The 51,825-nt window shown below is 56.2% G+C and carries 68 protein-coding genes, 1 tRNA gene and 1 pseudogene (1 of these 70 only partly in view); 32 read left to right on the top strand and 38 right to left on the bottom strand.

From position 1 onward, the window contains the following. From ABLN87_RS18640 to ABLN87_RS18685, 10 genes and pseudogenes are all read left to right on the top strand, one after another. The coding region (locus tag ABLN87_RS18640; RefSeq protein WP_353013199.1) for a hypothetical protein at positions 1-1,002 on the top strand (1,002 nt) is incomplete at its 5' end. A gap of 332 nt (positions 1,003-1,334) precedes the next feature. Further along, positions 1,335-1,694, top strand: a complete 360-nt coding sequence (locus ABLN87_RS18645; protein WP_353013200.1) for a hypothetical protein — start codon at positions 1,335-1,337, stop codon at positions 1,692-1,694. Further along, entirely contained in the window at positions 1,691-2,035 is a 345-nt protein-coding gene (locus ABLN87_RS18650; protein WP_353013202.1) for a hypothetical protein, read from the top strand. The genes ABLN87_RS18645 and ABLN87_RS18650 overlap by 4 nt, the downstream gene beginning before the upstream one ends. Positions 2,036-2,064: 29 nt before the next feature. Next, positions 2,065-2,430: an Imm8 family immunity protein gene (locus ABLN87_RS18655; protein ID WP_353013204.1), complete on the top strand. Its 366-nt coding sequence runs from the start codon at positions 2,065-2,067 to the stop codon at positions 2,428-2,430. 174 nt (positions 2,431-2,604) lie between these two features. After that, on the top strand, positions 2,605-2,943 hold the full coding sequence (locus ABLN87_RS18660) for a hypothetical protein (RefSeq protein WP_353013206.1): 339 nt from the start codon (positions 2,605-2,607) through the stop codon (positions 2,941-2,943). Positions 2,944-3,147: 204 nt separating this feature from the next. Beyond that, positions 3,148-3,543, top strand: coding sequence for a hypothetical protein (locus ABLN87_RS18665; RefSeq protein WP_353013208.1), 396 nt, complete (start codon positions 3,148-3,150; stop codon positions 3,541-3,543). A gap of 227 nt (positions 3,544-3,770) precedes the next feature. Then, the gene (locus ABLN87_RS18670) at positions 3,771-4,241 is read left to right on the top strand and encodes a hypothetical protein (RefSeq protein ID WP_353013210.1); all 471 of its coding nucleotides are present in this window, start codon (positions 3,771-3,773) and stop codon (positions 4,239-4,241) included. Beyond that, positions 4,238-4,462, top strand: a pseudogene (locus tag ABLN87_RS18675) (IS66 family transposase); the annotation flags it as partial. The gene ABLN87_RS18670 and the pseudogene ABLN87_RS18675, both read left to right, overlap by 4 nt. Before the next feature lie 56 nt (positions 4,463-4,518). Then, positions 4,519-4,830, top strand: coding sequence for a hypothetical protein (locus tag ABLN87_RS18680; protein ID WP_353013212.1), 312 nt, complete (start codon positions 4,519-4,521; stop codon positions 4,828-4,830). 92 nt (positions 4,831-4,922) lie between these two features. Beyond that, positions 4,923-5,690 carry a hypothetical protein gene (locus ABLN87_RS18685; RefSeq protein WP_353013214.1) on the top strand — a complete coding sequence of 256 codons (768 nt, stop codon included), beginning with the start codon at positions 4,923-4,925 and terminating at the stop codon, positions 5,688-5,690. 246 nt (positions 5,691-5,936) lie between these two features. Here the strand turns inward: ABLN87_RS18685 and rplT are convergent, their stop codons facing one another. The 5 genes from rplT to pyk all read right to left on the bottom strand — a co-directional run bounded on the left by rplT (position 5,937) and on the right by pyk (position 10,387). After that, on the bottom strand, positions 5,937-6,302 hold the full coding sequence (gene rplT, locus ABLN87_RS18690; RefSeq protein WP_152457001.1) for a 50S ribosomal protein L20: 366 nt from the start codon (positions 6,300-6,302) through the stop codon (positions 5,937-5,939). A gap of 14 nt (positions 6,303-6,316) precedes the next feature. Beyond that, positions 6,317-6,517: a 50S ribosomal protein L35 gene (gene rpmI / locus ABLN87_RS18695; RefSeq protein ID WP_010443552.1), complete on the bottom strand. Its 201-nt coding sequence runs from the start codon at positions 6,515-6,517 to the stop codon at positions 6,317-6,319. A 184-nt stretch (positions 6,518-6,701) separates the two neighbouring features. Next, positions 6,702-8,252, bottom strand: coding sequence for an alanine/glycine:cation symporter family protein (locus ABLN87_RS18700; protein ID WP_353013216.1), 1,551 nt, complete (start codon positions 8,250-8,252; stop codon positions 6,702-6,704). A gap of 12 nt (positions 8,253-8,264) precedes the next feature. Next, the gene (locus tag ABLN87_RS18705) at positions 8,265-8,702 is read right to left on the bottom strand and encodes a universal stress protein (protein WP_170531537.1); all 438 of its coding nucleotides are present in this window, start codon (positions 8,700-8,702) and stop codon (positions 8,265-8,267) included. A gap of 239 nt (positions 8,703-8,941) precedes the next feature. Then, positions 8,942-10,387, bottom strand: coding sequence for a pyruvate kinase (gene pyk, locus ABLN87_RS18710; RefSeq protein ID WP_353013219.1), 1,446 nt, complete (start codon positions 10,385-10,387; stop codon positions 8,942-8,944). A gap of 127 nt (positions 10,388-10,514) precedes the next feature. On the opposite strand from pyk, the gene ABLN87_RS18715 reads away from it, so the two are divergent. The 3 genes from ABLN87_RS18715 (at position 10,515) to ABLN87_RS18725 (ending at position 11,941) form a co-directional block, all read left to right on the top strand. Next, positions 10,515-11,252 carry an N-formylglutamate amidohydrolase gene (locus ABLN87_RS18715; protein WP_353013221.1) on the top strand — a complete coding sequence of 246 codons (738 nt, stop codon included), beginning with the start codon at positions 10,515-10,517 and terminating at the stop codon, positions 11,250-11,252. A 58-nt stretch (positions 11,253-11,310) separates the two neighbouring features. Next, positions 11,311-11,550, top strand: a complete 240-nt coding sequence (locus ABLN87_RS18720; RefSeq protein ID WP_353013223.1) for a DUF6868 family protein — start codon at positions 11,311-11,313, stop codon at positions 11,548-11,550. A 76-nt stretch (positions 11,551-11,626) separates the two neighbouring features. Then, positions 11,627-11,941 (top strand): DUF1244 domain-containing protein, encoded by a 315-nt coding sequence (locus tag ABLN87_RS18725; RefSeq protein ID WP_353013224.1) that lies wholly within the window; start codon positions 11,627-11,629, stop codon positions 11,939-11,941. A gap of 42 nt (positions 11,942-11,983) precedes the next feature. Here ABLN87_RS18725 and ABLN87_RS18730 read toward each other — a convergent pair whose 3' ends face one another. From ABLN87_RS18730 to dgcN, 3 genes are all read right to left on the bottom strand, one after another. After that, a complete protein-coding gene (locus ABLN87_RS18730) occupies positions 11,984-12,844 on the bottom strand; it encodes a D-amino-acid transaminase (protein ID WP_353013226.1) in 861 nt (286 codons plus the stop codon). 11 nt (positions 12,845-12,855) lie between these two features. Further along, entirely contained in the window at positions 12,856-13,821 is a 966-nt protein-coding gene (dgcA, locus tag ABLN87_RS18735) for an N-acetyl-D-Glu racemase DgcA (protein WP_353013228.1), read from the bottom strand. 70 nt (positions 13,822-13,891) lie between these two features. Continuing rightward, the gene (gene dgcN, locus ABLN87_RS18740) at positions 13,892-14,893 is read right to left on the bottom strand and encodes an N-acetyltransferase DgcN (RefSeq protein ID WP_353013230.1); all 1,002 of its coding nucleotides are present in this window, start codon (positions 14,891-14,893) and stop codon (positions 13,892-13,894) included. A gap of 295 nt (positions 14,894-15,188) precedes the next feature. On the opposite strand from dgcN, the gene ABLN87_RS18745 reads away from it, so the two are divergent. Continuing rightward, positions 15,189-16,151 carry an L-malyl-CoA/beta-methylmalyl-CoA lyase gene (locus ABLN87_RS18745; RefSeq protein ID WP_353013232.1) on the top strand — a complete coding sequence of 321 codons (963 nt, stop codon included), beginning with the start codon at positions 15,189-15,191 and terminating at the stop codon, positions 16,149-16,151. A 53-nt stretch (positions 16,152-16,204) separates the two neighbouring features. Here ABLN87_RS18745 and ABLN87_RS18750 read toward each other — a convergent pair whose 3' ends face one another. Continuing rightward, complete coding sequence (locus ABLN87_RS18750) at positions 16,205-16,783, bottom strand: PA14 domain-containing protein (RefSeq protein WP_353013234.1); 579 nt, start codon at positions 16,781-16,783, stop codon at positions 16,205-16,207. Positions 16,784-16,898: 115 nt separating this feature from the next. Continuing rightward, positions 16,899-17,351: an Lrp/AsnC family transcriptional regulator gene (locus ABLN87_RS18755; protein ID WP_353013236.1), complete on the bottom strand. Its 453-nt coding sequence runs from the start codon at positions 17,349-17,351 to the stop codon at positions 16,899-16,901. Between the two features lie 73 nt (positions 17,352-17,424). On the opposite strand from ABLN87_RS18755, the gene ABLN87_RS18760 reads away from it, so the two are divergent. Next, entirely contained in the window at positions 17,425-18,021 is a 597-nt protein-coding gene (locus ABLN87_RS18760; protein ID WP_353013238.1) for a LysE family translocator, read from the top strand. On the opposite strand, the gene ABLN87_RS18765 is transcribed toward ABLN87_RS18760, so the two are convergent. Further along, on the bottom strand, positions 18,022-18,855 hold the full coding sequence (locus ABLN87_RS18765) for an AraC family transcriptional regulator (protein ID WP_353013239.1): 834 nt from the start codon (positions 18,853-18,855) through the stop codon (positions 18,022-18,024). Between the two features lie 124 nt (positions 18,856-18,979). Here ABLN87_RS18765 and ABLN87_RS18770 point away from each other — a divergent pair, with 124 nt between their 5' ends. Beyond that, a complete protein-coding gene (locus tag ABLN87_RS18770; RefSeq protein WP_353013241.1) occupies positions 18,980-19,942 on the top strand; it encodes an acetyl-CoA carboxylase carboxyltransferase subunit alpha in 963 nt (320 codons plus the stop codon). A 4-nt stretch (positions 19,943-19,946) separates the two neighbouring features. On the opposite strand, the gene ABLN87_RS18775 is transcribed toward ABLN87_RS18770, so the two are convergent. The 3 genes from ABLN87_RS18775 to ABLN87_RS18785 form a co-directional block, all read right to left on the bottom strand. After that, complete coding sequence (locus ABLN87_RS18775) at positions 19,947-21,077, bottom strand: lytic murein transglycosylase (protein ID WP_353013243.1); 1,131 nt, start codon at positions 21,075-21,077, stop codon at positions 19,947-19,949. Positions 21,078-21,189: 112 nt separating this feature from the next. Next, positions 21,190-21,837, bottom strand: a complete 648-nt coding sequence (locus tag ABLN87_RS18780; RefSeq protein WP_353013244.1) for a GntR family transcriptional regulator — start codon at positions 21,835-21,837, stop codon at positions 21,190-21,192. A 30-nt stretch (positions 21,838-21,867) separates the two neighbouring features. Beyond that, complete coding sequence (locus tag ABLN87_RS18785) at positions 21,868-22,563, bottom strand: M48 family metallopeptidase (protein ID WP_353013246.1); 696 nt, start codon at positions 22,561-22,563, stop codon at positions 21,868-21,870. A gap of 100 nt (positions 22,564-22,663) precedes the next feature. Between ABLN87_RS18785 and ABLN87_RS18790 the strand changes: the two genes are divergently transcribed. From ABLN87_RS18790 to ABLN87_RS18800, 3 genes are all read left to right on the top strand, one after another. Beyond that, entirely contained in the window at positions 22,664-22,990 is a 327-nt protein-coding gene (locus tag ABLN87_RS18790; RefSeq protein ID WP_170531503.1) for a TIGR02300 family protein, read from the top strand. A gap of 141 nt (positions 22,991-23,131) precedes the next feature. Next, positions 23,132-23,207, top strand: a tRNA-Ala gene (locus tag ABLN87_RS18795). Positions 23,208-23,389: 182 nt separating this feature from the next. Continuing rightward, complete coding sequence (locus ABLN87_RS18800) at positions 23,390-23,503, top strand: hypothetical protein (protein WP_353013248.1); 114 nt, start codon at positions 23,390-23,392, stop codon at positions 23,501-23,503. Here ABLN87_RS18800 and ABLN87_RS18805 read toward each other — a convergent pair. Continuing rightward, positions 23,474-25,102 (bottom strand): acyl-CoA synthetase, encoded by a 1,629-nt coding sequence (locus ABLN87_RS18805; RefSeq protein ID WP_353013250.1) that lies wholly within the window; start codon positions 25,100-25,102, stop codon positions 23,474-23,476. The two genes, ABLN87_RS18800 and ABLN87_RS18805, sit on opposite strands and share 30 nt — an antisense overlap. Positions 25,103-25,324: 222 nt before the next feature. Here ABLN87_RS18805 and ABLN87_RS18810 point away from each other — a divergent pair, with 222 nt between their 5' ends. Further along, on the top strand, positions 25,325-26,716 hold the full coding sequence (locus tag ABLN87_RS18810) for an aspartate aminotransferase family protein (RefSeq protein WP_353013251.1): 1,392 nt from the start codon (positions 25,325-25,327) through the stop codon (positions 26,714-26,716). Between the two features lie 113 nt (positions 26,717-26,829). On the opposite strand, the gene ABLN87_RS18815 is transcribed toward ABLN87_RS18810, so the two are convergent. Continuing rightward, positions 26,830-27,222: a GFA family protein gene (locus ABLN87_RS18815; protein ID WP_353013252.1), complete on the bottom strand. Its 393-nt coding sequence runs from the start codon at positions 27,220-27,222 to the stop codon at positions 26,830-26,832. Positions 27,223-27,407: 185 nt separating this feature from the next. Between ABLN87_RS18815 and ABLN87_RS18820 the strand changes: the two genes are divergently transcribed. Then, positions 27,408-27,866, top strand: coding sequence for a hypothetical protein (locus tag ABLN87_RS18820; protein WP_353013254.1), 459 nt, complete (start codon positions 27,408-27,410; stop codon positions 27,864-27,866). A gap of 122 nt (positions 27,867-27,988) precedes the next feature. Here the strand turns inward: ABLN87_RS18820 and maiA are convergent, their stop codons facing one another. From maiA to hmgA, 4 genes are read right to left on the bottom strand one after another with little or no spacing between them, the layout of a single operon-like run. Further along, complete coding sequence (maiA, locus tag ABLN87_RS18825) at positions 27,989-28,624, bottom strand: maleylacetoacetate isomerase (protein ID WP_353013256.1); 636 nt, start codon at positions 28,622-28,624, stop codon at positions 27,989-27,991. Positions 28,625-28,668: 44 nt separating this feature from the next. Continuing rightward, positions 28,669-29,925: a fumarylacetoacetase gene (fahA, locus tag ABLN87_RS18830; RefSeq protein ID WP_353013258.1), complete on the bottom strand. Its 1,257-nt coding sequence runs from the start codon at positions 29,923-29,925 to the stop codon at positions 28,669-28,671. 24 nt (positions 29,926-29,949) lie between these two features. Further along, positions 29,950-30,570, bottom strand: coding sequence for a LysE family translocator (locus ABLN87_RS18835; RefSeq protein ID WP_353013260.1), 621 nt, complete (start codon positions 30,568-30,570; stop codon positions 29,950-29,952). A 7-nt stretch (positions 30,571-30,577) separates the two neighbouring features. After that, positions 30,578-31,933: a homogentisate 1,2-dioxygenase gene (gene hmgA / locus ABLN87_RS18840; RefSeq protein WP_353013262.1), complete on the bottom strand. Its 1,356-nt coding sequence runs from the start codon at positions 31,931-31,933 to the stop codon at positions 30,578-30,580. A gap of 56 nt (positions 31,934-31,989) precedes the next feature. Between hmgA and ABLN87_RS18845 the strand changes: the two genes are divergently transcribed. From ABLN87_RS18845 to ABLN87_RS18860, 4 genes are all read left to right on the top strand, one after another. Then, positions 31,990-32,442, top strand: a complete 453-nt coding sequence (locus ABLN87_RS18845) for a MarR family winged helix-turn-helix transcriptional regulator (RefSeq protein ID WP_353013264.1) — start codon at positions 31,990-31,992, stop codon at positions 32,440-32,442. A 60-nt stretch (positions 32,443-32,502) separates the two neighbouring features. Then, on the top strand, positions 32,503-33,738 hold the full coding sequence (locus tag ABLN87_RS18850; RefSeq protein WP_353013266.1) for an adenylate/guanylate cyclase domain-containing protein: 1,236 nt from the start codon (positions 32,503-32,505) through the stop codon (positions 33,736-33,738). 146 nt (positions 33,739-33,884) lie between these two features. Further along, positions 33,885-35,096, top strand: coding sequence for a GTP-binding protein (locus ABLN87_RS18855; RefSeq protein WP_353013268.1), 1,212 nt, complete (start codon positions 33,885-33,887; stop codon positions 35,094-35,096). Beyond that, complete coding sequence (locus ABLN87_RS18860) at positions 35,093-35,746, top strand: DUF1826 domain-containing protein (RefSeq protein ID WP_353013270.1); 654 nt, start codon at positions 35,093-35,095, stop codon at positions 35,744-35,746. The genes ABLN87_RS18855 and ABLN87_RS18860 overlap by 4 nt, the downstream gene beginning before the upstream one ends. Positions 35,747-35,775: 29 nt before the next feature. On the opposite strand, the gene ABLN87_RS18865 is transcribed toward ABLN87_RS18860, so the two are convergent. Beyond that, on the bottom strand, positions 35,776-36,585 hold the full coding sequence (locus ABLN87_RS18865) for a division plane positioning ATPase MipZ (protein ID WP_353013272.1): 810 nt from the start codon (positions 36,583-36,585) through the stop codon (positions 35,776-35,778). A 218-nt stretch (positions 36,586-36,803) separates the two neighbouring features. On the opposite strand from ABLN87_RS18865, the gene ABLN87_RS18870 reads away from it, so the two are divergent. Further along, positions 36,804-37,691 (top strand): AEC family transporter, encoded by an 888-nt coding sequence (locus tag ABLN87_RS18870; protein ID WP_353013274.1) that lies wholly within the window; start codon positions 36,804-36,806, stop codon positions 37,689-37,691. Between the two features lie 63 nt (positions 37,692-37,754). Here the strand turns inward: ABLN87_RS18870 and ABLN87_RS18875 are convergent, their stop codons facing one another. The 3 genes from ABLN87_RS18875 to rplS form a co-directional block, all read right to left on the bottom strand. Further along, the gene (locus ABLN87_RS18875) at positions 37,755-37,976 is read right to left on the bottom strand and encodes a hypothetical protein (protein WP_353013276.1); all 222 of its coding nucleotides are present in this window, start codon (positions 37,974-37,976) and stop codon (positions 37,755-37,757) included. Positions 37,977-38,137: 161 nt separating this feature from the next. Further along, positions 38,138-38,359, bottom strand: a complete 222-nt coding sequence (rpmE, locus tag ABLN87_RS18880) for a 50S ribosomal protein L31 (protein ID WP_267366773.1) — start codon at positions 38,357-38,359, stop codon at positions 38,138-38,140. An 11-nt stretch (positions 38,360-38,370) separates the two neighbouring features. Further along, positions 38,371-38,754: a 50S ribosomal protein L19 gene (gene rplS, locus ABLN87_RS18885; protein ID WP_170531453.1), complete on the bottom strand. Its 384-nt coding sequence runs from the start codon at positions 38,752-38,754 to the stop codon at positions 38,371-38,373. 372 nt (positions 38,755-39,126) lie between these two features. Here rplS and ABLN87_RS18890 point away from each other — a divergent pair, with 372 nt between their 5' ends. Next, positions 39,127-39,930 carry a glycoside hydrolase family 25 protein gene (locus ABLN87_RS18890; RefSeq protein WP_353013278.1) on the top strand — a complete coding sequence of 268 codons (804 nt, stop codon included), beginning with the start codon at positions 39,127-39,129 and terminating at the stop codon, positions 39,928-39,930. 58 nt (positions 39,931-39,988) lie between these two features. Here ABLN87_RS18890 and trmD read toward each other — a convergent pair whose 3' ends face one another. From trmD to ABLN87_RS18950, 12 genes are all read right to left on the bottom strand, one after another. Then, the gene (gene trmD, locus ABLN87_RS18895) at positions 39,989-40,798 is read right to left on the bottom strand and encodes a tRNA (guanosine(37)-N1)-methyltransferase TrmD (RefSeq protein WP_353013280.1); all 810 of its coding nucleotides are present in this window, start codon (positions 40,796-40,798) and stop codon (positions 39,989-39,991) included. Beyond that, complete coding sequence (locus ABLN87_RS18900; RefSeq protein ID WP_353013282.1) at positions 40,795-41,610, bottom strand: hypothetical protein; 816 nt, start codon at positions 41,608-41,610, stop codon at positions 40,795-40,797. Before ABLN87_RS18900 ends, trmD begins: the two co-directional genes overlap by 4 nt. After that, positions 41,610-42,113 (bottom strand): ribosome maturation factor RimM, encoded by a 504-nt coding sequence (gene rimM, locus ABLN87_RS18905; protein ID WP_353013284.1) that lies wholly within the window; start codon positions 42,111-42,113, stop codon positions 41,610-41,612. The genes ABLN87_RS18900 and rimM overlap by 1 nt, the downstream gene beginning before the upstream one ends. After that, positions 42,106-42,255: a hypothetical protein gene (locus ABLN87_RS18910; RefSeq protein WP_170531444.1), complete on the bottom strand. Its 150-nt coding sequence runs from the start codon at positions 42,253-42,255 to the stop codon at positions 42,106-42,108. The genes rimM and ABLN87_RS18910 overlap by 8 nt, the downstream gene beginning before the upstream one ends. A gap of 3 nt (positions 42,256-42,258) precedes the next feature. Further along, positions 42,259-42,894 carry a 5,6-dimethylbenzimidazole synthase gene (bluB, locus tag ABLN87_RS18915; protein WP_353013286.1) on the bottom strand — a complete coding sequence of 212 codons (636 nt, stop codon included), beginning with the start codon at positions 42,892-42,894 and terminating at the stop codon, positions 42,259-42,261. Positions 42,895-42,906: 12 nt separating this feature from the next. Beyond that, entirely contained in the window at positions 42,907-43,299 is a 393-nt protein-coding gene (gene rpsP, locus ABLN87_RS18920; protein WP_353013288.1) for a 30S ribosomal protein S16, read from the bottom strand. Positions 43,300-43,341: 42 nt separating this feature from the next. Next, complete coding sequence (locus tag ABLN87_RS18925; protein ID WP_170392662.1) at positions 43,342-43,638, bottom strand: chorismate mutase; 297 nt, start codon at positions 43,636-43,638, stop codon at positions 43,342-43,344. After that, complete coding sequence (locus ABLN87_RS18930; protein WP_353013289.1) at positions 43,635-44,174, bottom strand: GNAT family N-acetyltransferase; 540 nt, start codon at positions 44,172-44,174, stop codon at positions 43,635-43,637. Before ABLN87_RS18930 ends, ABLN87_RS18925 begins: the two co-directional genes overlap by 4 nt. Continuing rightward, entirely contained in the window at positions 44,171-44,761 is a 591-nt protein-coding gene (locus ABLN87_RS18935) for a GNAT family N-acetyltransferase (protein ID WP_353013291.1), read from the bottom strand. The genes ABLN87_RS18930 and ABLN87_RS18935 overlap by 4 nt, the downstream gene beginning before the upstream one ends. Next, positions 44,758-45,294, bottom strand: coding sequence for a GNAT family N-acetyltransferase (locus ABLN87_RS18940; RefSeq protein ID WP_353013293.1), 537 nt, complete (start codon positions 45,292-45,294; stop codon positions 44,758-44,760). The genes ABLN87_RS18935 and ABLN87_RS18940 overlap by 4 nt, the downstream gene beginning before the upstream one ends. After that, positions 45,295-46,797 (bottom strand): signal recognition particle protein, encoded by a 1,503-nt coding sequence (ffh, locus tag ABLN87_RS18945; RefSeq protein WP_353013295.1) that lies wholly within the window; start codon positions 46,795-46,797, stop codon positions 45,295-45,297. A 160-nt stretch (positions 46,798-46,957) separates the two neighbouring features. After that, on the bottom strand, positions 46,958-47,476 hold the full coding sequence (locus tag ABLN87_RS18950) for a hypothetical protein (protein ID WP_353013297.1): 519 nt from the start codon (positions 47,474-47,476) through the stop codon (positions 46,958-46,960). Between the two features lie 89 nt (positions 47,477-47,565). On the opposite strand from ABLN87_RS18950, the gene ABLN87_RS18955 reads away from it, so the two are divergent. Beyond that, positions 47,566-48,096, top strand: coding sequence for a prolyl-tRNA synthetase associated domain-containing protein (locus tag ABLN87_RS18955; RefSeq protein WP_353013299.1), 531 nt, complete (start codon positions 47,566-47,568; stop codon positions 48,094-48,096). On the opposite strand, the gene ABLN87_RS18960 is transcribed toward ABLN87_RS18955, so the two are convergent. Next, the gene (locus ABLN87_RS18960) at positions 48,097-48,837 is read right to left on the bottom strand and encodes an aspartate/glutamate racemase family protein (RefSeq protein ID WP_353013301.1); all 741 of its coding nucleotides are present in this window, start codon (positions 48,835-48,837) and stop codon (positions 48,097-48,099) included. Positions 48,838-48,906: 69 nt separating this feature from the next. Next, positions 48,907-49,488, bottom strand: a complete 582-nt coding sequence (locus ABLN87_RS18965) for an FMN-dependent NADH-azoreductase (RefSeq protein ID WP_170531425.1) — start codon at positions 49,486-49,488, stop codon at positions 48,907-48,909. Between the two features lie 117 nt (positions 49,489-49,605). Between ABLN87_RS18965 and ABLN87_RS18970 the strand changes: the two genes are divergently transcribed. From ABLN87_RS18970 to ABLN87_RS18985, 4 genes are all read left to right on the top strand, one after another. Further along, entirely contained in the window at positions 49,606-50,487 is an 882-nt protein-coding gene (locus ABLN87_RS18970; protein WP_353013302.1) for a LysR family transcriptional regulator, read from the top strand. Continuing rightward, the gene (locus ABLN87_RS18975; protein ID WP_353013304.1) at positions 50,480-51,394 is read left to right on the top strand and encodes a DMT family transporter; all 915 of its coding nucleotides are present in this window, start codon (positions 50,480-50,482) and stop codon (positions 51,392-51,394) included. The genes ABLN87_RS18970 and ABLN87_RS18975 overlap by 8 nt, the downstream gene beginning before the upstream one ends. Before the next feature lie 65 nt (positions 51,395-51,459). Continuing rightward, positions 51,460-51,732, top strand: a complete 273-nt coding sequence (locus ABLN87_RS18980; protein ID WP_353013305.1) for a hypothetical protein — start codon at positions 51,460-51,462, stop codon at positions 51,730-51,732. A gap of 85 nt (positions 51,733-51,817) precedes the next feature. Beyond that, a protein-coding gene (locus ABLN87_RS18985; protein ID WP_353013307.1) for a universal stress protein crosses the window boundary here: on the top strand, positions 51,818-51,825 show its 5' end (the start). 406 nt of this gene lie beyond the right edge of the window; 8 of the gene's 414 nt are visible here — the first part of the coding sequence; its start codon is at positions 51,818-51,820; its stop codon lies beyond the right edge, outside the window.

Below are 51,825 nucleotides of genomic sequence, written 5' to 3' on the forward strand. Positions count from 1 at the left end.
CAACCTGCCGTAACTTCGAGACAATCTCTTCGGGCTTCGGTCGCTTGTTTGCCATTCGTGGTCCTCCGTTTCCTAAACATAGCGGTGGAACAGCTCAGTTGGGGAGGCTCAGTAGCCGCGATTGCGGGCGTTCTGGCATCTGGTGGTGAAGCTGACAATGTCTACGCCACGGCTTCAGCGGCGTTGTTGGATTATGACAACAACTGTGGTCCGTGTGTGTTTATCATCCCGGCCCTGGTCGGAGGGTTGACTGCAACTGATTACTACTTGACAGGCAAGGACGCCTATGACCTGGCGCAAACAGGACTTGCCTGTGACGCAGGCAGTCAGGCTGCATGTGATCGTGTCGCAGAAATGGCCCAAACCTATGCCGTCGAAACCGGCATTTCCATGACGGCGGGGCAGATCATTCCGGGCGACAAAATCGGCATGCGCCTTATCCGATGGATGCGGAGAAATGGAGACACCGACGTCGCAGATGCAGCCTATAAGGCGCTGGACGACAGTGTTGGGGCAGCGCGTCCCGACCTGCCGGACGGACACCAGTGGGTAAAGGGCCCGGATGGTGAAACAGGTATCATGCGGCCAGACGGTACGGTTGCAAATGACGCCGGAGATGTTGAAAATATTGTTCTGGGAGGTAAAAATCGGGGGAATCTTGACATCACAGCGGCCAATCCATCTGCCAGTGAACGCGCAGCTGCGGAGCATATGGCAAGCTTGGGCCGAAATGTTGAGTTGCGTGATCCGGTTGGAACAAGAGCTGGAGGTGGAACTTCAGATCTTCTGGTAGATGGTGTTCCATATGATGTGTATACGCCAACTTCAGCTAATCCAAATCGAATCATTTCAGCAATTGCAAAGAAAAATGACCAAGCTACTGGCATTGTTGTTGATCTTTCAAATTCAACTGTGACGGCGGATCAACTTGGCAATGTACTTGGTCGCGTGAACGGTGCCGGAGCAACTAATATCACTGATATCGTCATTATTGGGAACTGAACGAATGCCTTCATTTTCATGCACATGTGGACAACGGCTTGATATAGGTGCCATACCGAACCCAAACGAATGGCTTACCATATCAGATATCGAATATGATGGCTGCTCAGAAAAAATAGACGCGGAAGACCTATATAGAAAATTTACGCATTTTCTAAAGTGCTCGAATTGTAGCCGGCTTTGGTTCTTTTGGGATGGTTTTGATGGTCCTCCTACATGTTATGACCCGCGTGAAGAAAATTAAGCGCTATTAGAACTTTCTCATATCTAGGATGATCACGAAGTTCGGGGCGCCATGACGGAATAAGTATAGTTTTTTTGACCTTGAAGAGATGATGAAACTGATAGGGAGTTCAATTGAGGAACAGTATAGAAAAGAGCTGGAGGAAGGAGCTCGACATCTTCTGGAAGATGGCGGTGACCCTAGACTGATAGATTTACTCCGCCAAAAAATCGGAACTGTCAAAAGCGCCTATTATTTGAGCGGGTATAAGCTTTCAGGCTATCAAACTTGTAGTCTGCTGGTGAATGGGTCCATAGTTTGTTACGTAGAGATTTCTGACGAAACTGTGGAGTCCTATGATAAATATAGCATTTTCGAGTATCAAAAAGGCTTGAACAAACAGGGGCAGATAAAATTACAAGTCGCGCTGGAGCTAGGAGCCATGAAGCGTACTTTTCCCGGCAAATGAACTTTGATTTGAAAGGCTTCAGTACTGCATTGCAAATAAGAGAAAATGGACGAACCTCGTCAGTGGATGTGCACGGTATCTATTGGGCTGAGTACCGTGGAAATGTTGAGCGATATCATCTCATTGTACCTGAACTAGGGTATCCAGGGTTGTTATCGGTGCCAGCTTCGGATTGTGAAGTTGTTGACGCCTCGTTGGACGGGTTGGTTTTAGCAAAAGACACACGCGGCAAAGACGCTTTTATGCATCCGATGTTGCTGGATCGAGAGTTTCTTGACCAACTAATCGAGCATGACGAAGGCGCGATGGAGAAGTTTATCGCTGAGCTAAACAAGAAATGACGAAAGCTATTAGCGATTGAGGTTAATAAATGGAAGCTGAACTGAAGTCATTGACCTCTTCCGACATAGATGAACGGGTGTATTGGCCAGATGACGAAGAGCTATTTGGATTTACCCTGGACGCAACTATCGGTCCAAAAGGAGAGGATTCCGGTAACATCTTTCAGTTCTTTGTTTGTACTCCAAAATGGATCACCACAAAAATGATCAACCCCGACTTCGGTGATTTCGGTTTATTTGGAAGAGAACTGATAATAGTGAAAGAATATGATTTTTTTTCTTTAAAAGCAATGATATCGGAACTTTGTAGCGGTACTAGTGGCAAAGACTGGGCGGAGGTCGCCAATAAACTCTCCAGATATGCTGCTTGGGAATATGCTGACTTCCAATCATGATCCTGTATCGGAAACAAGCAATGTCGAAACCATTGGCTATCAGGGCTCTGGAACCGGCCGACCTAGCTATGAGTATTCATTTAATGGTCAAACCCGTCGTATGGCGATTACCGTCGGTGGCAACGGCTTCATCGTCGGAGCGAACCCTACGTCGTTGCCTTAGAGGATCGTACATTGAAAGACACGCGCCCAAGGCTCAAACTAATGGCAGATTATGATTGTTGGCCCCTTTGGAACCTATCGGATGTAACAAATGTGGATCCCAACACTCTTCCATTGTCCGAGGATACAAGGGAGGCGCTGTGTAAATGGGCGCAGGTATATGATAGAACGCTAAATCAATCTGATCCGATCCAATCCGGGTTTGAAACATCAGAAAAAGCTATAGCTTTCAATCAAGAAGGTTGGAGGCTGTGGAATTGTGTTAGGCGAGAATTAGAAAGTTTCAAAATTGTCTATTTTGACAATGAGTTGGGTAAGGTTTTTGAAGACGACGATTCTAGGCTTGGTTGATCTTTCATTGCTTCCTTCATCGCCCGGACGAGATTGGCTTGAAATCGATATTAGCTAGATAGGCGGAATCCAAAACTCAGACAGGTTTGTCTGTTCGTCAAATGAATCGCTGTATAAAATAACCGACCACTATAAGTGAACTGAGTAACTAATTGAGCATGACAAAGGCGCGATAGAGAAGTTTATCGCTGAGTTAAACAAGCAATGCCGAAATCCATTTGCGATGAACTTAAGGGATTACCGGTATCCAAGCTTATGGCGGTCTACTTTGCGACTCATGAAGGAGAAGTAAGCGCACCAACCAGTGTTGTGTATTGTGGCAAAGACGGAGGACTGCATGAGTTATCGGCCAATGGGTGTGGACGGATTCGGCGCGAAGGCAACCCCATTGCCCGATTGTTCTTCGATAACAAAATCGGGTACACTTTTCTTGCTCCGCTGCTGAGGCATCTTGGAGGTGCGTTGGATGGCGGAGAAATTGTTCAAACGGTACTTCATAGAGAAAGCTCAGATAAAACCGTCGTCGCGCTGCATTTAGACAACGATAGGATTTTGGAAATGCGTTTTGAAGACGACGAAATCTATTTCGGCATTAGCTAGGATCAAAACTGTGCAAGGCTTGCACCCAGTGTTTAAACTAATAACAGGCACACTATCCCCGAGGAATACTGGAAGCAGGACCTTAAACGAGCCAAGTAAGAAATCTCCTGAATGTCTTCGAACAGAGAGCTAAAGAACGCGTCTCAGCTTGATGGCGGTCCCAACGAGTGTCGACGTATCTGATCCAAATTCGACTATATTCTTGCCGGAATGATGGGGACTTGGTGATGCGGTCAATAGATAGTCTAAATTTTTGGTCGGTAAAACGTGGGAAAGACTACCCGGCTTACGAACCATTGTTCGATGACTTGCAAGATCATGTAGGTGTTTTGTCTAATGATGAAGCTTCCAAAATATCAAATTACATGGATTTTTTCACTGATTCCGGTGGTTGGTTAAGTTATCCAGTAGACCCTTTGAATGAGAGCCGTACCATTGAACAGGATGGGGGCGAAGACGACAAGTACCGCTGGTCGGGTCTTCTACATTACCTTGTAAGAGAATATCAAGTTGATCCACCTTTGGAATTTCGGGCCCATGTGCGTGAAAGATTGGCATCTGGTCAGGATTTGCAGGCTTTGGCTAGTGACCTGAATGCACCCAAACAACGGAGAAATCCCAAAATGCTGCGTGAGCGCGAGTGGCGAAAACGAAAAGCCGATGGCGGTGTAAGAGCGGCATGGTTGTTGTACCCCTAGCTGCCGCCATCCGCTATGCACTCAGCAGCATGCCCAAAGCCCGCGCTTATCTCAGCGACGGATGGCTGGAATTCGGCAACAACATTTGTGAGCGCAGCATCCGCCCCATCGCGCTTGGCCGCAAGAATTACTTGTTCATGGGCGCCCTTGGGGGCGGCAAGGCTGCTGCTATCGCCTATACTCTGATCGAAACGGCCAAAATGAACGGTGTTGATCCGCAGCTCGGAAGCATTGTTGATCTACAGCCAAACGTAACAGTTATACTAGGTTATCGTTGATGGAACGACGCGAACTAACTTTTGCAGAAATTAAGTCACTTGCAACTGAAGCGGGTGAACGAGATTGGCGTGGATTTTTGGCCCATGAACAAGAAGTGCTGGCACCCAATTGTATGGGCTATGATCGAGCCTGGATGTTTTTTCGAAACAGCAATATTGAGATACCTCAGAAAGCCAGCATGAAGTTGTGCGCTATCGTTGTAAGTAAGTATGGCGAAGTTAGAACCACAGCGGATTTCGCGCCTAATTACACGAAGCGCATGGAATACTTGAGAACTATGTCGGACCATTTTTTGGAGCGAGATCTTTAGGGGCATGACCCATAGCCAGTAAATGAAGAGTGGTGCGAGTGCGACGGCGTTGGGTCAATATGGTGCAGAATTTGGCGTACAGGTAAGACTCGATGAATTCTAGTCGATTTGATCGGGCGCTGTGGATTATTGGGCGCTGGAAGCAGTTGTATGCTTCAGCAATATGGTCTCAGTTTCACCACACAGGTATCCCAGATGAAATATCGGTCTCATTTAGATCGGCTGACATCAATCGGACGTCTATAAGAGCATCCAAAATCGAGGAGATTCTTGACGGTGCTCATGTTCCATCATTTGAGGTGTTGGGAGACGGGTTCAGCTTCAGTTATGGACAAAACGCTGGTCAAAATTACGATCACGTGTTCATCAAGTCTAACTTGGCTGTTTTAACCCCTGAGTTTTGCGACGAATTAATCTCAGCAACACTAGCGGACGATCTAAATTTCACGCAGGCGCATTTAGTTGATGAAAACTATCAGTACTATCAGAGTATTTGTGATCCGCTCGATTTCAAGGCGCTCGGCCTGTCGATGGAGGGCTTGCCAATGAAGTCCAACGGCCTGCCATTCCCACTTGAACAACAGATAGTAGATACCAGCCAAAATCCTGGCCGCTACCGGCTCTGCCAAAATTATGTAGAAGTTGCTGCAGGATACATGTGGTTTGGAGACAGTTTTTGGAAGCTCATAGGGCGTTCTTCACAATGCGTTCGTGAACGAATGCCTGCAGAGGTATCTCTAGTACACGCTGAGTGCTGGAAGCTGCGCTCTCAGGTGGGCGTTTTTACCGATAGTTGTACAGCTAAATTGCAAGAAGGCGTACGTTCAGCTCTGTTTGATGACGTTCCGCTAAATGGTTGACGCACGTCAGATGACCAACAAGAGAAGTGAGTAGCGTCGTCCAATACCAAATTTCTGAGAAGATTATCGTGTTTCAGAGACACTTGGGCAGCGAAAGTCACGGCTGTAGTTCCTAATCGTTCAACTTGTCGCAGTCCTGTGAAAGTATGCGCCTAAAACCTGTGTCCTGCGACCTTTCCCTTACAACATAAAGAAAAGACCGCCCCAAACGGGACGGTCTTTCTTTCACTGTCTCTTTGCAGAGGATCAAGCTGTCAGAGCGGCCTGAGCTTTGGCGACGATCGCGCCGAACGCTTCCGGTTCGTGCACGGCCAGGTCGGCCAGAACTTTGCGGTCCACTTCGATACCAGCCAGGTTCAGGCCATTGATGAAGCGGGAATATGTCAGGGCCTCGTCATGCGAACGCACAGCAGCGTTGATACGCTGGATCCACAGCGCGCGGAAGTTGCGCTTGCGGTTCTTACGGTCGCGGGTTGCATACTGGTTGGCCTTGTCGACGGCCTGACGGGCAACCTTGAAGGTGCTCTTGCGGCGGCCATAGTAACCTTTGGCGGCCTTGATAACCTTCTTGTGACGGGCGTGAGTTACGGTTCCACCTTTAACGCGGGACATCTTCTAATCTCCTCTTAGCGGTCGTAGGGCATGTAGCCCTTGACGATCTTTGCGTCGGGGGCGGACAGGGTGGTGTTGCCACGGGCGTCGCGGATGAACTTTTTGGTCCGCTTGATCATGCCGTGCCGTTTGCCGGCCTGGCCAGCAAGGACCTTACCGGTCGCAGTCACCTTAAAGCGCTTCTTGGCGCTCGACTTGGTCTTCATCTTAGGCATTTCCGTCTCCTTCATTCGGGTTCGGTTTCAAACGCGACTCGGCATGCCATCTCGGCCGGTCACGCAACAGATGCGCCGTTTACGCAAGTTCTGTCATGCTGGCAAGGGGGTTTTGACCAGAATCCGCGGATTCAGCAAAGGGTCAGAGGCACCGGGGCGACGTAGGCCGCCCCGGTGAGATTGCTTAGTGTTCGAACTTGCGGATTTCCCCGCTTTGCAGCCGTGCAGCGTAGGAAGCCAGCTCCTGCCGCACCACTTTCATCAGGAAGTACAGCGCAAAGACGTTCACAACCGCCATCGCAAAGATCGCCGCGTCTGAGAAGTCGATGACCGGACCAAGGTTGGCCGCAGCGCCGATGACAACGAAGATGCAGAAGATGATCTTGAACACCAGTTCCTTGGTCTGACCTTCGCCGAACAGGTAAGTCCAGGCCTTGAGGCCGTAGTAGGACCAACTGATCATGGTCGAAAACGCAAACAGCACCACCGCAATCGCCAGAACAAACGGGAACCAGCTGAACGCGCTGCCGAAGGCTGCCGAGGTCAGGCTGACGCCGGAATTGCCATCAACGGTTGCAATCGCATTCCCTGCTTCGTTCAACATGTAATTGCCGGTTGCCGGATCAACGATCAGCTGCTGGGTGATGATGATCACCAGCGCAGTCATGGTACAGATCACAACCGTGTCGATGAACGGCTCAAGCAGCGAGACGAAGCCCTCGGTGATCGGTTCTTTGGTCCGCACGGCCGAGTGCGCAATCGCCGCGGAACCCACGCCCGCTTCGTTCGAGAACGCTGCACGACGGAAGCCCTGGATCAGCGCTCCAACCATACCGCCAGCAACGCCAAGTCCGGTGAAAGCTCCGGCGAAGATCTGACCGAATGCCCAGCCGATTTGGTCAGCATGCATCAGGATGATGACAAGCGCGGCCAGCACATACATGACCCCCATAAAGGGAACGACCTTCTCAGTGACGCGTGCGATGGATTTCAGACCACCCACGATCACCGCAAACACGATTCCCGCGAAGACAAGACCGGTGATCCAACCGGGATAGTCCCCGACGATACCTGCGATCTGTTGATGCGCTTGATTGGCCTGGAACATGTTGCCCCCGCCCAGCGCGCCAAGAATACAGAAAATCGAGAACAGAACGGCCAGAATCTTACCACCCGGCAGGCCCAGCTCGGCAAACCCTTTGGACATGTAGTACATCGGGCCACCCGAAACGGTGCCGTCTTCGTATTCGTTTCGGTACTTTACGCCCAGCGTACATTCGGTGAATTTCGACGCCATGCCCAAAAGGCCTGCGACGATCATCCAGAAGGTCGCGCCCGGTCCACCGATCCCAATGGCAACGGCCACACCGGCGATGTTGCCCAGACCGACCGTCCCCGATAGGGCTGTGGCAAGCGCCTGGAAATGGCTGACCTCACCCGCATCGTTCGGGTCCGAGTAGTCGCCTTTGACCAGGCTGATCGAATGGCCGAAGAACCGAAATTGAACAAAGGCGAAATACAGCGTGAACACCGTTGCGGCGACAACAAGCCAACCTACGATCCAAGGGAAACCGGTTCCCGGAAACGGTGCAAAGATAAAGCTGACGAACGGTCCAGTCAGGTCAGCAAAGGCCTGATTGATCCGATCATCTAATCCTGGTGCCTCTTGCGCCAAAGCGGCGCTTGCCGTGAACAAGGATGCGACAAGCAGAGTAAGTAGTTTCAAAGCTTTCATTGTTCTGCCCCCTCAATTCACAACTGTGACCGGCACGTCGGCATGCATCACCAGATTCTGCGTCGAGCTGCCAAAGATGCGCTTTTTGATACCGTCGGCCGAGGATCGGCCAACCACAATCTGCGACCCGTTGTTTTCAACCGTGATCGCATTCAGGGTTTCTGCCACGTCCCCGTGACGCACCACGCCTTGAGCTGTGAAGCCAGCTGCCTTCAGACCGTCCACCGCAGGGGTGACGATGCGCGTTGTCGCCAGTTCAAGCTCCTCCTCGCGCCGTTTGTGACGTTGGGCATTTTCTTCTGGGGTCTGGAATGTGTAAGGCGACCATTCGATGACATAGGCCACCAGAAGCTCGCAGCTACCCATCCCTTTAGCCAATTCCTTGGCGAAGGTGAGCGCGCGTTCTCCGGTCTCTGTCCCATCCAGTCCGATGACAATTTTGTTTGTCATTTCGTTCCTCCATTTATGGTTGTTATCCGGGGCCCGTGCCCCCGGCGGGCGACCGGAACCTGGAACATGCTGAGTGATCGCCCTAGGGCCTTTATCGGGAATTTCCACCGGAAAATGAAATACAATCTGCAAGTTTCGCCCTAAACGGACAAAATTCGCTTAGAAATCAGGAGATTCTTGGCAAAACGGCCCACCCTGCAAGGCAGAGCGGGCCGTTTTGAAGCAACTGAAGTGCCCCGTTACTCTGGATCAGTGCTGTAGATCAGGCGTTCGTCGCAGGGTGCCACGCGCAAGATATTGGTGGTGCCTGGCACGTTGAAAGGCACGCCAGCGGTGACCACGATCTGATCGGTCTCTGAGGCAAATCCCCCGGCGCGGGCCGCGCGGGCTGCATTGACCACTGCGCTTTTGAAACGCTCTAGCTCGGGCGTCATGACGCAATTACAACCCCAGCTCAGGCACAACCGGCGCGCAGTTCCCATCAGCGAGGTCATGGCAATGATCGGCACACCGGGTCGTTCCCGCGCTGTCAGTGACGCGGTGGTGCCGCTTTGCGTAAAGCAACAGATTGCTTTGATCTCGGTTTTCTCTGCAATTTCGCGGGCAGCAGCCACGATCCCATCGGCTACAGTGGTGCCCTTTGCAGTACGAGATGCTGCAATGATCTGTGTATAGGTTGGATCAGCCTCAACCTCGATAGCGACCTTGTTCATGGTCTGCACCGCTTCGATCGGGTATGATCCCGCCGCAGATTCCGCGCTGAGCATGATGGCATCCGTGCCCTCGTAAATCGCGGTGGCCACGTCGGACACTTCGGCGCGTGTCGGCATCGGGCTTTCAATCATGCTTTCCAGCATCTGGGTTGCCACGATCACAGGTTTGGCTGCACCACGGCATTTGCGCACCAGGCGCTTCTGGATCGGTGGCACCGCAGAGACGGGCAATTCTACACCCAGATCACCGCGAGCGACCATGATGCCGTCCGAGGCATCCAGAATGTCATCAAAGGCTTCAACCGCAGCAGGTTTTTCGATCTTCGACAGTATCGCGGCGCGGCCATCGGCCAGCGCGCGCGCCTCGAACACGTCTTTGGCCCGTTGTACAAAGCTTAGCGCCAGCCAGTCGACGCCCAACTGGCAGACGAACTCAAGATCATCCCGATCCTTGGCCGACAAAGCCGCCACGGGCAGCACGACGTCCGGAACGTTCACGCCCTTGCGGTTCGAAATCGTACCGCCGATTTCAACGGTGCAATTCGCGAAATCCTGACCGCATTCATCGACGATCAATCGGATCTTACCGTCGTTTACCAGAAGGTGTGCACCAGGCTCCAACGCCGCAAAGATCTCGGGATGCGGCAGGCAAACGCGGGCACCATCCCCTGTAGCAGGGTCAAGATCCAGACGGAAGGATGCCCCTTCAACCAGTTCCTCGGCGTCATTGGCAAACACGCCAACCCGCAGCTTGGGGCCCTGAAGGTCCGCAAGAATAGCAATCGGGCTGTCCAGGTCCTTTTCCACCTGCCGTATGATCCGGTGCCGTTCACGGATCTCGTCATGACTGCCATGGCTCATGTTCAGGCGAAACACGTCTGCACCGGCCTCATGCAAAGCGCGGATGGTGTCATAGTCATTGGACGCCGGTCCCAGCGTCGCCACGATTTTTACATTTCTAAGGCGTCGCATTGCTTGTGCTCTCCTTGTTCCTCGGCAGTCACAAAATGTTATCGCAAACAGTTGCCGGGATGCTTATTGCGCAATTCCCTTTTTGACGCAACTGCCCTACACCTGCGGCAAACTTGATGACAGGCTTATGACGTACTCTCCTTACTTTGTGCACGGCGAGGATCGCTCCTCCCGCTGGCTGATCACCTGCGACCACGCAACCAACACCGTCCCGCCAGAGATCAATGGCGGAGATCTGGGCCTTCCACGCGAGGATATGGAGCGTCACATTGCCTATGATGTTGGCGCCTATGAAGTGTCAAAACATTTGGGGGAGCATCTGAACGCGCCAGTCGTCGCGGCAAATTTCTCGCGCCTCGTGATCGACCCCAACCGGGGCGAGGATGATCCGACGCTTTTGATGAAGCTCTACGACGGTTCGATCATCCCCGGCAATCGTGATGCCGACACGACCGAGCGGGAGCGGCGTTTAGACATGTGCTATCGCCAGTATCACGATGCGCTTGAAAAGCTAGCCAATAAACCGGATGCGATCATTATCTCGATGCATTCGTTCACCCGACAACTCAGGGGCCGCGAGCCGCGCCCCTGGCATGTCGGCGTTTTGCACACATCGGATGAGAGGTTTTCGCGCCCACTGATCGATAGGCTCGGGGTAGAAGATGATCTCTGCGTTGGTGTAAACGAACCTTACACAGGCGTCCTCCCCGGCGATGCAATTGACAAACATGGGACAGCCCACAATCGGCCAAACGCCCTGATCGAGCTGCGCAATGATCTGATCGCAGACCACACCGGACAACGGGCCTGGGCCGATCGCTTAGCGGTGATCCTGCAGGACGCCTTGGTGGCCAGCGACCTTTGATCCACGTCATTGTGAAACCTCCATTTAGCCCCCATATTCAGGGCAGATGGAGGTGACCATGACACAGGAGTTTCTGACAACTGTCTTTGGCTGGATGGCGCTGCTCAACATCGCGGTTTTGCTGTTCTCAACCCTTATGATTGTTCTGATGCAGGGCTGGATAGCCGGTATTCATGGCCGTATATTCCAGATGGAACGCCCAGACGTGCGACGTGCCTATTTTCGGTTTCTGGCCAACTACAAGATACTGACCTTGATCTTCTGCATCATCCCGTGGCTGGCCCTGAAGCTGGCATGACACAGAGCTTGTTGAAACAAAGACGCCAGAACGCTAGGTCAGAAAGAGATCGCATCCTGTATTCCGGAGCCAGACAATGGACAAGCAAACCGAAATCGAACTTCAGGCCGCGGCTTTCCGTCGGTTGCAAAAGCACCTGATGGAAGACCGCACCGACGTTCAGAATATCGACATGATGAACCTGGCCGGATTCTGTCGCAACTGCCTGTCACGCTGGTATCAGGAAGCTGCGAATGAAAAAGGCATCGAGATGGGCAAGGACGAGGCTCGTCAAGTTTTCTACGGCATGACCATGGATGAGTGGAAGGCCAATTATCAGACCGAGGCCAGCGCGGAAAAACAGGCCGCATTCAATACCGCCTTCGAAGAGAATGTGGGCAAAAAAGACTGAGGCTCATAGAGTAAGACCCGCCGGATTGGCGGGTCTTTTTGACTATATTGCGGCCTTGCGGCTTTCATCCAGATAAATCTCGCGCAAGCGCTTGGCGATCCGCCCCGGCGTGCCGTCGCCCAGAGTGACACCATCGATCTCAACCACTGGCATGACGAAGGCGCTGGCCGAGGTGGTAAAGGCCTCATCCGCCTCTTTGGCTTCATCAATGGTGAACAGGCGTTCTTCAACTTCCATCTGCGCCTCAGCCGCCAATCGCAGAACTGCCTTGCGGGTGATGCCGTGCAGGATGTCATTGGACAAGGGGCGCGTGACGATCTTGCCGTTCTTCACGAAATAGGCGTTGTTGCTGGTGCCCTCGGTCACATAGCCGTCTTCGATCATCCAGGCGTCATCACACCCAGCGGCCTTGGCCATCATCTTGCCCATCGAGGGGTACAGCAACTGCGTGGTCTTGATATCGCGGCGACCCCAGCGGATGTCGTCGATCGAGATGATCTTTGCACCTTTGCGCGAGGCAGGGCTGTCTGCCAGACCCGGCTTGTTTTGCGTGAACAGAACCAGCGTCGGTTTTGTATCCTCGGACGGGAACACAAAATCCCTGTCCCCATCGCTGCCGCGCGAGACTTGCAGGTAAACCAAACCTTCATCGATACCGTTCAGCTCCACCAGTTTACGATGAATCTCCAGCAGTTCGTCCTTGCTGCAGGGCTCGGCCATCTGCAATTCGTCCAGAGATCGTTTCAGGCGCACCGCATGACCTTCGAAGTCGATCAGCTTGCCGTCCAGAACGCTGGTCACCTCGTAAACCGCATCAGCCATCAGAAACCCACGATCGAATATCGATACCTTGGCCTCGGTCTCAGGCAAGTAGTCGCCATTCACGTAAACAGTGCGGGTCATATGTTATCTCCTCAGCCCCAGAGGCCCACTTTCGGCGGATGCACCCCGGCGTCATCAAAAGTAAGCGGTGTGTCGCGGTCTTCGGCCAACAGAAGCGGGCCGTCAAGGTCTGTGACCATTGCACCCTGCGCCAACAGTGTCGCAGGGGCCATCGCCAGAGAGCTACCGACCATACAACCCACCATGATTTTGTAGCCTTCGGCCAAAGCCGCCTCGCGCAGCGCTAGTGCCTCAGTCAAACCCCCGGCTTTGTCGAGCTTGATATTGACCACATCATACTTGCCCTTCAGTCCGGGCAGGCTGGCCCGATCATGGCAGGATTCGTCTGCACAAACGGGCACAGGTCTGTCCATCCCGATCAGCGCGTCATCTTCACCTGCGGGCAAAGGCTGCTCAACAAGCGCCACACCCAACCGCACCAGATGCGGTGCAAGGTCGGCGTAGACCTCGGCGGACCAACCTTCGTTGGCATCAATGATGATGGTCGACTTCGGCGCGCCAGCCCGTACGGCCTCTAGCCGGGGCATATCATCGGGCGTGCCCAGCTTGATCTTCAGCAAAGGACGATGCGCATTCTCAGCCGCCTGAACCTGCATCGCTTCGGGCGTTGCCAGCGACAGCGTATAGGCTGTGATCTCAGGACCCGGAACCGGCAGACCAGCCAATTCCCAAGCCCGCTTGCCTGCACGTTTGCACTCCACATCCCAAAGCGCACAATCAACAGCGTTCCGCGCGGCCCCGGCTGGAAGCAAATCCATCAACGTCTCACGCGTGAACTCGGACGGCAGGCCCGCGATCTCAGCTTCAACCGAGTCCAGCGTCTCATCGTAGCGCGCGTAGGGCACACATTCGCCCCAGCCCTGATGAGTTCCGTCCGAAATTCGAACCGTCAGCACCTTCGCCTCGGTCCGCGACCCGCGTGAGATGGTGAACACCTGCGCCAGTCGGAACACATCACGAGAGACCTCTACCTGCACGCGCAAGCTCCTTCATCGTTTTGAAAAATGCCCGCCAGAGACGTGAGTGGCCACTGACGGGATGTTCTGATCACAAAGCGGCCAGCGCGTCCACCAGCTTGCCCGCACCAAAGCGATAGGGGTCAGCGGCCGGAAGCCCCAACTCAGCCTCAACCTTTTCGATATACGCTTTTGCGTCATCCTCGCTCAGATGTTGCGTGTTGATCGACACACCTGCCACCTGACAATCGGGATTTGCCACCTGCGCCAAGGGCAACGCTGTGTCGCGCAGCTGCTGCAATGTCGGCAGAGAATACTCGGGCAGACCACGCATATGGGTTCGGGTTGGTTCATGGCACAAGATCAATGCGTCCGGCTGCCCGCCATGGATCAGCGCCATGGTGACACCGGAATAGGAGACATGGAACAAAGATCCTTGCCCCTCGATATGGTCCCAGTGATCAGGGTCGTTCTCAGGCGTCAGGTATTCCACCGATCCCGCCATGAAATCTGCAACGACCGCGTCCAGAGGCACGCCTTGACCGGTGATCAAAATCCCGGTTTGGCCAGTGGCCCGGAATGTGGATTTCATGCCGCGTTCGCGCATCTCGGCATCCATCGACATCGCCGTGTACATCTTGCCCGCAGAACAATCGGTTCCTACAGCAAGGCAGCGCTTGCCGGTACGCTTTTTCCCGTTAGCAATCGGATAACCCACAGTCGGAACCCGAACGTCGTGCAAGGTGCAACCATGGGTCTGAGCGGCTGCGATCAGATCGCCCTCATCCCGCAGCAGGTTGTGAAGGCCCGACGCCAGATCATAGCCCATTTCCAGCGCTGCGATCAGAACCTCTTTCCAGGTTTCGCTGATAATGCCACCGCGGTTTGCAACCCCGATTACAAGCGTCTTGGCACCAGCAGCTTTTCCTTCGGCCAGCGTCATTTCTGTCAACCCAAGGTCAGCTTTACACCCCTCCAGCCGGATTTGGCCTACCGCGTTTTCCGGCCGCCAATCACGGATACCAATCGCAACCTTTGCGGCCAATAGGTCGGGCGCATCGCCCAAAAACAATAGATACGGTGTCTCGATCATTGCGGTGCACTCCTTTGATTCCGGCCTAAGCTAGAGAAGCCCGCGAACGAGCGTTTCGCGTATTCACCAACCCGGCCACGTAATCGCGCGTTTTTTTTGCGCAGGATGCATTTCACATGCAATAATCTTCGAATTTTTTAAAGTGATTAAACTTTAATCACCTGTTTCGGATGCCACAATCGCAGTTTCTGCACATGCAATGCCGCAGGCGCAAAATCACGGTTGCGCCAGCCCGCGTAATTTAATACCTCAATTCACAGAAAAATCGTAATTTCCTTACTCGCACGAGGTCCCGATGAGTTTTCGCATCCAACCCGCCGCACCGGCCCGGCCAAATCGCTGCCAATTGTTTGGCCCCGGCTCGAACACCAAACTGTTTCCCAAAATGGCCGCGTCTGCTGCGGATGTGATCAATCTGGACCTCGAAGATTCCGTTGCGCCTTCTGACAAAGACGTCGCGCGGGCCAATGTGATCGAGGCGCTGAACACCATCGATTGGGGCGGCAAATACATGTCTGTTCGGATCAACGGATTGGATACGCCCTATTGGTACCGAGACGTGGTGGATGTGCTGGAACAGGCGGGGGACCGTCTGGATCAGATCATGATCCCCAAGGTCGGCTGCGCCTCCGATGTTTATGCAGTCGACGCACTGGTTACAGCCATCGAGCGCGCCAAGGGCCGGACCAAACCGATCTCATTCGAAGTCATCATCGAATCCGCCGCTGGCATAGCCCATGTCGAAGAGATCGCAGCGTCATCTCCACGCATGCAGGCCATGAGCCTGGGGGCCGCAGATTTTGCAGCCTCGATGGGAATGCAGACCACCGGGATCGGCGGCACGCAAGAGAACTACTATATGCTGCGCGAAGGCGAGAAGCACTGGTCTGACCCTTGGCACTGGGCGCAAGCCGCTATCGTCGCTGCCTGCCGTACACATGGCGTTCTGCCAGTCGACGGGCCATTCGGCGATTTCAGCGATGACGACGGTTACATCGCTCAGGCCAAGCGTTCCGCCACGCTGGGGATGGTCGGCAAATGGGCGATCCACCCCAAGCAGATCGCGCTGGCCAATGAGGTGTTCACGCCCTCAGACGAAGCCGTTTCGGAAGCGCGTGAGATTCTGGCCGCGATGGAGCAGGCCAAAGCCAATGGAGAAGGAGCCACCGTTTACAAAGGCCGCCTTGTCGACATCGCATCGATCAAACAGGCCGAAGTCATCGTCGCACAGGCTGAACTGATCGCCGCAAACGGCTGACTAAACATAAAAAAAGGCGCCCATTGCGGCGCCTTTTTCATCGGATTCTCGGGCTACCGTCCAAATACATCATCTGGCGTCCAAGTGAACCTTTCACCCTGTTTGCCCCATTTCATCATCAGGCAGGATGACCCGTATTTCTGGAAGTACTTTATCTTCAACGGGTACCAACCCGCTTGCGGAACTTCAACCTCGGTCCGTTGATTGGCTTCGCATGGCTGGCGGTCGTTCACATACCCAATCTGCTGCCCACCGATCCACGCATCAAGCCCATCGTTCGACCATGTTTCCAGTTCATAGACGCCAGCTGAATCAAAACGGATGTATCCGGTAATGTCGGCAGCAACGTTGTAGGCCTTATCAAACGTCAGAACCGGGTCGCCATCTTCGGTATCGCGATAGTCCAAACCCTTTAGTGGCGGTCCCGCTTTTGCCTTTTTCAAAAGGTGGTCCACTTTGGACAGGTTCTGAACTTTCCGTGGGGGGTTCCCCTCCCACGCGTATTTCACATCCAGCCCCGCCTTGGGGCTGGGCTGCGGATCAGCGGGTTGCAATTTCAAAGGGGCTGCGACAGCAACTCCGGCGAGAAGCGCGATGGCTGACGCCACTACCCCTGTTGGAATGTAGTTCATATTTGTCTCCCTGTGCGCGCCTTGCTTCGGGCTGGACCCATCGGCGTCGTCATTGAAACAACACTATGACGAGATTTTTTACCTCGCAAGGGAGTGATAGATCACAATATCAAGCTCAGGCGCGCTGATCCTTGGGGGATCCCATCACCACATAAGAGGTGATCGACGTCACGTGCGGCAGCGTGCCCAGAACTTCGGTATGGAAGGTTTTGTAGGATGGCAGGTCCGCGCATTCTACGCGCAGCAGATACTCGATCGTTCCGGTGATGTTGTGACACTCGACAACCTCGGGCGCACGCTGCAGCGCACGCTCGAACCCTTCCTGGGCCGCTTTGGTATGTTCACCCAAACCGACGCCGATATAGGCGACAAAACCTTTGCCCAGAGCAACCGGGTTCAAGACAGCGCGATAGCCCGAGATCACCCCGGCCTTCTCAAGCTCCTGCACCCGTCGTAAACAGGCCGAAGGGGACAGACCAACGCGATCCGCCAGTTCCAGATTGCTGATGCGCCCATCCGCAGTCAGTTCACGCAATATATCACGGTTTATTTGATCAATTTTCGCCATTCATTGTGAAACTAGGGCAATAACGCACAAGAACGCAATTTCATTTGTACAAGTTGCCGCAATTATTCGTCCCATGACCTACGATATCCTGCTCGCCCTGATTGCCTTTGCTTTCGTTTCCTCAATCACACCGGGGCCGAACAACCTAATGCTGATGGCTTCGGGTGCGAATTTCGGATTTCGCCGGACAATCCCGCATATGCTTGGGATTGGTCTGGGCTTTACCTTTATGGTCCTGCTGGTGGGCGCTGGCCTTGTGCAACTGTTCAATCAGTATCCCATCAGTTACACGGTGCTGAAAATCGCCTCGGTCGTATATCTTCTGTACCTGGCCTGGAAGATCGCGCATGCAGCCCCAACTGAGAACAGCGCCGAGGTCGGTATGCCGATGACTTTTTTGCAGGCGGCCGCGTTCCAATGGGTCAACCCCAAGGCTTGGGCAATGGCCCTGACCGCCACAACCGCCTATGCGCCGGGCCAGACGCTGAATGTCATCCTCATCGTCGCGCTTGTTTTTGGGGCGGTCAACTTGCCCTCGGTCAGCACGTGGACGGTACTGGGGCAACAAATGGCGCGGTTCCTGACGAATCCGCGCCGGTTGGTGGTGTTCAACTGGACCATGGCCGCGCTGTTGATCGCGTCGCTCTATCCAGTTCTCTGGCCCAACTGATCATTTCAAGGGCAGGCAGATTTCCGTCAGCAGATCCTCGGGCGCAGTCTCGCGTGGATCGTTGAGGTAGACCTCATAACATGGTTGATCCGCCGGTTCCTCACCAGAGGTCGGAAGCCAGTTTCCGAACAGGCTGTCATAGGCCGCATGAATGCCGGAATACGGGCCTTTGAACGTCAGTACCGCCGTTTTTCCACCCGGTATGTTCATACCTTCCATGCCCTCGGGCGTCTCATCACCCCTGTATTCAGCTCCGGCATAGCTGCGCAGCTGATCCGCGGGCACCGCTTCAGGGTTATCCAGGTAAATTCCGATCACCGGGCCCATCTGGGGCCACAATTGTCGGGATTCACACAGGGCGCCGAAGGCTTCGAAACTTCTACCGATCTCGGAGTAAGCACCTTTGTGGGGCAGGGCAATAATACGGCGGGTGGGTTCTGTCCGCGTCGTCACAGGATACATGGGATATTCTCCAGTTTTGAAATGTGGATGCGACGGAAGAAACTGGCCCGTCTTTCGAAAGGCGGCAGGGCTGCTGCCATAGGCCTGAGAAAATGCCCGCGTAAAGGACTTGAGATTAGGATACCCAATCTCGGCTGCAATCTGCGGCACCGGCCTGTCGGATTGTAACAGCCAAGTCGCAGCGCGATGCAAACGCAACCGTCGCACCGCTTGCGCGCAGGTCTCGCCCGTCAGGGCCCGAAACACGCGGTGCCAGTGGAACCGCGACATCGCGGCGACATCGGCCAACGCATCCAGTGACAGGTCCCCGGCGGGGTTGTCATGAATATATTTCAGAACGCGCAGCACTCGGTCTTCGTAGCGGGTCACCATTGGTGTCTTCCCTTTCTTCCTCGCCCGACTGAATTTGCATATTCTTGAACCACAAATCTTGCTGAGTTGCATCCGGGGCAACCACGCGGCATATAGCTAGGAAATTTCACGCAGGTGAGGCGGCATGACCCAGTATCTGGATTTCGAAAAACCCTTGGCCGAGATCGAAGGCAAGGCGGAAGAGTTGCGCGCGCTGGCCCGCGCCAATGAAGAGATGGATGTGGCCGAAGAAGCCGCCGCACTGGACGCCAAGGCCGCCAAGCTGCTGGATGAGCTGTATGCGGATCTGACCCCCTGGAGGAAATGTCAGGTGGCGCGTCACCCAGAACGCCCCCATTGCAAAGACTATGTCGATGCCTTGTTCACGGAATTCACACCGTTGGCGGGGGACCGGAACTTTGCCGACGATCTGGCCGTGATTGGCGGGTTGGCCCGGTTCAATGATCAGCCAGTGATGGTGATCGGCCACGAGAAGGGCTCGGATACCAAATCGCGGATTGAGCGGAATTTCGGCATGGCCCGCCCCGAGGGGTATCGCAAAGCCGTGCGTCTGATGGAAATGGCCGGTCGTTTTGGCCTGCCGGTTATCACCTTGATCGACACTGCGGGTGCTTATCCCGGCAAAGGGGCAGAAGAACGCGGCCAGTCCGAGGCAATTGCTCGGTCGACCGAGATGTGCCTGAAGATCGGCGTGCCGCTGGTCTCGGTCATCATTGGCGAAGGTGGGTCCGGCGGGGCCGTGGCCTTTGCCACTGCAAACCGCGTTGCGATGTTGGAACACTCGGTCTATTCGGTCATCTCGCCCGAAGGCTGCGCCTCGATCCTGTGGAAAGATGCCGAGAAGATGCGTGAGGCCGCCGAAGCGCTGCGTTTGACCGCGCAAGACCTCTACAAGTTGGGCGTCTGCGATCGCATCATCACCGAACCCAAGGGCGGTGCCCATCGCGGTCGCCCCGAGACGGTTGAGTCGGTGCGCGCGGCGATCACTGCCATGCTGAAAGAGCTGGATGGCAAAGACGCGGCGGCCCTGATTAAAGACCGCCGTCAGAAGTTCCTGGATATTGGCTCAAAGGGGTTGGCGGCCTAACCTGTCAGCCGCCCAAACGGCGCAGTAACTCAACCGAAGGCTTGCCGGTTACGGTCAAGCCATTCGCGCGCTGATAGCCGCTGATTGCGGCCTCGGTATTCTTGCCGATCACCCCATCTGCGCCTTGCGTGTCGTACCCGGCTGCTGTCAGGCGGCGTTGCAGGTCCTTCCTGTCCTCAAGAGTTAGACCCGTTGCATCCGGCCCGAACGAGGCTTGGAACGGCGCGCCCCCGGCGATCCGGTCGGACAAGTGCCCGACGCCAATCGCGTAGCTGTCCGAGTTGTTGTACCGCTTGATCACATTGAAATTGCGGAACACGGCGATCTTTGGCCCTGGCACCTGCGGCTGTAGGACCGCGACGGGCGTGCCCGAGACGGTGCCGACTTCTCCGCCCCAGGGTTGACCACGCACCCAACCCGCTCGCGACAGATAGGCGGCAGTTGAGGCCAGCGAATCCGTCGGGTCCTCGGACCAGATGTCGCGGCGGCCGTCACCGGTGAAATCAACCGCATAGGCCAGATACGAGGTCGGGATGAACTGCGTGTGACCCATCGCCCCGGCCCAGCTGCCGGTCATGTTTGAGGGCGATGTGTCGCCCTCCTGAATGATACGCAGAGCTGCCACCAGCTGTTTTTCAAAGAACGCACCGCGCCGCCCGTCATAGGCCAGCGTTGACGTCGCCGAGATCACCGGCACATCCCCGCGCCGCGCGCCATAACGGCTTTCCAGTCCCCAAACGGCCACGACCACTTCTTTGTCGACGCCATACTGTGCTTCGATCTGAGAAAGTGTGCCGTTGTACCGCTGCAGCATCTGCTGGCCGGTGCTGATCCGTTCATCCGAGGCGGCGATGGCCAGATAATCCTCGAGTGAGCGTTTGAATTCGACCTGATTGCGATCACGCTCAATCACGCCGGGCAGATAACCTGCCCCCTGAAAGGCGCGGTTCAGGGTGGATTGCGAGATGCCCTGAGAAGACGCTCGGGTTTTGAAGCCAGCAACCCAGGCGTCATATCCTGCATTCGGGACAGATTGCATGCGCGACGCGGGCGCCCGCGCCGGAGCACCCCCGCTGCTGCACCCCGCCAAGACTGCCGCGCCAAGGCCGATAGAAAAGGTCCGTCGATTGATCATGTCTGACATCTGCTCTTGTTTGTGATTTGCCTCAGCCTAGCGCAGAGCGCGTGCGCAAACCAGAACCACAGACATGGTCAGGTGCGAATTCGAGAGGTCGGCGGTTCGTCGCTTAACTGACCAGCAATCGTAAGCCCTGTGTCACGTCCGAACGCACGGCAAGACGCAGGCCGGGCTCATCCCCGGCCTTGAGCGCGGCTATGATCAGCTTGTGATAGTGCGGCGGCTCGGTACGGCGCAGCCTGCCATAAAGCGCACGCATCGTAGGGCCAAGCTGCAGCCACACGGTTTCAGCCATGGCCAACATCGCGGGGGCTTGGGCCCTCAGGTAAAGCGTACGGTGAAATTCCAGATTGGACCGGATGTATCCCACCGCATCTCGCTTCGTTACCATTTCGGCGACGGTCATATTAATACTCTGCAAACGGTCGATCAGTGCGATATGCGCACGCGGCAGAGCACGGCTGGCCAGTTCGACCTCTAGCAACGCCCGCAGCGCTGCCAACTCTTCGATCCGGTCATTCGTTAGCTCCGGTGTCGACACGCGGCCAGACGAGGACAGGATCAAAGCACCCTCGGCAGCCAAACGCCGCACCGCTTCACGCGCTGGGGTCATTGAGACGTCGAACTCTTTGCCAATCCCCCGCAGGGTCAGTGCCTCACCCGGTGAAATCTCTCCGTGCAAGATTCGGGAGCGCAGGGCACGGTACACCCGATCATGCGTTGCGATTTGAGAATCTGAGGGACGTGTTGCTAACATGGCTTCATGTGATCACAAAAAACGGCAGCGTCAACTCGCGTCGGCATCAAAACGGTATCGATGTAGGGTTGCGCCATGCTCGCGCAGCCAGCGGCGTGGGGTGTCATAGGGCCCAAAAATGCGGTCGACCTGCGTCCAGAACGCCGGCGAATGGTTCATCTCAACCAGATGCGCCACCTCATGCGCTGCGACATAGTGCAGAACTTCAGGCGGCGAGAGGATTAGCCGCCACGAGAACATCAAACCCCCATCGGAACTGCAGGATCCCCAGCGCGAGCGTGTATCCCGCAGAGTGAGGCTATTGTAGGAGCGCCCCAGCATGGCGGCATAGTCATCACAAGCTTCGGTCAGCCGATCCCGCGCTAGCTCTTTCAGAAAGCGGGCCAAACGGCGCCCTTCTGACCCGGCTGGAACAGCAACTTCATTGTCGCTCAACAAAACCCGTCGGCCGGTTGCGTTTACGATTCGACGTTCGCGCCCCTCAACCGGGATGACGCTGCCAACGCGCACTTGTTCGGGATCGGGTTGACCTTCCAAATGCTGTCGGATCCAGTCCTCTTTGCTGCGCGCGAAACTCAGAGCCTCAGCCTCGGGCACGCCATGCGGATAGGTCAGCGTAACCCGCCCATCCAACTGGGAAATCCGCAGGCTGATCCGCCGCGCCCGCGTTGATCTGCGCAGCGTCAGCGGCACCGGCGGCGTTCCCGGCAAAGCGTGTTCTCCCATATCCCGTCCTCTTCCGCGCAAAGGCTTTGACAGTGCCCGCCGCCTGTGGCAGGTGAACTGAATCTTTTAGACGACTCACCTGATATCAAGGGGATTTGACATGCCCAAGGAAGAATGGGGCGTAAAGCGCGTTTGCCCGACCACCGGTAAGCGGTTTTATGACCTGAACAAAGACCCGATCGTCAGCCCCTACACGGGCGAGGTTGTGGAGCTTGAAACCGGCAAAAGCCGGATGATCGCCGCTGATGCCGAAGATGCGGCAACGGCCAAAGCGCGCGAGAACGCCTCCGAAGACGATCTGGTTCTGGACGATGACGAAGACGTCGATGTGGATCTTGACGACGATCTGCTGGATGATGACGATGACAACAACGACGATGTATCGTTGGATGACATCAAGGATATGTCTTCCGAAGACGAAAACTGATCTGTGCCCCGAGGCGGCTTGAGGCGGCCTCGGGACATCTCTTGGATCCAGACGGAAAGTTTGGCGCGTTTCCAATTTTGGACTTGCACTCGCCGCCCCCGTCTCATAAACGTCCGTCCACTGCTGCGGCAGTACCTAGATGGGGCCTTAGCTCAGTTGGGAGAGCGCTTGCATGGCATGCAAGAGGTCAGGGGTTCGACTCCCCTAGGCTCCACCAAAACCTAGCAGTAAAACCAGATAGAAAGCGCTCGAGCGGTGCGGCACACAGGTGTGACGCAATATGAGGCCGCATCATGCGTATCTCGCTGCCCACCTGCGCTTGAGCCGCCAATTGGGGTTTGTTGCTGGCGCGTTTGATCGAGTGATGCTGTGGGCGATCTAGATCGTCATTGACTGAAAGTGTTGACCCAACCTGATACCGGGCGTCGCCTTGCTGATCACCGCGATCGCGCCTTGTGGATGGGTGAGGTTTTGTCGTTTGACCTACTTCAACGCCCGTGCCTGATCACGTAAGACAAATTTCTGGATCTTTCCGGTAGACGTCTTTGGTAAGGCTCCAAACACAACCGTTTTGGGGGCTTTGAAATGGGCCATGTTATCTCGACAGAACGCTATCAGTTCCGCTTCGGTCGTGCTGGCATCGGGCTTCAGCTCGACGAAGGCACAGGGTGTTTCACCCCACTTTTCGTCCGGGCGCGCAACGACCGCTGCCTCCATCACCGCAGGGTGCTTGTATAGAACACCTTCCACCTCGACGGATGAGATATTCTCTCCCCCCGAGATGATGATGTCCTTGGACCGGTCCTTCAGCGCGATGTAGCCGTCTGGATGCATCACTCCCAGGTCGCCTGACGCAAACCACCCGCCATTGAACGCCGCATCAGTGGCATCCGGGTTTTTCAGATACCCTTTCATCACCACATTACCTTGCATGAAGATCTCACCCATGGTTTCGCCATCTGCCGGAACAGGCTCCAGCGTCTCGGGATTGGCTACCATTAGCCCGGATAGCGCCGAATAGGGTACGCCCTGTCGCACCTTCAGCGCCGCACGATCCTCGGGACCTTGCGCATTCCATTCTTCTTTCCAAGCGCAGACAACTGAAGGACCGTATGTCTCGGTCAAGCCATAAACATGGGTCACCTCAACCCCCATCGCCTCCATTGCTTCGATGACCGCGGCGGGTGGCGGAGCACCTGCTGTCATCACCTTGATCTGATGATCGAACTTTTTCAGATGATCCGGCGCATGTGCCAGCATATTCAAAACAATCGGCGCCCCGCAAAAATGGGTAACCTTCTCATCCCGGAATGCGGCATAGATCGGTTCTGCCCGAACGGCGCGCAGACAGACTGACACCCCCGCATTCGCAGCCATCGCCCAGGGGAAACACCAACCGTTGCAATGGAACATCGGTAGGGTCCACAGATAGACAGAATGGCGCGGCATGTTCCAATCGAGCAGATCAGACTGCGCGTTCAACGCCGCACCGCGGTGGTGATAGACCACTCCTTTAGGGTTGCCCGTGGTCCCGGATGTGTAGTTCAGCGTAATCGCGTCCCATTCATCGTCAGGCAACTGCCAATCATAGTCCGGGTCACCTTCTGCCAACAGCGCCTCGTAGGTTAGATCCGCCAGTCTTTCGCCGCCGTCAAAGCTGCGGTCTTCGATATCGACAACCAGAATGTCGTGCTCGATCTGCGACAGCGCCTCTTTGACCACCGCTGAAAACTCTGGATCAACCAGCAGAACCTTTGCCTCGGCATGGGTCAGGATAAAGGCAATGATCGGCGCATCCAGCCGTGTGTTAATCGCGTTCAGAACAGCCCCTGCCATCGGCACCCCAAAATGTGCCTCATAAAGTTCGGGGATATTCGCGGCGATGATAGATACTGTGTCGCCTTTTCCAACACCCCGCGTCACCAAGGCCGAGGCCAACCTGCGGCAGCGGCTGTAGGTTTGTGCCCAGGTATACCGGCGATCTCCATATACGACGGACGGGTAATCCGGATAGACGGCCGCCGTCCTTTGAATGAAACTGAGCGGGGATAACGGCGTGTAGTTCGCGCGGGTCTTGTCCAGATGACGCTCGTATATATTGGTTGCTTGCATACGCCAATCCTCCCCATTCGCGTGTTGGCCGACTTGAGCACAAACATGCGCCGCTGACAAACCCGTAGAAATACGCCAAACATGAGTTCTGGCTTTATGCTAACATGCGATCTGGCCCTATATTCCATCGGTCATTCGCGGTGATCTGAGCCATCTTGAACACATGTTATTGTGGGACCTAACCCACATCCTACACACCGCACCTGATTGAAAGGACATGTCATGGACGGAACGTTCAGTGAAAACGATCTTTCCCGCGTGGTTGAGGCCGATCGCGCTCATATCTGGCATCACCTGATCCAGCATAAACCCTTTGAAACCAATGATCCCCGCATCATCGTCGAAGGCAAGGGCATGCGTGTCTGGGACCAGAAAGGCAAAGAGCATCTGGATGCGGTCTCCGGTGGCGTGTGGACCGTGAATGTCGGCTATGGCCGCGAATCGATCTGCAAGGCCGTCTATGACCAGCTGATGAAGCTATGCTATTTTGCCAATTCGGCGGGCTCGATTCCCGGTGCGCTGTTTGCGGAAAAACTGATTGAAAAGATGCCGGGCATGAGCCGGGTGTATTACACCAACTCAGGCTCCGAGGCGAACGAGAAAGCCTTTAAGATGATCCGTCAAATTGCGCATAAGCGCTATGGCGGCAAGAAAACCAAAATTCTGTATCGCGACCGCGACTATCACGGCTCGACTCTGGCCGCGATGTCGGCTGGCGGGCAGGATGAGCGTAACGCGCAATACGGGCCGTTCGCGCCCGATTTCATCCGCGTGCCGCACTGCATGGAGTACCGCAAGCACGAGTTGGACGGCGCGCCCGAAGAGAATTTCGGTGAATGGGCTGCGGATCAGATTGAAGAGGTAATCTTGCGCGAAGGCCCAGACACCGTCGGTGCGCTGTGTCTTGAGCCGGTCACCGCCGGGGGTGGCGTGATCGAAGCGCCCGAAGGCTACTGGCAGCGCGTGCAAGAGATCTGCAAGAAATATGACGTGCTGCTGCACATTGACGAGGTCGTCTGCGGCGTTGGTCGGACTGGCACTTGGTTTGGCTACCAGCAATACGGCGTGAAGCCTGATTTTGTGACCATGGCCAAGGGTGTTGCTTCGGGCTATGCAGCCATTGCTTGCCTCGTAACCACCGAAGAAGTCTTTGACATGTTCAAGGACGATGCGGCTGACCCCATGAACTATTTCCGTGATATCTCAACCTTCGGGGGCTGCACCGCGGGTCCGGCGGCTGCAATCGAGAACATGCGGATTATCGAGGATGAGAACCTATTGGGCAATTGTGCGGCCATGGGTGACCGGATGATAGGCAACCTTCAGGCGCTGATGGAGAAGCACAAGGTCATCGGCGACGTCCGTGGTAAAGGCCTGTTCCTGGGCGCCGAGTTGGTCGCAGACCGTGGTAGCAAAGAGCCGGTGGACGAAAAACTCGCACAGGCCGTGGTTGCCGATTGCATGGCGCAGGGCGTGATCATCGGCGTCACCAACCGCTCGGTCCCCGGTCGGAACAACACGCTGTGCTTCTCGCCCGCGCTGATTGCGACGGCAGATGATATCGACCAGATCACCGATGCGGTCGATGGCGCATTGGGGCGTGTGTTCGGCTGATATCCCGCCACAGTCGCCTACAGTAAACGCTTAGAAACCGGCGCTTCTGGCGCCGGTTTTTTTGTTCACATTTGTTTCAAATATAACCCTCAAACGACAGTGCGAAAGCTCCGTTAGTCGGCTTTGATGTTGACGTTCCACCACTTTGGACGCGCCCCACGATAGGAGTGTGTGGCAGGGATCAAGTCCTTCCGATCTGGGCTGTCGAAACATCCTGTCAACAGCGCAATTGTCGGCGCATCGTCGATCGCGCCCAAACTGCTTCCGCATTTTGGGCAGAAAGCGCGATTGGAATAGTCAGAGGACCGATAGGCGGTGGGTGCCCCTCCGGGCCCAGTCCAAGCTACTGAGTCCCTGGGAAACTCGACCCACACGGCTGTTAGTGCACCGGTGTGCTGCTGACACATCCTGCAAGAACATGTGTGTGGGTTGAGTGCTGGCCCAAGGGCTTCAAACCGGATGTTCCCGCACAGGCATCCACCGGTGTAAACAACAGCTTTCGGCATCGAACAAATCCTTGAGCCAGAACCAAAACGTGAAGCGAATTCCACCTCAACCTAAGACGATTGGCAGCGTTCGATAGCCTAAGTGGAAAGACCAAGCATTACATGCGATGCGCTTAGAAAGCTTGCGAAACGTCTGCACTACGATAGCGTGGGAGCATTCAACCCAGCAATCGGAACCGTTTTCTATGATACAATTTCTTGCCCGTGGCATCGCCCTCTCTATCGCTTTGACATTCGCAACCCCTATCACTGCCGACGATGGCAGCGGCTTCCCTCAGATCGTTGGTACCTGGCACGGCACCTATCTGGTGGCTTTTGCCAAATCGAACCCGAACCACGACAAAGGTCTGCTGCGCACAGAGATGGAGCTGGAGATCACCAAGCTGGACGGCAACCTGATCACCGCCACCAACCGCTGGCGACGTATCGGTGAGACCGAGTGGATCGTCGAAGAAGCCATGGGCACCTTCAGTCTGGATGATCCCACCCGATTTGTGTTGGCTGAGGCCGGTATATCGGGGGATGATGTGTCATCCGGAATTTTCAATGGCGTCTACGTAGATGATGTAATTATGGTCACGTATGCAGGTCCGGGGACCGGCGTTGCCTTCGCGGCGCAGTTGGTGAAGAAGGACCAAGAGTAACCCAAAAAACAGCTGGCCACACAGGTCTTAAGTTCGGGCCTCTCGATCAGTAGATTGCGATAGCCGCAATAGCGACTTCTGACAGGCATACTTGTAGCTCTACACAGGTTCTGTGTGCGAGATTATGGTTGATGCCGGTCCGGGTGCGCGGCGGCAAAGGCCGGGTGGTTTGCGCAGGCGGCCTCGACGCTCAGAAGGCAGTGCATATCAGCCAGATCAACCTGATACCGGCGTGCGTTGTATAGCTGTGGGATCAGGCACAGATCAGCAAGGCCCGGCTGTTTGCCGGTGCAGTAGGGGGTTTGTTCGAAATTGCCGAGCAGGGTTTCAAAAGCCAGCAGGCCCGGACGGATAAAGCGCTTCATCCAATTCCCGGGCATCCCTTCGGCATCACCGCTCAGATGCGTCGCATATCGGGCCACTGAGAGATTGCAAACCGGGTGGATGTCAATCGCAATAGATTGCGCCAATGCTTGTGCTTTGGCGCGTGCCGCTGGTTCGGTCGGCAGAAGGCCAAGATGTCGAGTCTGATCCAGATAATCGATGATGGCCAATGACTGAGTCAGCTGTAGGCCGTCAATCTCAAGCACGGGCACCAGGCCTTGCGGATTTCGGCCAAGATGCTGGTCAGATTTATGCGCCGCCTTCGTCAGATCGACCGAGACCGAGCGATACGCAATCCCAGCCAGATTAAGCGCAATCCGTACCCGATAGCTGGCCGAAGAACGCCAGTAGTCATACAAGATGGTCTCAGTCATTCTTCACCTCTGATAGGCGCGTCGCGCAAGCTAAGATCAGCGCCTCATCTTTTGTAAGGGTCTTCAAGCGCAGGAAGGATCGTTCCCGAACAGGTGCCAAACCCGATCACATAGCCGTCGCCCTTGGCGTGCCCCTTCAAGGTCAGCGTATCGCCATCCTGAACAAAGCTGCGGCTTTCGTCGCTATCCAGCGTCAGGGGCTCTTTCCCACCCCAGCTGAGTTCCAGCAACGATCCCCGGTTTTGGGTTTCAGGGCCAGAGATGGTACCCGAGCCCAACAGGTCTCCGGTATTCATCGGGCAGCCTGATGTGGTGTGATGGGCCAGCTGCTGGGCTGCGGAATAATACATCTCGTTATAGTTGGTCCGGGCGATTACCGTCTCTGACTGTCCCGCAGGGGCCATCGTCACTTCGAGCTCGATATCGTAGAGCATCGGGCCGCAATCCTTCAGGTGATCGAGCAATTCGAACTCTCTTGCAGGGGTGTCGCAGCGAAACGGCTCCAGTGCGGCTTTGGTGACGATCCAGGGGCTGATCGAAGTGGCGGTGGCTTTTGCCTGGAACGGCCCCAATGGCTGGTATTCCCACGCCTGGATATCTCGAGCCGACCAATCATTCAGCAGCACATAGCCAAAAATGTTGTCATCTGCTTCCTGTACCGAGATCGGACCGTCAGATGGGGTTCCCACAATGGCACCCATCTCAAGCTCGATATCGAACCGTTGCGAAGGCGCAAACCGGGGCAGGGCGTCGTTGGGTCCCTTCAACTGGCCCCAAGGGCGGCGAATATCCGTGCCGGATACCACGACTGATGAAGCACGTCCGTTGTAGCCAATCGGAATATGCAGCCAGTTCGGTGGCAACGCATTTTCCGGCCCGCGAAACATGGTGCCCACATTTGTGGCATGGTGCCGGCCCGCGTAGAAGTCCGTGTATTCACTGACTGCCAAAGGCATGTGCATCTGTACGTCGTCCTGCGACACCAGCAGGGGTTCGACCTTGTCCTGCTCTTCTGCGCCTTCCGACAGCAACTCAGTTAGTCGGTTGCGCAAGGCGGCCCATACTGCGGGCCCTTGTTCCATCAGAGGGTTCCAGAAGGGCAGGTCAAACAGAGGGTCTTCGCCAAGCACGATCAGCCCAGTTTCTTCGGCTGCCGTTACATCGAGGACCATGTCACCGATGGCCACGCCGCAACGCAGATCATCTTCCGCAACCGAAAAGACACCATACGGCAGGTTGTTCAGCGGAAAGGGGTGGGCCGCGTCATTGGCCGAAGTTACCCAGGATTTCATCAAAGGCATCTGTGATCCTTGTTTCTAAGTCTATTACGCGTCACGTAGGGATTTCAGCCCCAGCAAAAGGGCGGCAAGTATCATGAAACCGCCGCCAGCCCGATCCAGCCATGACCGTGCCGAGCTCCTTAGTCGTGCGGCCAGCCAGCTGGCGGTGCCGCCATAGGCGGTCAGAAAAAGCCCGTCTATGACCAGATAAGTGGCGGAGAGGATCGCGAATTGGGGCCAGAATGGCAGCGCACCGTCGATAAACAACGGGAACAGAGCCGCGAAGAACACCACAGCTTTGGGATTTGCAGCCGACGTGACAAATCCTTGCATCCATAGCGCCTTGCGGCTGGTGCGTAGCGCGGCTTGTGTGGTTCTGCGTTTTGCCCCCAGGATCATCTTAGCCCCGAGGAATACCAAATAGGCCACACCCAGCCATTTGATGATAGACAGCGCCACCCCCGAGGTCGCAATGATGGCAGCCAAACCAAGCCCAGCGGCCAGCATTTGCAGCAAGTTGGCTGAAAGGTCTCCGGCCGCCGTGAAAAGCCCGCGACCCAAGCCATTTGTCGCCGAGTTAGACAGCATCAACAATTGGCTGGGCCCCGGAGGGCTCATCAGCAGTAGCACCGTGGCGGCATAAGTGATCCAAACATCAAAGCTCATCTCGGTCTCACTTTTTGCCGGGGGTGCCGTCGAATTTCTTTTCCAGCGAAGTCCAGCAATCGATATAGTCATCCTGCAAGGGCGCTTCACTGGCTGCAAACTCGGTCAGGTGCTGCGGGAAGCGCGTTTCAAACATGAAGGACATCGTCCGGTCCAGCTTGTCGGGCCCGAGATTGGCGTTCGAGGCATTTTCGAACGCCTCGCGATCTGGCCCATGCGGGATCATCATGTTGTGCAGGCTCATCCCGCCGGGGACAAAGCCCTGCGGCTTCGCATCGTACTGGCCGTAGATGTTGCCCATCAGCTCAGACATGATGTTCTTGTGATACCAAGGCGGGCGGAACGTCTCCTCTGCCACCATCCAGCGTTCGCGGAACAGGACAAAGTCGATATTGGCCGTGCCGGGTTGGCCCGAAGGTGCAGTCAGGACGGTGAAGATCGACGGATCCGGGTGGTCGAACAGGATGGCCCCAACCGGGCAGTAGGTGCGCAGATCATATTTGTAAGGTGCGTAGTTGCCGTGCCATGCAACCACATCCAGCGGGCTGTGACCGATATTGGTGGTGTGGAATTGCCCGCACCATTTGATGGTTACGGTCGAGGGCACTTCGCGGTCTTCAAACGCAGCAACCGGGGCCTTGAAGTCGCGTGGGTTGGCCATGCAGTTTGCCCCGATTGGGCCACGGCCTGGGAGTTCGAATTTCTGTCCGTAATTCTCGCACACAAACCCACGTGCCGGCCCTTCCAGCACTTCGACGCGATACAGCAGCCCGCGCGGCAGAATGGCGATTTCCTTAGGCTCCAGATCGATGATACCAAGCTCGGTGATGAATCTCAGCCGACCTTCCTGTGGCACGACCAACAGCTCGGAATCGGCCGAGAAAAAGTAGTCATCAACCATCGACTCGGTGACAAGATAGATATGGCTGGCCATCCCGACCTGCGTATTCACATCCCCTGCCGTGGTCATCGTGCGCATACCGGTCAGCCAGGTCAGGCCACCGTCGGAATGTGGAACCGGATCCCAACGGTACTGACCTAAAGAAATCACATCCGGATCAATACAGGGGGCTGATTTCCAATAAGGCAGATCGATCTTCTTATACCGGTGCGAGTGTTTGACCGAGGGGCGAATGCGATAGCACCAGGTTCGTTCAGGCGGGTTTGCGGTAAAGGCGGTGCCGCTGAGCTGCTCACCATACAGGCCATAGTTGCAGCGCTGCGGGCTGTTCATGCCCTGAGGCAGGGCACCTGGCAGCGCCTCGGTTTCAAAATCATTGCCAAAGCCGGGCATATAGCCGGAATGGGTTCCAACGGGCGTGCTGGCCTGCGTCAGACTGTGCGGTTCTACCGGACGATTCATTGGGGTTCCTCCGTTTGCTGCTTGTCGGATAATAGTTGTTTTTGTAACTAACAAGCATGAGAAATGATAAATTCCCCGATACTGACGGTTTTGACCTTCAGAGCTTTCTGCCGTTCCTGTTGAACCAGGCGGCAGAATCCGCCTCGATAGACTTTCAGAAAGTCTACAAGGATCGCTATGGGATGCTGCGCACCGAATGGCGTGTTCTGTTTCATCTGGGGCTCTTTGGCAGCATGACGGCCAAGCAGATCGGACATCGGGCGAAGACGCACAAGACCAAGATCAGCCGCGCTGTGCATCAGCTGGAAAATCGCCGTTTTTTGAAACGCACGCGGGATGATCAAGACCGGCGCGTGGAGTGGTTGGCGCTGACACCGATGGGTGAGTCGGCTTATCGTGAGCTGCGGGACATTGCCGTGCAATATGACGCGAAACTGGCGGGTCAGTTTGATGCAGACGAGATTGCGATCCTGCGAAAAATGCTAAGACGGCTGGCTGGATTCGAGTAACCTCTGGTAGAACGCTGCATCCATCCCCATTTGTTGCAAAGAATTTACATGGACGCTCAAATGATCTCTTCTGACCGCCTTCCGCCCGCATTTTTCGACCTGATTGATTGGTTGGTCCGGAAAGGACTGGAAGGTGCCAGGCAGGAAGAACTGCTGGAGGGTTTCTGTTCCACTTTGGTGGATCAGGGCATCCCTTTGATGCGGTTCCATGCGGCACAGTCGACTCTCCACCCGGCCTATGGCGGCTTTGGCTACAGTTGGTATCGGACCAGTGGCGGAACATCTGAGAAATTTGAGAACACGGACACACCAAGCGAGCAATGGTTGCGCAGCCCTTTGTATGCTTTGCTGAACGAAGATTTGGACGATATCCGTGTCAAACTGGTGGATCAGAATGAACCAAGCCGATTTCCGCTGCTGAATGAGCTGCGAGAGGAGGGTGCGACGGATTACTACGCGACCGGTATCCCCTTCGATCTGTCCGAACAGGTGCGCCACACCGGGCCTGACAAGGTCAGCGACGGGGTGCTGATGTCTTGGACCAGCGATGCGCCAACGGGTTTCCAAGATGGCGACCTGGCAAGGATCAATGCGGTTTTGCCGCATCTTGGGTTGGCGCTGAAATCTGCGAAGAACCAGGTGATGTCAAAGGATCTGATGCGGGTCTATCTGGGGCGTGATGCCGGCGATCGGGTGTTGTCCGGCGAAATACGACGCGGGTCTTTGCAGCAGATTGATGCGGTGATCTGGACCTTCGATCTGGAAGGGTTCACCAATATGTCCGAGGATCTGCCCGGAGATCAGATCATCGAAATGCTGAATGACTATTTGGCGGTCGCAGTTAGTGTGGTCCACGATTGCGGTGGAAACATCCTTAAGTTTATGGGCGACGGGCTGATGGCCATGTTCGATGTCGGTGAAATTGACGCAGATGCCCGTGCTGCGCTGTCGGCAATACCCCTACTGCAAACGCGGATGCAGGAGCTCAATAAGCGGCGTAAGGCCGAGGGGCTACCGGTATCGAACTACACGCTGGCCCTGCATTCTGGCGAGATTCTGTATGGCAATATCGGATCGGAAACCCGGTTGGACTTTACAGTGATTGGCCCGGCGGTAAATCAGGCCGCACGGATTGCGGGGATGCACAAATCTCTGGGTCAGAGAATCCTTGTATCGGACGACGTCGCACGCGCGGCCGATCCGTGTGAGCCTGAACTGATCTCGGTTGGGCGATACATGCTGCGTGGCGTGAATGAGCCGAAAGAGCTGTTTACCGTCTACAACCCAAACAGCTGATACAGGCCTTAGGGGCGAAACCGGAAAAAGATTCCTTGCTAATGTAAATGTAATTACATAACAAAAATAGCGATGCTCGGTGCGCCTCGGATCGGTTCGGTCTGACGCACCAAACAACCCAGATTTAACAGAACAGGTAGCATGCTATGACCGATACCCGGCTTCCCGTAACAGTTCTTTCAGGTTTCCTCGGCGCCGGTAAAACCACGCTGTTGAACCGTGTTCTGAACAATCGCGATGGCCGCCGGGTGGCGGTGATCGTCAATGACATGTCCGAAGTGAACATCGACGCTGATCTGGTGCGTGCCGACACCGAACTGTCGCGCACAGATGAGACATTGGTCGAAATGTCGAATGGTTGCATCTGCTGCACGCTGCGTGACGACCTGTTGGACGAGGTTCGCCGTTTGGCCGGTGAAGGCCGGTTTGACTATCTGTTGATCGAGTCGACCGGAATTTCCGAACCTTTGCCTGTCGCCGCTACATTCGATTTCCGCGATGAGTTAGGGCAAAGCCTGTCCGATGTATCGCGGCTGGACACTATGGTCACAGTTGTCGACGCGGTGAACCTGCTACAGGACTATTCCAGCCATGATTTCCTGAGCGATCGTGGCGAGACGATGGGCGAAGAGGACGAGCGCACTCTGGTACATTTGCTGACCGACCAGATCGAATTTGCGGATGTGGTAATCCTAAACAAGGTTGATGATGCAGGGCCCGAGCGTGTGGATGCGGCGCGTAAGATCATTCGTAGCCTGAATGCAGATGCAACGATTATCGAAACGAACCATTCCGATGTCGCGGCTGATGCCATTCTCGATACTGGGATGTTCGATTTTGAGAAGGCTCATGAGCATCCGATGTGGGCCAAAGAACTCTATGGGTTTGCGGATCACGTGCCGGAAACCGAAGAATACGGGGTGACAAGCTTCGTCTACCGCGCGCGTCAGCCCTTTGTGCCCGAGAAAATCCTTGAGGTGCTGAACGGGGACTTGCCCGGTGTGATCCGTGCCAAAGGGCATTTCTGGATCGCCACGCGCCCGGATTGGGTGGCTGAGTTCTCGCTGGCTGGTGCGTTGTCCTCGGTTCAGCCACTGGGCACCTGGTGGGCAACGGTTCCTGAAGATCGCCGCCCGGATCACGAAAGCGCTCGGGCCTATATGCAGGCCCATTGGCAGAAGCCATGGGGCGATCGCCGGCAAGAGATTGTGTTTATCGGCAGCGGTATCGACTGGCCGACGCTCAAAGCACGGCTGGATGCGGCTTTGCTGCCAGCGATGGCTGCGGCCCGTGTCGAAGACCTGCCGGATCTGCCCGATCCCTTCCCGCTGTGGCGACGCGCCGAGGCTGCGGCATGAGCTTTGTACGGGAGGTTGTGAAGGATGCGGCCATAGGTGTTGGCGTCGCCTCGAACCCTAAAGATCTAAGCGCGATTCATCACCCAGGCTGTGCTGCTGCGATCTGGCGCAGGGCTCCTTTGATCCGTTTTCAGGGCTGGCTGGATGCACTTGAACCAGAAGAACTGCCGAAGGCACGTATAATCCTTCAGCCGGACGTGGTGCGCGATGCATTGGGCAAGATTTGTCAAACCTCGGGCACCCCGGAGTGCATCGAACGGGATCGGCTGATCGACGATGTTGCCGCGTTGTCCGCAGTGTTTTCCGATGTGATGCAAGCAACCTGGGTGCGGATGCGTCTGGACGTTGTCGCAACAAATGCCTGTCGACGGTTCCACATTGACGCTGTCACAGCCCGGCTTGTTTGCACATACCGTGGGACGGGAACGCAATATGGTATCTCCACCAATGGAGAAGATCCGAGGCGGGTGTTCACTGTCCCGACCGGATCGCCAATCCTGCTGCGCGGAACCCGTTGGCCAGAGACACCGAAATCAGGCCTTTTGCATCGATCACCACCGATTGAAGGCACGGGCGAAACCCGGTTGCTGTTGGTTCTTGATCCAATTGTTGATCCGGCGGATGAAGCTGATCCGGTTCTGCATCACTGAAAGGCTGCTCGTGTTTGGGCGCTGAGTGATCAGAAATCGATTTCCACACTTGGCAGGTTCAGCTCGCGCATCATGTCGCGCAGCTCTTGCCGGGCGGCGATGTTTGAGATGTTCAGCTGTTTAACCCCGATGTCCTTGAGGTCCAGCAAGGTCAGCCCGCGGGGAAACAACTCGCGGAAAATCACACGTTCCGAGAAGCCAGAGGCAACGCGGAAACCGATGCGCTGCGAAAGCAGCTCGATCGCACGTTGCATCTTTTCCTTGTTGACCATGCGCTGAGTTCCGACCCTGTTGCGCACGACCACCCAATCGATGGGTTTCAGACCGGCCTGCGCTCGCAGCTGTCGCGCGTTCCAGACCATTTCGGAATATACCGAGGGTCCAAGAATCTTTTCACCCTTTGAATCGATGCGCGCCAGTAGGTCAAAATCGATAAAGCTGTCGTTCAGCGGCGTGATTAACGTATCTGCCAGCGAATGTGCCACCTGGCTGAGCCGTGTATGCGATCCCGGGCAATCGATCAGAATGAAATCACTGTCGCTTTCCAGTTCAGCCACAGCGGCGGACAGGCGGTGATCATAGATGTTCTCGCCCGGTTTCAATGTGCTTGCGTCGATCTCGGGCAGGTCGTGGTGCAACGGGCTGGGAAGCGTCAGCTCGGCCCCTTTCAGAAAGTTGCTGCGGTTCTCAAAATAGCGGCCAAGGCTGCGCTGGCGCAGGTCCAGATCCAAGGTACTGACCTTGTTGCCCAAACGGGCCAGTGCCGTTGCTACATGCATCGAGACGGTCGATTTCCCGGCGCCGCCCTTTTCATTCCCGACTACAATGATATGTGCCATGCTTGTATTCCCAAGTCCCGCCGTGCTTGTCTACACGTTGTTAGAACCCACTATATGTTGTGTCTGAAGGGATGAAAAGAACCTCTGACCGTGGTTTGTGGCGATATCCAAGACAATTTTGGAAAACTCAACACCCTTCGCGGGTTAACACGGGGTGCTTGCTAAACTGGTGCGGCTAATTCACGGTCCAATCAAAGGCCGGGCAGGGAGTTTTGGGTTTGGAGCATCTGTTTCTGAACGTTTTCAACGTCGTTTTACCGGTGCTGATCTGCGCAGGCATCGGGTACGGATTGGCGCTGACCAAAACGCCGTTCGACAATAAGGTGATTGGGGGGATTGTCTCGAAAGTCGGCTATCCAACACTGATCATATCTCACCTGGCGACCACCAATCTGGATGTGAGTACGTTTCTGGACATGATGAGTGCTGCGGCTTTGGCCGTGGCGGGATTTGGCGTTTTGGGATTTGTCGCACTTAAGATGCTGCGCCTGCCGGTGCGCGCTTTTTTGACGCCATTGATGCATGGCAATGTAGGCAATATCGGCCTGCCGATCACGCTACTGGCGTTGGGGGACGCGGGTATGGCTTATACGATGGCGTTTGTCGTTGTGGTGTTGATCAGTATCTTCACGGTGGGCATGTGGATCCCCGCCGGAGAATTCTCACCCAAAAAGTTAGCGACTTCGCCGATTATCTATGCGGTGGCGGCATCGCTGATCCTGATGAGTACAGGCACAAGCTTGCCGCAACCAATTGCCAAGTCGTTCGATATCTTGGGTGGGCTGTCTATCCCGTTGATGCTCCTGACGCTGGGCCACACGCTTGCTATGTTGAAGATATCTAGCCTTGGGCGCGCTGTTTTGTTGACCGGGCTGCATCTTCTCATGGCCGTCGGGATTGCCAGCGCGCTGATCTGGTTCTTTGGCTTCACCGGCACAGAACGGGGCGCGCTGATCCTTTGCTGCCTGATGCCATCTTCGGTTGCGACCTATTTGTTCATTGACCAGCACTTGCCGGAATATGGGCCCGATGTAGCCGGGTTCATTCTCGTGTCGACACTCACGACCATTCTTGTGCTGCCGGTAGCACTTTCCATTTGGGTATGAGCCTATGGAGCGATTGATCTGGTGCTGTGACTTCTGTCCGCAAAACTGAAAACAACTTTGTTTCTAGACCATTGTCGGTGGCGCGGGCTGGCTGCTGTCCCAATTCTCGATCAGCAAGGACAGTGGGAAATCTGGTGTGAACGGGCCCCAAAGGGGCATACCTTCCACTAAGTTCTCCTCCTGCGGAGAAACGTCAGTGTCGTGATCCATTGGACCTGCAACAGCAGCGTGGGACAGTAGAGCCACAGTTGCTGCGACGGCGAGCAATTTGGTTGGCGATAGCATTGCAACCTCCTGGGGAACGCTTTGGTACCCTTTAGATGTTCATGCGATCTGCCTTCCTTATGAGCAAAAGATTACGATTTCTTAATTTAAACACGCAGCGGACGTTCCAAAGAAAAAGGCCGCCCTAAGGGACGGCCTCTCGCATTCGAACCGGGTCAGACTTAGAAGCCCAAACCTTCGTATTTCTTTTTGAATTTCGACACGCGACCGCCAGCGTCCAACAGGCGCGACGAGCCACCGGTCCATGCAGGGTGCACGGAGGGGTCGATTTCCAGAGCCAACTGATCGCCTTCGCTGCCCCAGGTGGATTTCATCTGAACAACGGTGCCATCGGTCATTTTGACGTCGATGACGTGATAATCGGGATGGATGTCTTTTTTCATCTTTCCGTTCCTTACGCTTCGGCGCCAGCTTTGGGCTTGTAATTGGTGACTTCTGCGATACGTGCGGATTTACCGCGACGGGTGCGCAGGTAGTACAGTTTGGCGCGACGGACGCGGCCACGGCGGACAACGGTGATGCTGTCAATGTTGGTCGAATGCAGGGGGAACACACGCTCCACGCCTTCGCCAAACGAAATCTTGCGAACGGTGAACGAACCGGCGATCCCTTCGCCGCCCTTGCGCGCGATGCAGACGCCTTCGTAGTTCTGCACACGGGTGCGCGACCCTTCGGTCACCTTATAGCCGACACGAATGGTGTCGCCGGCTTTGAAATCGGGGATGTCTTTCCCCAGGGCGGCAATCTGTTCCGCCTCTAGCTGTGCGATCAGGTCCATCGCATTTACTCCTATCTGCTCGTGGTTGGTCCACGAAGTTTGGGCACGGGCTGAGAGCTCTTGGTCTTCACCGGGTCCTGCGAACAGCCCGCCAGAGGTCAGATCGAATGTTCCTTTTGCCTGGTCCGTTCCTGTCGCGCCTTGGCTGAAGAAAGCCGGGCGTCACGTCAGACACAAACCAAAATACCGGGGTCGCGTCTCGCGGCACCGGATTGCGCTGCTTTAGGGGGTTTGAGGGCAGGGATCAAGCCTAAATTTCGGGCGTCGCCGGTAAGATTTCGCCGCTTTGAAACTGCGCCGTTGCCTTGGCGGGTGGTTCAGGCATTCTGGGGCTAATTCAACGAGCAGTTATTTCAAAAACAGGACAATGTCATGCGGTTTCCCGTTTTGTTGGCGTTTGTGGGCATCGCCTTGATCTCATGCGGGCGGCAAGGACCGCCGCCGCAAGTTGTCGAAGCGGAGCCCGGCGTGGATCGAACGGCGCCATCGGTGATCTATCCGGATTTCGGTGACGCCGACCCGCATGATTGGGAGGGGCGACATCCCGGGCTTTACCCTGTGCATGGGTTGGATGTGTCCCGCTGGCAGGGGCCGATTGATTGGCGCCAGGCCAAAGCCTCAGGTGTCAGCTTCGCCTTCCTTAAGGCAACCGAAGGCGGTGACGTTGCAGATCCGCTGTTCGAGGATCATCGCCGGGGCGCGCCGGCAGCGGGCGTGCCGTGGGGAGCGTACCACTATTACTATTTCTGCCGGTCTGCGCGGGAACAGGCGCGTTGGTTCATACAGAATGTGCCCAAGGACGCAGACCTGCCGCACGTGCTGGATATGGAATGGACGCCACATTCAAGAACTTGCACCTTACGCCCCGATGGCCGCACCGTCCGGGCCGAGGCGCAGCGCTTCCTGGACATCCTTGAACGCCACTATGGCCGCAGGCCAATCGTCTATACCACCGTGGATTTTTACGAAGACACTCAGATCGGACGCCTGCCCAAGACCGATTTCTGGCTAAGGTCGGTCGCTGGGCACCCGAGCAAGGTTTATCCGCGAGCGGTTTGGCGGTTCTGGCAATACACCGGCACCGGGTTGGTGCCGGGGGTTCAGGGCAAGGTGGACATCAACGTCTTTCACAGCTCACCCGAGGTGTGGTCTCAATGGAAGGCCGGGGTGCCTTGAGATCTCGTTCAACGGAGTCGCGGGTTCTGAAGCCGAAATCTATGCGAACATCGTCGGTTTAGTTAGAGTCCTCATCCAATTGAGCATTATACTCCTCCCAGACATCCGGACGTCGTTCACGCGTGATCTGTTCGGCCATCTGACGACGCCAATCGGCGATGCGTCCGTGGTGGCCGGACATCAGAATCTCTGGTATTGGGCGGCCCTTCCATTCGGCGGGGCGGGTGTATTGCGGGTGCTCCAGAAGACCCGAGGAAAAGCTCTCTTCTTCGGTCGAGGCCTGATTGCCCAGTACGCCGGGGATCAATCGAACCGTGGCGTCGATCAAGGCCTGTGCCGCAATCTCTCCCCCGGTCATCACGAAATCGCCGAGCGAGACCTCTTGCACACCATAATGCTCGAGCACGCGTTCATCGACACCTTCGAACCGGCCACATAGCAGAGTCATGCCATCGCAACGCGCCAGATGTTGCATCATCTTCTGGTCCATCCGACGGCCACGCGGGCTAAGGTAGATCAGCGGCCAGTTGCCTTGAACATCCGCCATCGAGTGCTCGATGGCGTCGCCCAACACATCTGCACGCAGGACCATACCCGCGCCCCCACCCGCGGGGGTGTCATCGACGTTTCGATGTTTGCCGATCCCGAACTGTCGCAAGTCCACGGTTTCCAGCTGCCACAAACCGTCCTGTAGTGCTTTGCCCGTCAGGCTTTCACCCAAGACACCGGGAAATGCGGCCGGGAACAAGGTTATGATCTTGGCCTTCCACACCCCATGCAAATCCGGTGTGGGCGTCATCAACTCACGTGGTTTCAAGGTGGGACGGATGGCTTTGCGTCCGTGGGATTTGCTTGGTTTATCGGTCATGTCTGATCCGCGAACGCGCGTTGGGCGCTTTTGATAAGGGCTTTCTTCTGCGCAACCAGCGCTGTGTCCTCCAACGGGGATCGATTAAGCGCCAATAGTTCGTTCAGTGCATCCTGCGGCAAACTGGTGTTGGACTTTGACGGCGGCACAAGCTTGGATGCTTTGTCTTGCGGCAGCCCCAAAAACTCTGCGAAGGGGGTGCCAGGGCCAAAGCGGGTTTCTTGCAAATCCTCCAGCCATCTTGTCTGCACATGCACTTCGGGAAGTCTTTCCTGGATTCTGTCGGCGACGGTCGGCAATCCTGGAAGGTGGTCCAGCGCCGCGCAAAACGCATCGAAATCTTCAACCAGGCGCCGGCGCTGCAGATCATGGGCCCAAAGGCTGCGCAGCCATTCAGAGCGTTCGCGCAGTGACAAATAAATTGTGATGTCGACCTCGTCCCCGATCAGTTGGCGGCGAATGGTGCCCACCAATGTCGATGCAAGCTCGGGCATGGCGGCGTAGCCTTCGGCGCGATTTCTGCTTGGCCGCAGGCCGCCAAAGTTTTCCTCGCTGAGGATCAGACCCCTGCGCGTTCCGAAATCGATCTGCCCCAAAAACGTGTTCATCTTGCTGCCGAATGTGGCCAGCGTGTCGTCCAGCCGATAAACCGAATGGCGTGTCGCTGCGTTTGCCAGGCCCGATTTCCGCGTTTTGTAGGGCAGGACCAGTGAATAATGCGGCCAAATCAGCTCGCGATTTTCATAGAGAAAGGATTGCGCCGCAGTGGTGCCGGTTTTGTGTAGCCCAAGATGCAGCAAAACGCGCCGCATCAGATCAGCCCTTCGGGTGGGTCTGCGACGATGCGGCCTTTGTCCAGATCAACTGTCGGCACCGCCTCAAGCGTGAAGGGTAGCAGGACAGTTGATTTCAGCCCGGGCCCATGCAGTTCCAACAGGTCTGCCGCGCCATGGTTCTGAACAGATTTCACCTGTCCCAATAAGGTGCCGCCGGTGTCGTATACCTCAAGCCCGATCAGATCGGCGTGATAAAACTCGTCATCGGGAAGGGACGGCAATTGATCGCGGCGCGCAAACAGGCGCAGGCCTTTCAAATCGTCTGCCTGTTCCTTGGTCTCTACTCCGCCCAATCGTGCGGCGAACCCGTTCTTGATGGTGCGTGTCAGAACCAGAGGATAGCGTTCTTTGCCAGCTTCGTCGGTCAGTGGGGAATAAGCCTCGATATCCGATGGTTCAGCGCAATAGCTTTTCAGCCGCACTTCGCCGCGCACCCCGTAAGAGCCCGCGATGGTGCCGACACAGATCAGATCACTCATTTGCACCACCCGAAGTTACGCATATGCCGCTTTTCCACTCTCCCAGACCCTCGCAGGCCTCGCGTTGATTGCTGCGTTCAAAGAACACACCGACAATAAAGGCGATCACCAGCAGGATGGGAAGGCGTAACAAACCAAACATCAGCTATCGTACCTCGATGGCAAGAACATCATCCCGGCATTCCCAACCCGCCCGTTCCAGTTCTGGCGTGTCCGAGGGTTCTTCCGGCCAGCCGATGCAGAAATACCCAATCAGACGCCATGAGTCTGGCGCGTTAAGATCCCGGCTCAGCAGATCGGGGTCCAGAATGGATACCCAACCCAGGCCAAGCCCATAGCTGCGCAGGGTCAGCCAGAACAGGGTGACGGCTGAGACGACAGAGTAGCGTCGCATCTCGGGCATAGACTCTGCGCCAAGCCCAAGTCCCTTATCGGTGCTATCATCGCAGAACACCGCCAGTTGCACCGGGGCCTCTTGCATACCTGAAAGCTTCAATTGGCTGTAAAGCTGCGCTTTTTCGCCCGAATAGCCTTTAAGGGCCTGGGCGTTTGCGGCTTGGAAATTCTTTAACGCCGCATCGCGTGCGGCTTGGTTTTCGACGCGGATCACGCGCCAGGGTTCGCTGAGCCCCACCGAAGGGGCCAGTCGAAACGCGTCGAGGCAGCGCGTCAGCACCGCCTCGTCAATCGCGTCAGTGCGGAACCGGCGCACATCGCGCCGGAGCCGCATCAACAGATCGAACTGCGTGCGAAAATCGTCGGTAAAAGCCTGATCCTGCACGCGCCCGCCTGCTTATTCTTCTGCTGCAGCTTCTTCTTCAGCCGGTGCCTCTGCAGCTTCGGTTGCCTCAGCAGCCTTGGCAGCTTTCTCTTCCGCGCGTTCCTGAGCTTTCTTGCCCGGAGTCCCCTTGTTGGGGTTGTTGCGCTCGGCCTTGTCGCGTGCGCCGGCTGCTTCCAACATACGCGCGATACGGTCGGTGGGCTGTGCGCCCTGATCCAGCCAGTACTGGATGCGCTCCATGTTCATTTTCACGCGCGCTTCGCTGTCTTTCGGCAGCAGCGGGTTGTAGGTGCCCAGTTTCTCGATGAAACGACCGTCGCGGGGCATGCGGCTGTCAGCAGCCACGATGCGGTAGAAGGGACGCTTTTTCGAGCCGCCGCGGGCGAGACGAATTTTCATTGCCATGGTGGTATCTCCTTTAGATGGCGTATCCGGTGTAGGTGCCGGTTAGTTCTGATGTTTCTTATGGTGTCGGATGACTTCCTGAATGATGAAATTCAGGAAAGCCTTGGCGAAATCGGGGTCCAGATCGGCCTCTTTCGCCAGGTCTTCGAGCCGTGCGATCTGCGCTGCCTCGCGCGAGGGATCGGACGGGGGAAGGTCGTGTGCGGCCTTGAGCTTGCCAACAGCCTGCGTGTGTTTGAACCGCTCGCCCAGCGTGTAGACAAGGATCGCGTCCAGCCGGTCGATGCTTTCGCGATGGTCTTTGAGCAGTGCAGCAGCCTGCGTCACGGGGTTGTTCATTGGCCGGTCCTTTCGGTGGTCAAATCAATCTGCGGATGACGCCAGATCTGAGCGTGTTTGCCCAAAAGCTCAGCTCTCTCAATCTCAAGCGTTGCGCCAAGCCGTTCAGCCAAAGCGCGCGAGCGGTCGTTTGCGTGGGCGATGTAAGAGATCACACCATTCAAGCCCTGATGCCGCGCCGCATAGTCGCGGGCTGCTTCCGCAGCCTCGAAGCCCAGCCCTTTGCCTTCGGCTTCAGCCATCAGCGTCCAACCCAGCTCGGGCTCGGCCCAGCCGGGGGCGTCGATCATACCGGCCCAGCCCACGAATGCGCCGCTGGTCTTTTCGGTCAGGTGCCACAAGCCAAAGCCTTTTAGCGCCCAGTGTCCAAGGCGTTTCACCAGCGAGTCCCAGCTGCCCTGCTCATCCTTTGGCCCGCCAACCATATGGCTGCGTTCAGTTGCGAAAAACGCGGTCATCGCAGGCAGGTCGTCCTGATGCGGCGCACGCAGGATCAGACGCTCGGTTTCAACGGTCGGAATAGTGAACGAGGTCATGTGTAGGCCTCCATCCCGCCATCGCCATCGGTGGCGAGGTGGCGATACACCAAGGTAACGCCGTCCTCTTCAACGATCTCGCGTTCAACAAAGGCGCCAAGCCGTTCTGCCAGACGTTGAGAGCGTTCGTTCCCTTTGACGATAAAACTCGCCAAAGTGTCCCAACCAAGTTGCTCGAACGCAAAGCCGCGTGCAGCGCCTGCGGCCTCAAACGCATAGCCGTGGCCCTCGCCTTCCTCGGTGAAGATGAAACCAAGCTCTGGCTCTGGGTCTTCCGGCTCGAAGCCGAGAACGACAAAGCCCAGCAGTTGACCGTCTGACTTCGCTGCAACCGACCAAAGGCCATGGCCGCGCAGCGACCAGATGGCGACCATCTGAGCGAAATCATACCACGCGTCTTCACGCGACATGACTGTTAGGTACCGCGCGCGCGGACTGGCCACGATCTGGGCGTAGGTGTCGAAATCCGACAACTGCGGCGCGCGCAGAACCAGACGCTCGGTTTCGAGCGTTGGAATGGCATCCGCTACCCGAGCCGCCAGCTCAGCCCCTTGCGCATTGGGCGCGGCTTCAAATCGGAAGGTCATGCGCAGGCCTCCGATCTGCCTTGCCGCTCATCCGGGTGAGAGTGGCGATAGACGACATCTTCGGGAGACGGGCGCGCTGCGCTTGGGTCTTCAATTGCCCCAAGCCGCTTGGCCAGTGCGATTGAATGGGTGTTAGGCGCGTCGATATAGCTGACCAGAGTCGTCAGCCCGGTGTTCTGAAACGCCCAATCACGCGCGGCACAGGCGGCTTCAAATGCATAGCCCTTGCCTTCAAATCCGGGGAAAATGCACCAACCGATTTCGGTTTCCGGGAATTTCGGGGGCTTGTTGATCCCGACCTGACCAATGAATTCACCGGTTTCCGTCAGATCGACGGCCCAAGCGCCAAATCCGAGAAACTGCCAACTGGCCACGTCCGAGCCCAGCATCGACCACAGGTCCTGCGCCGAGTACGGCCCATCCATGTATTTCGCCCAATCGGTCGCAAACAGCTTCGCCATCGGCTCGAAATCCTCAAGCCGGTGGTGGCGCAATGTCAGGCGCTTGGTGGATATGGTGGGCGCAAGTGTCACTTACTTTTTCTTCCCAAACCCGCTGAGACCCGGGGGCAGGGCCATGCCACCACCCATGCCGGGCAGGCCACCGCGTCCGCCCATCGCCTTGGCAGCCTGTTCAAACGCTTTGGGGTCCATGCCTGCAGCCATTTCCTCGGGGCTGGGGCCGCCTTTGCCGAACATGCCCTTCATGGCCTGTTTCAACATCTTGCCTTTGCCCATCTTGCCCATCTTCTTCATCATGTCCGACATCTGCCGGTGCATCTTGAGCAGTTTGTTGAGGTCGCTGACCTCCATCCCTGAACCCGCAGCGATGCGTTTCTTGCGGCTGGCTTGCAGCAATTGCGGGTTGGCGCGTTCGCGTTTGGTCATCGACTGGATCAGGGCGATCTGACGCTTAAGCACCTTGTCATCCATGCCCGCTTCTTCGACCTGTTTGGCCATCTTGCCCATGCCCGGCATCATGCCCATCATGCCCTGCATGCCGCCCATCTGGATCATCTGTTCCAGCTGCATCTTCAGGTCGTTCATGTTGAACTGACCCTTGACCATGCGCTTCATCATGCGCTCGGTCTGTTCCATCTCCATCGTTTCCTGGGCTTTTTCGACCAGGGCAACGATGTCGCCCATGCCCAGAATACGACCGGCGATCCGGTCCGGCTCGAAGGTTTCGAGCGCGTCCATTTTCTCGCCCAGACCGACAAAGCGGATCGGCTTGCCAGTGACCGCGCGCATCGACAGCGCCGCACCGCCGCGCCCGTCACCGTCCATCCGGGTCAGGACCACGCCAGAAATGCCGACCTTGGCGTCGAACTCCTCGGCGACTTCAACCGCGACCTGACCGGTCAGGCCGTCGACAACCAGAAGGGTCTCACGCGGGTCAACAACGTTGCGGACCTGCTCGACCTCGTCCATCAGGACTTCGTCGATATGCAAACGGCCCGCGGTGTCGAGCATGTAGACGTCGTAGCCACCCAGCGTCGCCTGCTGCTTGGCGCGTTTAGCAATATCCACCGGCGACTGGCCCGGCACGATCGGCAGCGTATCGACGCCGACCTGCGTGCCCAGCACCGCTAGCTGATCCATCGCAGCCGGGCGATAGACGTCGAGCGAGGCCATCAGGACCTTTTTACCCTCTTTCTCTTTCAGGCGTTTTGCCAGCTTACCGGTGGTGGTGGTCTTACCGGAACCCTGCAGGCCGACCATCAGGATCGGGGCAGGCGGGTTGTCGATCTTTAGCGCGCCGGGGTCTTCTTCGCCGCGCAGGGTATCGACCAGCGCGTCATGTACGATCTTGACGACCTGTTGGCCGGGCGTGATCGATTTCGTCACCGCCTGACCGGTCGCCTGTTCCTGAACCTTCTTGACGAACTCACGCGCCACCGGCAGCGAAACGTCAGCCTCAAGCAGGGCAACGCGAACCTCGCGCAGGGCGGTTTTGACGTCTTCTTCGGACAGAGCGCCTTGTTTCGTCAGCCGGTCAAAGACGCCGGAAAGGCGTTCGGATAGATTTTCAAACATGCCTTCGGCCTCCTTAGCCGGTTATCTGGTGGCGCTTCTCAGATAAGAAACACCGGTTAAATACACAATTGCCCCCACGGGCGAAACTCGCTGGTGGGGGGCGATCCCTGAACGACTCAAGGGACCGGAAGATCATAGGCTTCCGGATGTTGGCGGCGATTTAGGCCGATTGGCTGGCAGAGTCAACCTTGCGTGCCGGAAGCCAATCATTGACCGCATCGACCAGCCTTTGCGCGCCGCGCCCGCTGGAATAGGCCTCAACAATGGGATGGCGTCCGGCGCTCATGCCTTCATCCAGTATTAGGACAGGGCGATAGAGGGTCGATGTACCATTGTCGCTACGCGAGGTCGTGCTTTCGGTTTCCGCGTGCGAGAGGTGCGAGAGCTCATGTTCCACCGCATCATACCCAAACACAGACTGTCTGCGGATCAGGATGCTGTTTTTATTGCGATCCAGTATGACTTGCACGCGGCGGACAAAGGCGCAAAATGCGCCAAAGCCCATGCCTCCGCCAAATAGCGCGAAGAAAATGCCGAAGAAGATACCTTCGCCACCTTCACTAGCCATGAAGACGCCCGCACCGACAAAGGCCAGAATGAAAAAGACAAGCGTGATGCCGATGAACCATGGCGTATTGGACAGGATCAGTTGGCTCGGAGTGTTGCGCGTGACTTTCATGGCGGCACGCTAGCACCGAATACTGTGCCTGTCGTGTCTTGAATTTACCCGTCTGTTGAGCGATGAGCGCGCCATACGAGGAGGTTCCCATGGACGCATCATCTGTCTTTCAGGATACGTTGCCGCTTAGCTCGGATGCGCTTTTAGCGCAGCTGGATGAATGGGGGCTGTCCTATCGGCTGCATACGCATATCCCGCTGCGCACCGTTGAAGATGCCAAAGGGGTCGAGGGCCAGTTCATGGTGCAGGGTGAAAACACGCTGCGGCTTAAGAACCTGTATCTGCGCGACAAGAAAAAGCGGAACTACCTGGTGACTCTGGAACAGAGCCGCGAGATCGACCTTAAGGCGCTGGGCGCGGAGTTGGGGGTTGGCAACCTGTCCTTCGGTTCGGCGGATCGGCTGTTTCAGAACCTCGGCATTCGCCCCGGCGCGGTTAGTCCGCTGGCGATGATAAACGGCGTTGAGAACAACGTTAAGTTCTTCATGGACGCCGCCGCGCAACAGGCCGACGTCATCAACATGCACCCTTTGGTCAACGACCGAACCGTTGTTTTGTCGCGCGAAGACCTGATGGCGTTCTTTGATAAGATCGGGTGCGAGGTGACCTGGCTGCCTTGATCACCCCTCAAGCGCTTCGTTCAAAGCGGCAGCGACATGGGCGGCAGAGGGATTGACAAACAAGTGGCCATCCGCCTCGAACACCGGATCGTCCAGATGGTCAGGGAAGGCCAGAGGCAACTCGGTACAGGCCAACAGCACTGCGGTGCCGGGTTCAGCATGCCGGTTGCAGAAGGCCACCAATCGCGCGCGTGCCGTATCTGACGCGCCGCCGTAGAAATCACTGTCGATCATGGCCTGCATCTCAGCGATGTCTGCCTCCGGCAGTGTGTCATTTGCCGAAATACTTTCTTGGGCCAGACGATCTGCGTAGTTTCGGGCCTGCATTGTGACGCTTGTCCCCAGCACCAGCGCTGTCTTGCAACCGGTGGCTTTCGTCACCTCCGCGGTCGCGTCGAAAATGCTCAGGATCGGCATCGTCACACCCTGGCGGATTGTATGAAGTCGTGCATGGGGAGTGTTCGACGCAATGATGCCAAAGTCACACCCAGCGCGCTGGAGTGTCATCAAAGCGTCTCGGAATACCGCATCAAAATCTTGCCAACTGCTTTCATCGCCAGCGACACCGCGCAGGGTGCGGGTTTTGGCCTGCGTCACCGACTCGATTGTCATTGGTGGCACAGGCAGCGGCGACCCGTGGCCACGTGCTGCGAAGTGTCGGCCAGAGCCTTCCGCAATGGCCCGATAATAGTCGACGGTTGAAGCCCAGCCAACGCCGCCAAGTATTCCGATCTTCTTCATGGTCTATGCCCAACCCGCAGCCAGTCTGAGCTTCAGATTGGACATTTCTGATTAGATTGGCCAGACCGATTAAGCCGCCAGTTCCAAGACTGCTTTATGCGCGTTCTGAACTGAAGTGTCCGGGTCGATTGCCAGCTGGTCAGCGGCAACCACATCGACATCATGAATGCCAATAAAGCCCAAAACATGTTTTGCGTAGCCAGTTGCGAAATCGACCTCGGATCCAATGGCGGTACCGCCAGAAGCAATGGCCAGAACGGCGCGCTTGCCCTCTAGCAGGCCTTTGGGGCCGTTTTCACTGTAGGAAAATGTCAAGCCAGCCCGCGCCACCAGGTCGATCCAAGCCTTGAATGCTGCGGGAACCGAGAAGTTGTAGATTGGCAAACCAATGACTATTGTGTCAGCTTGCTGAAGCTCTTCGACCAGTTGATCCGACAAGGCCAGTTGATCCCTTTGCACCGCATCGCGCTGATCGGCGGGAGTGAAGTTGGCCGCGATCCAGTCTTCAGTTAACAGTGGCAGCGGTGATGCCAGATCACGCCGGATAATCCGGCTCGCCCCCAGGTGCTTGACGATGCGGTCAGACAGGTCTCGGGTCGCAGACCCGCTGCGGCGGGCCGACGCGTCAATGTGCAGGATGGTCTTGGTCATTTTCATGTCCTTTGGTCGAGAGTTATCTTATGACCGATGATATGAGTATTGTTTTTTCGAACAAAACTCGAATATACCAACACTTAATGTTGGAAATTGCACAATAGTGAAAACGCTATGGATAACTGGGACGAAGTGAGAACGGCCTATCAGGTGGCTCGCATGGGTACTGTTAGCGGTGCGGCCGATGTATTGGGTGTACACCATGCGACCGTCATTCGGCATATCGATGCGATCGAGGCTCGGTTGGGGGTGAAGCTGTTCCAGCGTCACGCCCGAGGGTACACGCCGACCGAAGCGGGCGAGGATCTGCTGCGGGTGGCGCAGGCGACCGAGGATCAGTTCAATCAGCTGGTGGGGCGGATGAAAGGCCGTGGTGACGATGTCTCAGGCGAGTTGGTGGTGACGTCGTTGTCATCGCTCGTACCTTTATTGGCTCCTGCGCTGAGCGAGTTCCAGCAAGCCCACCCGGACCTGATTGTGCGCTATCTGACCGGAGATCGCTTGTTTCGGTTGGAATATGGCGAGGCGCATGTTGCCATCCGTGCCGGGTCAGCGCCGGATCAGCCGGACAACGTGGTTCAGCCTTTTGTGACGCAGGATGTGGGGCTATATGCGAGCAAGGATTACATCGCCCGCCGGGGCAAACCGGAGAGTATTGAAGAATTTCCGCAGCACGCTTTTGTCGGCAATGATGACGAAAACAGCCGCGCGCCTTTTTCGCAGTGGTTGCGAGCAAATGCTCCAGCCGAGGCGCTGACATTCCGATGCTCGAACAACTTCACCGTGGCCGAGGCGGTCCGGGCCGGGGCCGGGATCGGGTTCATGGCGCGCTGGGAAGCGGCCAGATACCCGGATCTGGAAGAAGTGATGCAGAGCCTGCCGGAATGGTCTGGAAAGCTGTGGCTGGTGACCCATGTTGATCTGCACCGCACCACCAAGGTCCAGGCTTTTCTTAAATTCCTGAAGGCGAAGTCCAAGGATTGGATCTGTGACTGAGCAAACCCGTGGCCATCTGGCCATGCTGGTCTTTTCGGCGCTTGTGGCGGGCAGCTTTTCGCTGGGTTCGATGATCGCGAATGAGATTGCGCCGGCTGCGCTGAATGCTGTGCGTTTTGGGATCGCGGCGGTTGTGATCGGTATCGCTGCCTTTGTGACGACCGGTGTGTCGCGTGCGGCGCTGCAAGCGCCCTGGCGCTATCTGGTGCTAGGAGGTTTGTTTGCCACCTATTTCGTATTGATGTTCTATGGCCTGCAGACGGCCCCACCGGTCAGCGCAGCGGCTGTGTTTACTCTCACCCCTGTCTTGTCGGCTATTGCCGGATGGGTCTTGTTGCGTCAGGTCACAACCCCAAGGATGGCGCTTGCGCTTTCTGTGGGGGCCACCGGCGCGCTATGGGTGATCTTTCGCGCCGATTGGCAGCTTTTCCGTGCCTTTCAGATTGGCCAGGGGGAAGTCATCTATTTTGTTGGCTGTGTCGCTCATGCGATCTACACGCCAATGGTGCGCAAGCTGAACCGTGGTGAACCTGCGGTCGTGTTTGCCTTTGGCACTTTGGTTGCGGGGTGCGTCTTATTGGTGGCATTTGGCTGGTCAGATTTGGTTAGCACCGATTGGTCGCGCTTGCCGACCATTTTCTGGATCGGTCTATTATATGTCTCCTTCTTCGCCACGGCGGTCAGCTTTGTGCTGGTACAGTTCGCGGCGCTCAGGCTGCCTTCGGCAAAGGTTATGGCCTATACTTATCTGGTGCCCAGCTGGGTCATCCTGTGGGAAATCGCCCTTGGCAACGGCGCCCCAACAGGGTTGATCATCATCGGCATCGCGCTGACCGTCTTGGCCTTGCTTTTGCTGTTGAAGGAAGAAACGCCCAGCACAAGCGCTGTTCAATACAGTGCGGATTGAGGCTTGCGTTTGCACCCAAGTTTGACACCATTCTACCGATGAAAAATGACTATGGGAGCAGTGGAATGAAATCCACCCTATCGGGGGTAGTCTTGGTGCTGCTGGCCGCTTGCGGCCAAGGCGGTTTGCAGGGCTCAGGCGACGAGACAACCATGCAAGCCAGTTGCGAGGCATTAGTTTCGGCTGAAAGCGGTGTGCGTATTGACGCTGTCAAAGCGCAAGAAACCCAAAAGAACCCGACCGGGTCTGTCACAACGGTTCTGGCCGAAGGCCAAAACGACCCGTGGTCATGTTCCGCTGACCAAACAGGTGTCATCACCAGCGTGATACAGGGCTAAACTGGCGCCAAAATCTCTGTTGAGGCAGATCAAGGCCCCGAAATGACCAGGTGTCTATGCTTTTCCGTAAGGAGAGGAGGACACCATGTTTCA

The sequence above is a fragment of the Ruegeria sp. SCP10 genome, from assembly GCF_040329495.1.
GTDB lineage: Bacteria > Pseudomonadota > Alphaproteobacteria > Rhodobacterales > Rhodobacteraceae > Ruegeria.

Bases quoted from the DNA above. Each gene is read 5' to 3' on its own strand.
- ABLN87_RS18645 (WP_353013200.1), top strand. From the start codon at position 1,335: ATGATGAAACTGATAGGGAGTTCAATTGAGGAACAGTATAGAAAAGAG.
- ABLN87_RS18650 (WP_353013202.1), top strand. From the start codon at position 1,691: ATGAACTTTGATTTGAAAGGCTTCAGTACTGCATTGCAAATAAGAGAA.
- ABLN87_RS18655 (WP_353013204.1), top strand. From the start codon at position 2,065: ATGGAAGCTGAACTGAAGTCATTGACCTCTTCCGACATAGATGAACGG.
- ABLN87_RS18665 (WP_353013208.1), top strand. From the start codon at position 3,148: ATGCCGAAATCCATTTGCGATGAACTTAAGGGATTACCGGTATCCAAG.
- ABLN87_RS18670 (WP_353013210.1), top strand. From the start codon at position 3,771: ATGCGGTCAATAGATAGTCTAAATTTTTGGTCGGTAAAACGTGGGAAA.
- ABLN87_RS18680 (WP_353013212.1), top strand. From the start codon at position 4,519: ATGGAACGACGCGAACTAACTTTTGCAGAAATTAAGTCACTTGCAACT.
- ABLN87_RS18685 (WP_353013214.1), top strand. From the start codon at position 4,923: ATGAATTCTAGTCGATTTGATCGGGCGCTGTGGATTATTGGGCGCTGG.
- rplT (WP_152457001.1), bottom strand. From the start codon at position 6,302: ATGTCCCGCGTTAAAGGTGGAACCGTAACTCACGCCCGTCACAAGAAG.
- rpmI (WP_010443552.1), bottom strand. From the start codon at position 6,517: ATGCCTAAGATGAAGACCAAGTCGAGCGCCAAGAAGCGCTTTAAGGTG.
- ABLN87_RS18700 (WP_353013216.1), bottom strand. From the start codon at position 8,252: ATGAAAGCTTTGAAACTACTTACTCTGCTTGTCGCATCCTTGTTCACG.
- ABLN87_RS18705 (WP_170531537.1), bottom strand. From the start codon at position 8,702: ATGACAAACAAAATTGTCATCGGACTGGATGGGACAGAGACCGGAGAA.
- pyk (WP_353013219.1), bottom strand. From the start codon at position 10,387: ATGCGACGCCTTAGAAATGTAAAAATCGTGGCGACGCTGGGACCGGCG.
- ABLN87_RS18715 (WP_353013221.1), top strand. From the start codon at position 10,515: ATGACGTACTCTCCTTACTTTGTGCACGGCGAGGATCGCTCCTCCCGC.
- ABLN87_RS18720 (WP_353013223.1), top strand. From the start codon at position 11,311: ATGACACAGGAGTTTCTGACAACTGTCTTTGGCTGGATGGCGCTGCTC.
- ABLN87_RS18725 (WP_353013224.1), top strand. From the start codon at position 11,627: ATGGACAAGCAAACCGAAATCGAACTTCAGGCCGCGGCTTTCCGTCGG.
- ABLN87_RS18730 (WP_353013226.1), bottom strand. From the start codon at position 12,844: ATGACCCGCACTGTTTACGTGAATGGCGACTACTTGCCTGAGACCGAG.
- dgcN (WP_353013230.1), bottom strand. From the start codon at position 14,893: ATGATCGAGACACCGTATCTATTGTTTTTGGGCGATGCGCCCGACCTA.
- ABLN87_RS18745 (WP_353013232.1), top strand. From the start codon at position 15,189: ATGAGTTTTCGCATCCAACCCGCCGCACCGGCCCGGCCAAATCGCTGC.
- ABLN87_RS18750 (WP_353013234.1), bottom strand. From the start codon at position 16,783: ATGAACTACATTCCAACAGGGGTAGTGGCGTCAGCCATCGCGCTTCTC.
- ABLN87_RS18755 (WP_353013236.1), bottom strand. From the start codon at position 17,351: ATGGCGAAAATTGATCAAATAAACCGTGATATATTGCGTGAACTGACT.
- ABLN87_RS18760 (WP_353013238.1), top strand. From the start codon at position 17,425: ATGACCTACGATATCCTGCTCGCCCTGATTGCCTTTGCTTTCGTTTCC.
- ABLN87_RS18765 (WP_353013239.1), bottom strand. From the start codon at position 18,855: ATGGTGACCCGCTACGAAGACCGAGTGCTGCGCGTTCTGAAATATATT.
- ABLN87_RS18770 (WP_353013241.1), top strand. From the start codon at position 18,980: ATGACCCAGTATCTGGATTTCGAAAAACCCTTGGCCGAGATCGAAGGC.
- ABLN87_RS18775 (WP_353013243.1), bottom strand. From the start codon at position 21,077: ATGATCAATCGACGGACCTTTTCTATCGGCCTTGGCGCGGCAGTCTTG.
- ABLN87_RS18780 (WP_353013244.1), bottom strand. From the start codon at position 21,837: ATGTTAGCAACACGTCCCTCAGATTCTCAAATCGCAACGCATGATCGG.
- ABLN87_RS18785 (WP_353013246.1), bottom strand. From the start codon at position 22,563: ATGGGAGAACACGCTTTGCCGGGAACGCCGCCGGTGCCGCTGACGCTG.
- ABLN87_RS18790 (WP_170531503.1), top strand. From the start codon at position 22,664: ATGCCCAAGGAAGAATGGGGCGTAAAGCGCGTTTGCCCGACCACCGGT.
- ABLN87_RS18805 (WP_353013250.1), bottom strand. From the start codon at position 25,102: ATGCAAGCAACCAATATATACGAGCGTCATCTGGACAAGACCCGCGCG.
- ABLN87_RS18810 (WP_353013251.1), top strand. From the start codon at position 25,325: ATGGACGGAACGTTCAGTGAAAACGATCTTTCCCGCGTGGTTGAGGCC.
- ABLN87_RS18815 (WP_353013252.1), bottom strand. From the start codon at position 27,222: ATGCCGAAAGCTGTTGTTTACACCGGTGGATGCCTGTGCGGGAACATC.
- ABLN87_RS18820 (WP_353013254.1), top strand. From the start codon at position 27,408: ATGATACAATTTCTTGCCCGTGGCATCGCCCTCTCTATCGCTTTGACA.
- maiA (WP_353013256.1), bottom strand. From the start codon at position 28,624: ATGACTGAGACCATCTTGTATGACTACTGGCGTTCTTCGGCCAGCTAT.
- fahA (WP_353013258.1), bottom strand. From the start codon at position 29,925: ATGCCTTTGATGAAATCCTGGGTAACTTCGGCCAATGACGCGGCCCAC.
- ABLN87_RS18835 (WP_353013260.1), bottom strand. From the start codon at position 30,570: ATGAGCTTTGATGTTTGGATCACTTATGCCGCCACGGTGCTACTGCTG.
- hmgA (WP_353013262.1), bottom strand. From the start codon at position 31,933: ATGAATCGTCCGGTAGAACCGCACAGTCTGACGCAGGCCAGCACGCCC.
- ABLN87_RS18845 (WP_353013264.1), top strand. From the start codon at position 31,990: ATGAGAAATGATAAATTCCCCGATACTGACGGTTTTGACCTTCAGAGC.
- ABLN87_RS18850 (WP_353013266.1), top strand. From the start codon at position 32,503: ATGATCTCTTCTGACCGCCTTCCGCCCGCATTTTTCGACCTGATTGAT.
- ABLN87_RS18855 (WP_353013268.1), top strand. From the start codon at position 33,885: ATGACCGATACCCGGCTTCCCGTAACAGTTCTTTCAGGTTTCCTCGGC.
- ABLN87_RS18860 (WP_353013270.1), top strand. From the start codon at position 35,093: ATGAGCTTTGTACGGGAGGTTGTGAAGGATGCGGCCATAGGTGTTGGC.
- ABLN87_RS18865 (WP_353013272.1), bottom strand. From the start codon at position 36,585: ATGGCACATATCATTGTAGTCGGGAATGAAAAGGGCGGCGCCGGGAAA.
- ABLN87_RS18875 (WP_353013276.1), bottom strand. From the start codon at position 37,976: ATGCTATCGCCAACCAAATTGCTCGCCGTCGCAGCAACTGTGGCTCTA.
- rpmE (WP_267366773.1), bottom strand. From the start codon at position 38,359: ATGAAAAAAGACATCCATCCCGATTATCACGTCATCGACGTCAAAATG.
- rplS (WP_170531453.1), bottom strand. From the start codon at position 38,754: ATGGACCTGATCGCACAGCTAGAGGCGGAACAGATTGCCGCCCTGGGG.
- ABLN87_RS18890 (WP_353013278.1), top strand. From the start codon at position 39,127: ATGCGGTTTCCCGTTTTGTTGGCGTTTGTGGGCATCGCCTTGATCTCA.
- trmD (WP_353013280.1), bottom strand. From the start codon at position 40,798: ATGACCGATAAACCAAGCAAATCCCACGGACGCAAAGCCATCCGTCCC.
- ABLN87_RS18900 (WP_353013282.1), bottom strand. From the start codon at position 41,610: ATGCGGCGCGTTTTGCTGCATCTTGGGCTACACAAAACCGGCACCACT.
- rimM (WP_353013284.1), bottom strand. From the start codon at position 42,113: ATGAGTGATCTGATCTGTGTCGGCACCATCGCGGGCTCTTACGGGGTG.
- ABLN87_RS18910 (WP_170531444.1), bottom strand. From the start codon at position 42,255: ATGTTTGGTTTGTTACGCCTTCCCATCCTGCTGGTGATCGCCTTTATT.
- rpsP (WP_353013288.1), bottom strand. From the start codon at position 43,299: ATGGCAATGAAAATTCGTCTCGCCCGCGGCGGCTCGAAAAAGCGTCCC.
- ABLN87_RS18925 (WP_170392662.1), bottom strand. From the start codon at position 43,638: ATGAACAACCCCGTGACGCAGGCTGCTGCACTGCTCAAAGACCATCGC.
- ABLN87_RS18930 (WP_353013289.1), bottom strand. From the start codon at position 44,174: ATGACCTCGTTCACTATTCCGACCGTTGAAACCGAGCGTCTGATCCTG.
- ABLN87_RS18935 (WP_353013291.1), bottom strand. From the start codon at position 44,761: ATGACCTTCCGATTTGAAGCCGCGCCCAATGCGCAAGGGGCTGAGCTG.
- ffh (WP_353013295.1), bottom strand. From the start codon at position 46,797: ATGTTTGAAAATCTATCCGAACGCCTTTCCGGCGTCTTTGACCGGCTG.
- ABLN87_RS18950 (WP_353013297.1), bottom strand. From the start codon at position 47,476: ATGAAAGTCACGCGCAACACTCCGAGCCAACTGATCCTGTCCAATACG.
- ABLN87_RS18955 (WP_353013299.1), top strand. From the start codon at position 47,566: ATGGACGCATCATCTGTCTTTCAGGATACGTTGCCGCTTAGCTCGGAT.
- ABLN87_RS18960 (WP_353013301.1), bottom strand. From the start codon at position 48,837: ATGAAGAAGATCGGAATACTTGGCGGCGTTGGCTGGGCTTCAACCGTC.
- ABLN87_RS18965 (WP_170531425.1), bottom strand. From the start codon at position 49,488: ATGACCAAGACCATCCTGCACATTGACGCGTCGGCCCGCCGCAGCGGG.
- ABLN87_RS18970 (WP_353013302.1), top strand. From the start codon at position 49,606: ATGGATAACTGGGACGAAGTGAGAACGGCCTATCAGGTGGCTCGCATG.
- ABLN87_RS18980 (WP_353013305.1), top strand. From the start codon at position 51,460: ATGAAATCCACCCTATCGGGGGTAGTCTTGGTGCTGCTGGCCGCTTGC.